This window comes from Neptunitalea lumnitzerae (assembly GCF_027924185.1).
In the GTDB taxonomy this organism is placed as follows: Bacteria; Bacteroidota; Bacteroidia; order Flavobacteriales; family Flavobacteriaceae; genus Neptunitalea; species Neptunitalea lumnitzerae.
The window spans coordinates 807402-865072 of the sequence record NZ_BRVO01000002.1 but is presented as its reverse complement, the minus strand read 5'-3'; the positions used below and the strand labels follow the sequence as shown (position 1 = coordinate 865072).

46 protein-coding genes (2 of these 46 cut by a window edge) are annotated in these 57671 nt (G+C 34.3%); 25 read left to right on the top strand and 21 right to left on the bottom strand.

The features are described from left to right. Positions 1-953, bottom strand: partial view of a tRNA modification GTPase gene (locus Y10_RS11015; protein ID WP_281765442.1) — the 5' portion only. 274 nt of this gene lie to the left of the window's left edge; the window shows 953 of its 1227 coding nt (coding positions 1-953); its start codon is at positions 951-953; its stop codon lies off the left edge, out of view. A gap of 92 nt (positions 954-1045) precedes the next feature. Continuing rightward, complete coding sequence (locus Y10_RS11010; RefSeq protein ID WP_281765441.1) at positions 1046-2455, bottom strand: Do family serine endopeptidase; 1410 nt, start codon at positions 2453-2455, stop codon at positions 1046-1048. 170 nt (positions 2456-2625) lie between these two features. Between Y10_RS11010 and dapF the strand changes: the two genes are divergently transcribed. The 4 genes from dapF (at position 2626) to Y10_RS10990 (ending at position 5973) form a co-directional block, all read left to right on the top strand. Further along, on the top strand, positions 2626-3405 hold the full coding sequence (dapF, locus tag Y10_RS11005; protein WP_281765440.1) for a diaminopimelate epimerase: 780 nt from the start codon (positions 2626-2628) through the stop codon (positions 3403-3405). Beyond that, positions 3399-3920 (top strand): GNAT family N-acetyltransferase, encoded by a 522-nt coding sequence (locus Y10_RS11000; protein ID WP_281765439.1) that lies wholly within the window; start codon positions 3399-3401, stop codon positions 3918-3920. The genes dapF and Y10_RS11000 overlap by 7 nt, the downstream gene beginning before the upstream one ends. After that, positions 3917-4960 (top strand): endolytic transglycosylase MltG, encoded by a 1044-nt coding sequence (gene mltG / locus Y10_RS10995; protein ID WP_281765438.1) that lies wholly within the window; start codon positions 3917-3919, stop codon positions 4958-4960. The genes Y10_RS11000 and mltG overlap by 4 nt, the downstream gene beginning before the upstream one ends. A gap of 353 nt (positions 4961-5313) precedes the next feature. Beyond that, positions 5314-5973 carry a peptidoglycan-binding protein LysM gene (locus Y10_RS10990; RefSeq protein ID WP_281765437.1) on the top strand — a complete coding sequence of 220 codons (660 nt, stop codon included), beginning with the start codon at positions 5314-5316 and terminating at the stop codon, positions 5971-5973. Positions 5974-6033: 60 nt separating this feature from the next. On the opposite strand, the gene Y10_RS10985 is transcribed toward Y10_RS10990, so the two are convergent. Next, the gene (locus Y10_RS10985; RefSeq protein WP_281765436.1) at positions 6034-6918 is read right to left on the bottom strand and encodes an aldose 1-epimerase family protein; all 885 of its coding nucleotides are present in this window, start codon (positions 6916-6918) and stop codon (positions 6034-6036) included. A 93-nt stretch (positions 6919-7011) separates the two neighbouring features. Here Y10_RS10985 and Y10_RS10980 point away from each other — a divergent pair, with 93 nt between their 5' ends. Beyond that, entirely contained in the window at positions 7012-7548 is a 537-nt protein-coding gene (locus Y10_RS10980) for an NADPH-dependent FMN reductase (protein ID WP_281765435.1), read from the top strand. Between the two features lie 46 nt (positions 7549-7594). On the opposite strand, the gene Y10_RS10975 is transcribed toward Y10_RS10980, so the two are convergent. From Y10_RS10975 to Y10_RS10960, 4 genes are all read right to left on the bottom strand, one after another. After that, on the bottom strand, positions 7595-9145 hold the full coding sequence (locus Y10_RS10975) for a T9SS type A sorting domain-containing protein (protein ID WP_281765434.1): 1551 nt from the start codon (positions 9143-9145) through the stop codon (positions 7595-7597). A 156-nt stretch (positions 9146-9301) separates the two neighbouring features. Next, positions 9302-10654, bottom strand: coding sequence for a DEAD/DEAH box helicase (locus Y10_RS10970; RefSeq protein ID WP_281765433.1), 1353 nt, complete (start codon positions 10652-10654; stop codon positions 9302-9304). A gap of 33 nt (positions 10655-10687) precedes the next feature. Beyond that, a complete protein-coding gene (locus Y10_RS10965) occupies positions 10688-11053 on the bottom strand; it encodes a DUF779 domain-containing protein (RefSeq protein ID WP_281765432.1) in 366 nt (121 codons plus the stop codon). A 69-nt stretch (positions 11054-11122) separates the two neighbouring features. Further along, positions 11123-12649, bottom strand: a complete 1527-nt coding sequence (locus Y10_RS10960; protein WP_281765431.1) for an aldehyde dehydrogenase family protein — start codon at positions 12647-12649, stop codon at positions 11123-11125. A gap of 165 nt (positions 12650-12814) precedes the next feature. Between Y10_RS10960 and Y10_RS10955 the strand changes: the two genes are divergently transcribed. Next, positions 12815-13672, top strand: coding sequence for an AraC family transcriptional regulator (locus tag Y10_RS10955; RefSeq protein ID WP_309297834.1), 858 nt, complete (start codon positions 12815-12817; stop codon positions 13670-13672). Here the strand turns inward: Y10_RS10955 and Y10_RS10950 are convergent. The 10 genes from Y10_RS10950 to Y10_RS10905 all read right to left on the bottom strand — a co-directional run bounded on the left by Y10_RS10950 (position 13667) and on the right by Y10_RS10905 (position 23851). Continuing rightward, the gene (locus tag Y10_RS10950; protein ID WP_281765429.1) at positions 13667-14857 is read right to left on the bottom strand and encodes a heparan-alpha-glucosaminide N-acetyltransferase domain-containing protein; all 1191 of its coding nucleotides are present in this window, start codon (positions 14855-14857) and stop codon (positions 13667-13669) included. The genes Y10_RS10955 and Y10_RS10950 overlap by 6 nt on opposite strands. A 125-nt stretch (positions 14858-14982) precedes the next feature. After that, positions 14983-16269, bottom strand: coding sequence for an argininosuccinate lyase (gene argH, locus Y10_RS10945; protein WP_281765428.1), 1287 nt, complete (start codon positions 16267-16269; stop codon positions 14983-14985). A 5-nt stretch (positions 16270-16274) separates the two neighbouring features. Continuing rightward, the gene (locus tag Y10_RS10940) at positions 16275-17342 is read right to left on the bottom strand and encodes a M20 family metallo-hydrolase (RefSeq protein WP_281765427.1); all 1068 of its coding nucleotides are present in this window, start codon (positions 17340-17342) and stop codon (positions 16275-16277) included. Next, positions 17339-18115 carry an acetylglutamate kinase gene (argB, locus tag Y10_RS10935; RefSeq protein ID WP_281765426.1) on the bottom strand — a complete coding sequence of 259 codons (777 nt, stop codon included), beginning with the start codon at positions 18113-18115 and terminating at the stop codon, positions 17339-17341. The genes Y10_RS10940 and argB overlap by 4 nt, the downstream gene beginning before the upstream one ends. A gap of 4 nt (positions 18116-18119) precedes the next feature. Further along, positions 18120-19070, bottom strand: coding sequence for an N-acetylornithine carbamoyltransferase (locus tag Y10_RS10930; RefSeq protein WP_281765425.1), 951 nt, complete (start codon positions 19068-19070; stop codon positions 18120-18122). Between the two features lie 22 nt (positions 19071-19092). Further along, positions 19093-20226: an aspartate aminotransferase family protein gene (locus Y10_RS10925; RefSeq protein WP_281765424.1), complete on the bottom strand. Its 1134-nt coding sequence runs from the start codon at positions 20224-20226 to the stop codon at positions 19093-19095. Between the two features lie 2 nt (positions 20227-20228). Then, positions 20229-21023 carry a pyrroline-5-carboxylate reductase gene (proC, locus tag Y10_RS10920; RefSeq protein ID WP_281765423.1) on the bottom strand — a complete coding sequence of 265 codons (795 nt, stop codon included), beginning with the start codon at positions 21021-21023 and terminating at the stop codon, positions 20229-20231. 25 nt (positions 21024-21048) lie between these two features. Beyond that, entirely contained in the window at positions 21049-22026 is a 978-nt protein-coding gene (gene argC / locus Y10_RS10915) for an N-acetyl-gamma-glutamyl-phosphate reductase (RefSeq protein ID WP_281765422.1), read from the bottom strand. Further along, a complete protein-coding gene (locus Y10_RS10910; protein ID WP_281765421.1) occupies positions 22023-23210 on the bottom strand; it encodes an argininosuccinate synthase in 1188 nt (395 codons plus the stop codon). The genes argC and Y10_RS10910 overlap by 4 nt, the downstream gene beginning before the upstream one ends. Further along, the gene (locus tag Y10_RS10905; RefSeq protein WP_281765420.1) at positions 23207-23851 is read right to left on the bottom strand and encodes a GNAT family N-acetyltransferase; all 645 of its coding nucleotides are present in this window, start codon (positions 23849-23851) and stop codon (positions 23207-23209) included. The genes Y10_RS10910 and Y10_RS10905 overlap by 4 nt, the downstream gene beginning before the upstream one ends. Before the next feature lie 392 nt (positions 23852-24243). Between Y10_RS10905 and Y10_RS10900 the strand changes: the two genes are divergently transcribed. From Y10_RS10900 to Y10_RS10880, 5 genes are all read left to right on the top strand, one after another. Continuing rightward, positions 24244-25548: an anthranilate synthase component I family protein gene (locus tag Y10_RS10900; RefSeq protein ID WP_281765419.1), complete on the top strand. Its 1305-nt coding sequence runs from the start codon at positions 24244-24246 to the stop codon at positions 25546-25548. Positions 25549-25614: 66 nt separating this feature from the next. Continuing rightward, entirely contained in the window at positions 25615-26922 is a 1308-nt protein-coding gene (gene tilS / locus Y10_RS10895; protein WP_281765418.1) for a tRNA lysidine(34) synthetase TilS, read from the top strand. Then, the gene (locus tag Y10_RS10890) at positions 26922-28877 is read left to right on the top strand and encodes a protein-disulfide reductase DsbD family protein (protein ID WP_281765417.1); all 1956 of its coding nucleotides are present in this window, start codon (positions 26922-26924) and stop codon (positions 28875-28877) included. The genes tilS and Y10_RS10890 overlap by 1 nt, the downstream gene beginning before the upstream one ends. Positions 28878-29066: 189 nt before the next feature. Continuing rightward, entirely contained in the window at positions 29067-30911 is a 1845-nt protein-coding gene (locus Y10_RS10885) for a CocE/NonD family hydrolase (protein ID WP_281765416.1), read from the top strand. 166 nt (positions 30912-31077) lie between these two features. Next, positions 31078-32733 carry a sodium/sugar symporter gene (locus Y10_RS10880; protein ID WP_281765415.1) on the top strand — a complete coding sequence of 552 codons (1656 nt, stop codon included), beginning with the start codon at positions 31078-31080 and terminating at the stop codon, positions 32731-32733. A gap of 31 nt (positions 32734-32764) precedes the next feature. Here the strand turns inward: Y10_RS10880 and Y10_RS10875 are convergent, their stop codons facing one another. Continuing rightward, positions 32765-33193, bottom strand: a complete 429-nt coding sequence (locus Y10_RS10875) for a DoxX family protein (protein ID WP_281765414.1) — start codon at positions 33191-33193, stop codon at positions 32765-32767. A gap of 196 nt (positions 33194-33389) precedes the next feature. On the opposite strand from Y10_RS10875, the gene Y10_RS10870 reads away from it, so the two are divergent. Continuing rightward, a complete protein-coding gene (locus Y10_RS10870) occupies positions 33390-34928 on the top strand; it encodes a YifB family Mg chelatase-like AAA ATPase (RefSeq protein ID WP_281765413.1) in 1539 nt (512 codons plus the stop codon). A gap of 194 nt (positions 34929-35122) precedes the next feature. Here the strand turns inward: Y10_RS10870 and Y10_RS10865 are convergent, their stop codons facing one another. Further along, entirely contained in the window at positions 35123-36463 is a 1341-nt protein-coding gene (locus Y10_RS10865; RefSeq protein WP_281765412.1) for an aldehyde dehydrogenase, read from the bottom strand. A 349-nt stretch (positions 36464-36812) separates the two neighbouring features. Between Y10_RS10865 and ilvD the strand changes: the two genes are divergently transcribed. From ilvD to Y10_RS10820, 9 genes are all read left to right on the top strand, one after another. Beyond that, positions 36813-38489, top strand: coding sequence for a dihydroxy-acid dehydratase (gene ilvD, locus Y10_RS10860; RefSeq protein WP_281765411.1), 1677 nt, complete (start codon positions 36813-36815; stop codon positions 38487-38489). A 15-nt stretch (positions 38490-38504) separates the two neighbouring features. Continuing rightward, positions 38505-40238, top strand: coding sequence for a biosynthetic-type acetolactate synthase large subunit (gene ilvB / locus Y10_RS10855; protein WP_281765410.1), 1734 nt, complete (start codon positions 38505-38507; stop codon positions 40236-40238). Positions 40239-40243: 5 nt separating this feature from the next. Next, positions 40244-40771 (top strand): acetolactate synthase small subunit, encoded by a 528-nt coding sequence (ilvN, locus tag Y10_RS10850; protein ID WP_281765409.1) that lies wholly within the window; start codon positions 40244-40246, stop codon positions 40769-40771. Positions 40772-40806: 35 nt separating this feature from the next. Then, a complete protein-coding gene (gene ilvC, locus Y10_RS10845; RefSeq protein ID WP_281765408.1) occupies positions 40807-42279 on the top strand; it encodes a ketol-acid reductoisomerase in 1473 nt (490 codons plus the stop codon). Between the two features lie 178 nt (positions 42280-42457). Continuing rightward, entirely contained in the window at positions 42458-43720 is a 1263-nt protein-coding gene (ilvA, locus tag Y10_RS10840) for a threonine ammonia-lyase IlvA (RefSeq protein ID WP_281765407.1), read from the top strand. A 100-nt stretch (positions 43721-43820) separates the two neighbouring features. Then, complete coding sequence (locus tag Y10_RS10835) at positions 43821-45398, top strand: NADP-dependent glyceraldehyde-3-phosphate dehydrogenase (protein WP_281765406.1); 1578 nt, start codon at positions 43821-43823, stop codon at positions 45396-45398. 131 nt (positions 45399-45529) lie between these two features. After that, complete coding sequence (locus Y10_RS10830) at positions 45530-46645, top strand: mechanosensitive ion channel family protein (protein WP_281765405.1); 1116 nt, start codon at positions 45530-45532, stop codon at positions 46643-46645. 90 nt (positions 46646-46735) lie between these two features. Beyond that, entirely contained in the window at positions 46736-47335 is a 600-nt protein-coding gene (locus Y10_RS10825; RefSeq protein WP_281765404.1) for an N-acetylmuramoyl-L-alanine amidase family protein, read from the top strand. Between the two features lie 841 nt (positions 47336-48176). Then, complete coding sequence (locus Y10_RS10820) at positions 48177-50576, top strand: glycoside hydrolase family 127 protein (protein WP_281765403.1); 2400 nt, start codon at positions 48177-48179, stop codon at positions 50574-50576. 70 nt (positions 50577-50646) lie between these two features. Here the strand turns inward: Y10_RS10820 and Y10_RS10815 are convergent, their stop codons facing one another. After that, entirely contained in the window at positions 50647-52272 is a 1626-nt protein-coding gene (locus Y10_RS10815) for a M1 family metallopeptidase (RefSeq protein WP_281765402.1), read from the bottom strand. Between the two features lie 24 nt (positions 52273-52296). Then, entirely contained in the window at positions 52297-53925 is a 1629-nt protein-coding gene (locus Y10_RS10810) for an acyl-CoA carboxylase subunit beta (protein WP_281765401.1), read from the bottom strand. A 241-nt stretch (positions 53926-54166) separates the two neighbouring features. On the opposite strand from Y10_RS10810, the gene Y10_RS10805 reads away from it, so the two are divergent. The 4 genes from Y10_RS10805 to Y10_RS10790 form a co-directional block, all read left to right on the top strand. Next, the gene (locus tag Y10_RS10805) at positions 54167-54343 is read left to right on the top strand and encodes a CAL67264 family membrane protein (protein WP_281765703.1); all 177 of its coding nucleotides are present in this window, start codon (positions 54167-54169) and stop codon (positions 54341-54343) included. Positions 54344-54379: 36 nt separating this feature from the next. After that, positions 54380-56071: an energy-dependent translational throttle protein EttA gene (gene ettA, locus Y10_RS10800; protein WP_281765400.1), complete on the top strand. Its 1692-nt coding sequence runs from the start codon at positions 54380-54382 to the stop codon at positions 56069-56071. 146 nt (positions 56072-56217) lie between these two features. Next, positions 56218-57393, top strand: a complete 1176-nt coding sequence (locus Y10_RS10795) for a C1 family peptidase (RefSeq protein ID WP_281765399.1) — start codon at positions 56218-56220, stop codon at positions 57391-57393. A 220-nt stretch (positions 57394-57613) separates the two neighbouring features. Then, positions 57614-57671, top strand: partial view of a linear amide C-N hydrolase gene (locus Y10_RS10790; RefSeq protein WP_281765398.1) — the beginning only. Its footprint extends 1073 nt past the window's final position; the window shows 58 of its 1131 coding nt (coding positions 1-58); the start codon lies at positions 57614-57616; its stop codon lies off the right edge, out of view.

Below are 57671 nucleotides of genomic sequence, written 5' to 3'. Positions count from 1 at the left end.
TGTCTAACACCTATAGGAAGTTCTATAGAGCTATAATCTACGGTATAATCAATATCATAATAAGGTGCATGGTGTGTTTTTTCATTACTATAAGATTGGTACGTTGGCTCTAGAAAAATGGACCATTTATTATTATTAAAGGGTATAACATATTCTAATTCTACACCACCACGAAAATTTGCTTTAGTGTCAAACTCTGTATGGTAATGTGAATACGATTCATGAGAAATAGCAAGGGAAGTAAAGTTAACACCTAGTTTTATTTTGGTATTAATTTCTCCTTTTCTGGTAGTTCTAGTGGTTGTTTTGTTGTTTTCTACTGTTTTTTCTTTACCACAATAATTATAGGTGTTAAATATGTCTACCAATTCATCTTCTTTATAAGACAAATTTTCAATATCTCTTAAACTAATTTCCTCGCATTTAAGTTGATTGAGTAATTGTTGTTTGTAATGCTCGTTTTTACCTATTTTAAAATTTTCAGTTTGGTAAAATTTAAAAACGAGCGGGGTTATGGTTTCCTGAACATCTTTAATTTGATAGTAGTAATTATTAATACCAGCATCATAAAAAGCATATAGACTAGCGTTGCCTGATAATATTTCTTTTAAGAAAACGGTTTCATTTTTATATTCCGGATGGCGTTGTTTACTGTAGGAAGAAACAAAATTACTAGAATAGTCAATATCAACGGTTTGTTTTATGTATTTAAAAGTATTAGCGTTATCTGCAAATACTATAACGTTTTCTAAATTTCCAGACAAAACTTCTCCATTTTCTGAAAGTTTATATTTAAAGTCTTTAGGAGAAAATTTCCAGTCGTTATTTTTAATTAGGCATTCAGTTTTAACAGAATCAGTTGTTATAATATAACCCTCTACAAATTCTGTTTGGGCGTGTAAATAACTGCAACTGCTGATTAAAGCAATTGCTAATAGTAGAATATTTTTCATTGTTTATTGATTAGGTTTTACTAACGTAAAGGTACAAAAAAAGGAGTTGTTTTTTATACAACTCCTTTCTAAATAATGTGTTTATATTATTTTTATTGTAGAAAATATCTTTCTTTTTCACCATCTTGGTTGAGTACTATAAGTACATTACCATTGTACTGAGATCCACTTGCTAAAGCGGCTTTTACATCATCTACCGTATTTAATTTTATATTGTTAATACTTAAAAGAATCTTACCTTCTAATTGAAGATTACTATTGCTATAGTAAGCTCCTTCTTTGGTTATTTTAACCCCATAATCGGTGTCAAATTTCTTCTTATCTTCTTTTGATAAATTTTTAACGGTAAGGCCTAATCCTGCAATAGAGTAGCTTTCGTTTTTAGTAAGTGTAACTTTAGAAGTTTTTAAGTCACCCTCTCTACTATAAGTAACATTTACATCGTCTCCTGGTCTTTTAGAAGTTAAATACCCTGTAAGGTCTGCAAAGTTTTTGATGGTTTTATTATCAATTTTCTTAATAATATCTCCCTCTTTTAATCCAGCCTTAGCTGCTCCTGAACCTTCTTCTACACCTGCTACGTATACCCCTTCAGTATCGTCAATTCCAATTTCTTTAGCAATGCTAGAGTTTAAGCCGCCACCTGAAATTCCTAAAATTCCTTTTTGTACGTTACCAAATTCCAATAAGTCATCAACTATTTTTTTAGCAATGTTACTAGGTACTGCAAATGAGTACCCAACATAGTTACCCGTTTGTGAGGTAATAGCAGTGTTAATACCAATTAAATCTCCGGCAGTATTAACCAAAGCACCTCCACTGTTTCCTGGATTTACAGCAGCATCGGTTTGAATAAATGATTGAATTTTATCATCGTACGGATTCAAATCTCTTGCTTTGGCACTAATAATACCAGCAGTAACGGTAGAAGTTAAATTAAAAGGGTTACCAACAGCTAATACCCATTCTCCAATTTTAGCAGTATCAGAGTCGCCAAATGCTAAATAAGGTAATTTTTCATCGGCATCTACTTTTAAAAGTGCTATATCCGTATTTGGGTCAGTACCTACTAGAGTAGCTGCATAAGTTTTATTATTGTTTAGTGTAACCTCAAGTTTAGAGGCATTTTCAATTACGTGATTATTGGTTACAATATACCCATCAGATGTAATAATAACTCCAGAACCTGTACCAACTTGTTCTCTTTGTTGTCCTCCATTAGATCCGTAAAAGAAATCGAAAACAGAATTTGGACGTGTAGCTATAGAAGTGTTTTTAACGTGCACTACCGCATGAACGGTTTTATTGGCAGCATTGGTAAAGCCTTCATCATCCATAGCAATTGCCGGCGGATTATTAAAACTGGTGGTAAAAGTTTGTGCAGCGTTAGCATTAGACATTTCACTTACCACATAAGGTTTTTCTAAAAATAGTTTATAAGAGGCTAGTGTAATTACACCTCCTAAGATAGCAACAATCAACAGACTAAAATACTTTTTCATTTTGCTTTTCTTTGTTATTAATTAATATTCTTTTTTATTATTTTAAATATTTCTGTAAAAACATTACCTAAAATTATTCCATAATTATTTTCGAAACTTAACTTTAACCACATTTTAACAGAGGATTTTGCCTATTAAAAAATGTATATTTGCAATACTAACATAGAAAAATGAAGTTGAAGTTTTATAAATATCAGGGTACAGGAAACGATTTTGTGATGGTTGATAACCGTTCTAAAACTTTTCCAGTTACTAATACAAGCTTAGTGAAAAGGCTTTGTGATAGAAAATTTGGAATAGGAGCTGATGGTTTAATTCTATTAGAAGAAGATGCTACTACCGATTTTAAAATGGTATATTTTAATTCTGATGGAAATGAGAGTACCATGTGTGGTAATGGAGGTAGATGCTTGGTGGCTTTTGCAAATAAATTAGGGGTTATTAATAATAACGCTACTTTTAATGCTATTGACGGATTGCACTATGCAGAGGTAGCTGATGATGTGGTAAGTTTACAAATGATTGATGTGGATGCTGTTAATATTGAAGAAACGCATACGTTTTTAAATACAGGATCTCCACACCATGTTCAGTTGGTAGCTAACTTAACGGAGTATGATGTTTTTTCTAATGGGAAAGCTATACGAAATGGAAGCCCTTATTTTGAAGAAGGAACTAATGTGAATTTCGTTGAAAAAATGTCAGATGACACATTTGCAGTTCGTACCTACGAGCGCGGAGTAGAGGATGAAACGCTTTCTTGCGGAACAGGGGTTACAGCAGTGGCACTGGCAATGTATGCTAACCAACAAACTACTAAGAATGCTGTAAATTTAGAAACCCCAGGAGGTACCCTTACGGTTAGTTTTGAGCAAGATGGTACTACATATAAGAATATATTTTTAAAAGGAAAAGCAACTTTTGTTTTTGAAGGAGAAATAGAATGCTAACACTTAAAGGAACATATTGTTATTTAAGAGCCCTAGAGCCCGAAGACTTAGATTTTCTGTATGAAATAGAAAATGATGAAAACGTTTGGGAGGTTAGTGAAACTATTACGCCTTACTCTAAATTTATATTGAAACAATATCTTGAAAATAGCCATAGAGATATTTTTGACGTAAAGCAATTGCGCTTAGCTATTGTTACAGGCAAAGAAGAATTGTGCGGTTTTGTAGATATTTTTGATTTTGATCCTAAAAATCTAAAAGCTGGGGTTGGTATTATTGTAAAGAAAACCAAGCGGGGTAAGGGTTTTGGGGCAGAAGCTCTTAACTTGGTGGTTACTTACTGCTTTAAAAAATTGAACTTACATCAGATTTACGCAAATATTTCCGAAGATAATAAGCCTAGTATAAGCTTATTTGAAAAGTTAGGGTTTAAATTATCGGGTATTAAAACCGATTGGACATTAATTGACGGAACTTATAAAAACGAATTACTTTTTCAGAAAATAAACTCATGAACTTAAAAAAACTTATTGCAATTGTTGCTATACTTGGTGTTATAGCCGGTGGAATTTTTGTCTACAGAATTTATAACATACTTTTTACCCCTAACACTAGTTTTAACAATAAGGAAGCTCATTTGTATATTGAATCTGGAGATACTTTTGATGATGTAAAAGAGCAACTGTCTGTGTTACTAACAGATTTAGATGGTTTTGTACAGGTAGCTAATAGAAAAGGTTATAGCGAAAATGTAAAAGCGGGGTTCTATATTATTAAAAAAGGGATGACTAATAATGATATAGTGAATACGCTGCGCGTTAATAATATTCCTATTAGAGTTACTTTTAACAACCAAGATACGGTAGAAAAACTTGCGGGTAGAATAGCGGTACAGATAGAGGCTGATAGTTTAGAGTTATTAGAAGCAATGACAGATAGTACGTTTTTGGCAGAAAATAACTTTACAGAAGAAACTGCTATTGCCATGTATATACCAAACACGTATGAGTTTTTCTGGAATACTTCTGCAAGCCAGTTTAGAGAAAGAATGTTAAAAGAGTACCATAACTTTTGGAATGAAGAACGTGTTAGTAAGGCTAAAGAATTGGGAATAACACCCATGCAGGTAATTTCTTTGGCTGCTATTGTGCAGAAGGAAACAGCAAAAGTAAGTGAGCGCAAGCGTGTAGCTGGTGTGTATATGAATAGAGTAAAGTCTAATTGGCTTTTAGAGGCAGACCCAACTGTAATTTATGCATACCGACAAAAAGTAGGGGATGATGATTTTGTTATTAAGCGTGTTTTAAATAAGCATAAGGAAGTAACTGCTACATCTCCGTATAATACATATTATGCTGCAGGAATACCTCCGGGGCCAATTGCTATGCCAGACATATCTTCTATAGATGCGGTATTAAATTATGAGCATCATGATTATTACTTTTTTGTGGCAGATGTAAGTAATTTTGGCTATCATAAATTTGCTAAAACTTTATCTCAACATAACGCAAATGCGGCTCTTTATCATAAGTGGGTTGCCCGCCAGAATTACTAAAATTATGGTGTTTTTTAATGGTTAACTGCTTGTTAATCATGTTAATAAGTGTTAAATTTTTAGTGTTTTTCTTAAGGTTTCAAGTGTTAAGAGGTACTAATTTTTGTTTTTAAATTGATGATTATTTAATAATTTATTCAAATACATGTTATTTTATCATAGTTCTGGTGCCTATTGCACGATTTTATGGATAAAATAAGAGTATCTTCATTATTAATACAATTTTAACTAGTTGTTTTTCAGTTAACTAAAAAGGGCGTACATTTGTCGCCCAAATTTCTGAGTGGAGAAATTGAGAGTTTTTCAATGTTTTTCGGTCATGTTTTTGACAACATTCAGAGAAATTAAATTGAATGAAAAAGAATGCAGTTAAAATTATTCTGTCATTAGTATTTGTAGGGTTTTTATATTTTGGATACAGTTCTAGCAGAACCCAAACATATAGAAAACCATTGGTTAAAGTTCAAAAAGTAATAGACGATTCTTTAGCCATTAAGATTGTTCATCCAAAACCTCTTGCTGATTTAGAGGACTTGGAAATTATAAAACCTCCTTATACAGGAAAGTCTTTTACAGGTTTTAAAGAAGCTTTAGGGTATAAGGAATCTCGAGGAAATTATTTCGTAACCAATCAGTTAGGTTATCTAGGTAAGTATCAATTTGGTAGAAATACGTTAAAGGCGTTTGGTATTTATGATACTCAAAAGTTCTTAAACGATCCTGAACTTCAAGAAAAAGTACTTATTGCGTATATGTCTCGTAACAAGGCTATACTGCGAAAAGAAATTAGCAAGTACGCAGGAAAAACCATAAACGGAGTTAACGTAACCGAATCTGGTATTTTAGCAGCGGCTCATTTAGGAGGAGCTGGTAATGTGAAGAAGTTTTTAAAATCTTCAGGTAGAAATGTTTTTAGAGATGCAAACGGAACTTCTATTAAGTTTTATATGAAGAAGTTTGCAGGTTATGATGTCTCTTTTATCAAAGCCAATAGAAGAGCTAAAGTATTATAAGCTTATTTTATTTTAAATACAGAAAGCCGAAAGAAGTTTGTTTCTTTCGGCTTTTATATTTTAATGAATCTGAATGTAATAACTAGCTTCATATTCTTTCTGAGGCTCTAATTGTAGATTCCCCTCCTTTTTGGTAAAATCTCCATCAGTATCAGAGGCATCTGTAACACCTAACCAGGGCTCTATACAAACAAAATCCCCTGATGGTTTTGCCCAAACACCTAAATAATTAAAGTCATCAAAAATTACGGTAATTACTTCTCCTTTGGTTTCATGGCACAAACTTACTTTTCTAGACACAAGATCTTTTAAAATCAGTGCATCATCTTTAAAAAGGTCGTGCTGTAGCCTTAGTATTTTATCATTTTGAAGTAACGGAGCTGTTTTACCAGACTGCAATCCTTCTTTGTCTAATAAATGCGTATCACAAGTTTCTTCAGTTTCAAAAGAAAGTAGGTAATCATCGTAATTTTCAGCATCGGTTAAAGGGCATTTAAAGGCTGGGTGTCCTCCTAAAGAGAATAACATGGTTTCATCACCCAAGTTTTTAACTGCGTGATATACTTTTAGTGTTTTCTCTTCTAATGAAAAAGTAACAGTAAAATCAAACTTAAACGGATAGATAGCTAAGGTGTCTTCAGAGTAAGTATATCTAAAACTAATAGCACTATCTGAATGATCTTCTACTTTTAAGTTTTCGTTGTGTCTAATAAACCCATGCTTTGGGGTATAATATTTTTTTCCTTCGTAGGTAAAATGCTTGTCTTTTAAGCTGCCTATTATAGGGAATAGAACAGGAGCATGGCTACTCCAAACATCAGGGTTTGCATCCCACATATATTCGGTGCCATTTTGGTCTGTAATGCTACAAATTTCTGCACCTTCTGTTTTAATAGTTACAGTAAGGTACTTGTTAGAAATTGAAAGCTTTTTTGGAATCTTCATAAGATAAACGGTCTAATATAAAATCGGTAATTTACTATAGTTATTGTAGATATAAGCCTAATAACGTATATCTTTAAATAAAATTAGTAAAAAATGAAAAAAATAATTGCTTTTGCAGGAAGTAATTCTTCAAAATCTATCAACTACCAGTTAATAAAATATACGGCTTCATTAATAGAAGAGGCAGAGGTAGATGCACTTGATATGAGTGGAATTGCTTTTCCCATATATAGTGAAGATATTGAACGTACAGAAGGTTTTAAAAACTCATTAGTAGAGTTAATTAATTATATAAAACAAGCAGATGGTTTAATAATCTCTGTAAATGAGCATAATGGTACTATGTCTGCCTATTTTAAAAATTTGATAGACTGGATGTCTCGTTTTAATGCCAAATTTTTAGAAGGTAAGAAAGTATTTTTAATGAGTACTTCTAATGGTAAATTAGGCGGTAAAAGATCTTTAGAAGCAGTTAAGTTAATACTACCTTTTTTTGGAGCAGAAATTATTACAACGTTTTCTTTACCACAATATAATGAGCATTTTTCTCCTGAAAAGGGTATTACTGAAGACAACTTCAAAAAAATGCATCAGGAAAGTTTGCAACAGTTCTTAGCATCTTTAGCATAAAAAAAAGGCATCTTTATGATGCCTTTTTTTAAGTTATTCTCTAGTATTATTTTACTAATAGTTTTTGGTTGGTAGCGGTACCTCCTGCCGTTACTTTTATAATATATAAACCGCTTTGTAGGCTATTTACATTAATGCGGCTTGTTTTGTTAGACGTTTTAATAATCGGTAATTCTATTATTTTACCGTTTAGAGTATAAACAGTTACCGCATCTATAGGTGTTTTAGATGTAATGGTAACCAATGTGGTAGCAGGGTTAGGGTATATTTCAAAACCAGCAGTTGCAACACTGTTTATATCTAATGCTACAGCAGCTTCTAAATAGTCTCTAAGTCCGTTATTATTGGTATCGTCATCACCTGGATAACTATTATTATTATAATCTTCATTAATGGTTAGTACACCGTCATTATAATCATCGTCATCTAAATAGTTGGCAATAGAATCACCATCGGTATCATCGTCATCTAGATTTCCATTGCCATTTAAATCTTCAATAACATCTGGTATTCCATCATTATCAGAGTCTTGACAATCAATTTGTTCAATCACAAAATCATATTGAGACTGGCAATTACTATTGTTAGTTACAATTACCGAATAATTACCTGGAGTATAAATATCTAAAGAAGCAGTTGTTTGTGGTAATGTAGTACCTTCTTGATACCATTCAAAAGTATAGTCTGTTTCTGGTAAATTTACTTCTAGGTTGGTAGCGGTACCATCATTACAAATAAACGGAGCACCTGCAAAAGTTATGAATGGGCTAGGGTTAACAATTAAGTCAAATGTGGTAACATTAAATTCGTTATTTAATGACTCTGTTCTTACGTAAATTGTTTGAATGTATGGAATAACATTATAATAGCTTGTAGGTAAAACATTTACTGCTGCCATAGCATCATTTTCTGTAGCATAGTAAGATATGTTTAGTGATGTAGGTAAATTTCCGTTTAGTAGTAACGTTTCATTGTCAGTTAAATCAAATAGCGCAATACCATCGGCTATATCATCGTCACATACTGTTAAATCAGGCAGGTCACAATTTATAGAATACACCCATGAATTAAACGTTCTGCTACAACCAGTGATGTTATCTGTCATAACTACAGAATAATGTCCGGGTATTTGCGCTAGCAATGTACTTGAGGTTTCACTCTGTATATAATCTCCCCAATACCATTCATAAGAATAGTTTCCGTTATCTACAACTGTATTGATTTGATACGGAAATGCATCTGAACAAACAACAGCATCGTGTATATCCATTTGTGGAGCTTGATTTACGATAATTGAGAATAATTGTACCTCATAAATACCTGAGCTATTTTCTTCTTTTCTTGCATAAATGGTTTGTGGGTTCGTTTCATTCATGTAGGCGGTAGGGTCGTATATGAAATTAACACCTGTATCTGCATCAGTAAAACTGGTGTAATAGGTAATGCTGTAATCATTAGGATTGTCTCCAGACAAAAAGATATCATTGTTAATGGTAAGGTTAAATGTACCAATATCTTGATACGGATAGTCATCACAAATTATCAAGTCATCTAGTTGCGCATAGCTAAGGCTAAAACAACTAATAAATAAAAACAAAAGCGTAATTTTTTTTATAGCAGCATTTATTTGTTATGCATCCATAATATAGTTTTTTACGCGCTTTGTTTTTTGTTTTTCATGTTAAATGATTCTTGGATTAACGTATTATAAAAAATGCTTAACCTCTAAATTGTGGAAATAAAAAAGGAGACCTTAGCGTCTCCTTTTCTTTTTATTAGCATTTTTATCACCTCTTGTTTTAGGCTTTTTATATTTTTTAGCTAGTTCTCTTCGGTAAGAACCTCCCTGATTTACTTTCTTATTTTTCTCTTTCTTTTCATGAAAAGCAGGCCCTCTTTCTTCTTCATCAACTCTAATAGGGTTATTACGTTCTCTTACCTTTGTTCGTTCTTCTGGTAATAGCTGCTCGTTTATTTCTATATACTCAGGCGTTTCTATAAAGTTAATCTTCTTCTGCATTAAATCTTCTATAGCCTCCACATATTCCACTTCTTTTGGGGTAGATAGTAAAATAGATTTACCTTCTTTTTCAGCCCTACCAGTTCTACCAATTCTATGGATATAATTTTCAGGGTATTCCGGTACATCTATACTAATTACATGTGATAGTTCTTCAAAATCTAAACCACGTGCAATAATATCACTTGCCACCAAAATACGTTTCTTAGCATTGTCAAAATCTTCAATAGCTCTTAAACGGTAGTTTTGTGTTTTATTAGAGTGAATAATAGCACATTGCCCCATAAAGATGTCTTCTAATTTTTCAAAAAGAATATCAGCTTTCTTTTTGTCTGGAGAAAAGATAACCACCTTAGAAAACGTTTGTTTATCTTTTAGTAGATCGGCTATTAAATTTATTTTGGTATAGAAGTTTGGTACTTCGTAACGGGTTTGTTCAATGTTTTCTAGTGGAGTACCAGAAGCGGCTACCGATATTTTTTCAGGAAACATGAAAAAGTCGGTAATTAAATCATCTACTTCTGTAGTCATAGTAGCAGAGAACATAATATTTTGACGTCTTTCTGGAAGTAAATCAAAGATATTCATTAGTTGAAATCTAAAACCTAAGTCTAACATTACATCTACCTCATCTATCACTAGTTTCTGAATAGATTTTAAGCTGAGCATTCTGCTAATAGCTAAATCATATAAACGTCCTGGAGTAGCAACAATAATATCTTGTCCTTCTTGAACTAATGCTATATGGGTATTCATGTTAACACCACCATATACGCCAGCAATACGCACATTCATATAAGCGGTAAGCTTTTCAATAGCTTCTACTACCTGAACAACCAATTCTCTGGTAGGTACTAAAATTAAAATACGTGGGGCTTGTTGTTTAGAGAATTTAAGTTCTCTTAATAAAGGAAGTAAGTAGGCAAATGTTTTACCCGTTCCTGTTTGGGCAATACCAACAATATCTTTACCCGATAGTATTACCGGAAAAGCTTCTTCTTGAATAGGAGTAGGGGTAGTATACCCTAAGTCTTCTATTGCATTATGTAAAAATTTGGTGAGATTTAAATCTTCAAACGTACCCATTGCATATAAATTTATGCAAAGGTAACCTTTTTATCAAATGTTTAGTGCTTCTCTTTCTTCTTGGGTAAGTAATCTTGATTGTATGATGAAACGTACCCCCATAGGAATTTCTAAAGAAAAGCTTGAACCACGGCCGGAAACCACATCTAAAGTTAGGTGAGTATGTTTCCAATATTCGTATTGATCTTTGCTCATCCAGAATTCAACACCCTCAATTTCGCCTAGCTTTATATCGGATCCTCCAATTTTAAAATCATCAATAGTAAAACACATGGGCTGAGACCCATCACAACATCCGCCACTTTGGTGAAACATAATAGCTCCATAACGGTCTTTTAGTTCTGCTATTAATTTTAAAGCTTTATCTGTAGCACTTATTTTTTCTATTTGCTTCTCCATTCTATCTTTCTTTTGAAATTAAAAAAGGGCAGACCGAAGAATCTGCCCTTACATTTGCCCAACTAAAATTTAAAAGAATCCAAGCTTATTCTTGTCATAAGAAATAAGCATGTTTTTAGTTTGTCTGTAGTGATCTAACATCATTTTATGGGTTTCTCTACCATAACCGGATTTTTTGTATCCTCCAAATGGTGCATGTGCAGGGTAGGAGTGGTAATTATTTACCCAAACTCTACCGGCAAGTATTTCACGGGGTACTTGATACATTTCATGAGCATCTCTTGTCCAAACTCCGGCACCTAAACCGTATAAGGTGTCGTTAGCTATTTCTAATGCTTCTTCAGTTGTTTTAAAAGTAGTCACGGCAACTACTGGCCCAAAAATTTCTTCTTGGAATACGCGCATTTTATTATGTCCTTTAAAAATAGTTGGTTGAATGTAGTAACCATCTTCAAATTCACCTCCTAAATGGTTTTCATCTCCACCACATAATACTTCGGCACCTTCTTCTTTACCAATTTTTAGGTACGACATAATTTTTTCTTTCTGATCGTTACTAGCCTGTGCACCCATCATAGTAGCTGGGTCTAGTGGGTTACCACATACAATAGCTTTGGTTCTTGCAACCACACGCTCCATAAATTTATCGTAAATATCTTCATGTACTAGCATACGTGACGGACACGTACATACCTCACCTTGGTTTAAGGCAAACATCACTGCACCTTCAACTGCTTTGTCAAAGAATTCATCATCTGCATCTCCAACAGATTTAAAGAAGATATTTGGTGATTTGCCTCCTAATTCCATGGTAGATGGAATAATGTTTTCTGAAGCATATTGCATAATTAATCTACCTGTAGTGGTTTCACCTGTAAATGCTACTTTGGCAATTCTTGGAGATCTTGCTAAAGGCTTACCAGCTTCTACACCAAAACCATTTATAATGTTAATTACACCTGGCGGTAGCACATCTTGAATTAATTCCATAAGTACCATAATAGAGGTAGGGGTTTGCTCTGCTGCTTTTACTACCGTTACATTACCGGCAGCAATTGCTGGAGCCATTTTCCATGTAGCCATTAAAAGCGGAAAGTTCCACGGAATAATTTGTCCAACTACACCAAGAGGCTCGTGCAATGCAATACTTACCATGTTTTGGTCTAGTTCGGCAATGGTACTTTCTTCTCCTCTAATAACCCCTGCAAAGTATCTAAAGTGATCAACACATAAAGGTAAGTCGGCGTTGAGGGTTTCTCTAATTGCTTTTCCATTATCAATAGTCTCTACAGTTGCCAGATATTCTAGGTTTTGTTCCATTACATCGGCTATTTTAAGAAGTACCGCACTTCTTTCAGTTGCAGAGGTCTTACTCCATGTTTTATAAGCCTCGTGTGCTGCGTCTAAAGCTAACTCTACATCTTCTTCAGTAGACCTTGCTACTTTAGAGATAAGTTTGCCATTAATAGGAGAAGTATTATCAAAATATTCACCTTTTACAGGTGCTACCCATTTACCACCAATGAAATTATCGTATTTTTCTTTGAAAGAAACTTCTTTCCCAACAAAAGGAAAGGATTGCGTTATAGTATCCATAATTATTGTTTGATTTTGATTACAGTGTTAAAATTCGTTATTAATTTACTTAAAAAATTGAACATTTGTATTTTTTTGTAGTACATTAGTATGATTTTGATAAAATAGGATGTTTTGAATGACAAATTGATAAAACATAGAAGTCTTAGAAAAATTGAGACTTTAGTGGAAAATAGAACGGTTTACAGTACTGATTTCGCGGAATTAAATATTTATGAAACTCGGCAGAAAGCTGAAAATGTTTATTTGGAATTTAGTTATCCTATTATAGCAAGCATGATTTCAGGAAAAAAAATTATGCACTTAGATCATATGAAGCAATTTGATTTTCTTCCTGGAGAGTCTGTGGTGCTTCCTGCAAATGAAAAAATGATTATAGATTTTCCTACGGCAACGTTGGAGCAACCTACAGAATGTTTGGCTTTGGGCATTGCAGCCGATAAAATAAAAGAAACCGTTGACTTTTTTAATGATAAAACGCGTATAGAATTTGAAAATGATACTTTTCAGTTAGAAGATGCGGCTATTCATTTAAATCATAACCGTAATTTACAGGCGTTGGTAGATAGACTAACGCTTACTTTTGTTGAAGGTAGCAAGGCTAAAGATGTTTTATTAGACTTAATGATAAAAGAACTTATTATTAGATTATTGCAAACAAAAGCAAGGGTGTTGCTTTTAAATGATACCGATAAATTATTAGATGATAATAGGATTGCTTTTGTGGTAAAATATATAAGAGAACACCTAACTGAAGATATTAATGTAGATAAACTAGCGGATAAGGCTTGTATGAGTAAATCTAGCTTTTTTAAAACCTTTAAAAATACCTTGGGTGAAACTCCTATAGATTATTTGAATACTGAGCGTATAAAGTTAGCTAAAAACCTAATTAGAAACTCTAATGATAAATTAAGAGAAATAGCTTTTCAATCTGGTTTTAATAATGTTAGTTATTTTAACCGACAATTTAAGAAAATAGAAAAAATTACACCTAAGCAGTATAGATCCTTGTTATCATGAGTTTCGGTAGGTAGAAAGTAATGAGTCTACTTTTTGCTTTATTTTAATGCCTAAATTAATAAGTAAATAATACCCTCCAATAATCCAAAGCATTACTTCTTGCTTGGCAATGGCTACTTTTTCATCAAAATCAGGTTTGTATAAGTTGTATTTAAAAGAAATAAATACATTGGTAATAACAAACAAAATAGCTCCTGGTACCACAATGTATGGATGTAGTTGATGGTTAAAGTATTTATATAAGCCCAAACCTGTAAAACTACCGTACAAAAGCATGAAGTGAATTATATAAATAGAAAGTGTATTTTGACCTATTTCTCTAATTTTTCTGGAGGTAATAACATTTTGCAATATCATAAAAATAGCAAAGCTTAATAATACATTACCAAGTCTTGCAAAAAGATAGTTGTTACTATAAATATTATGAAATAAACTAATGTTTGTCCACTCATACATTTTATTGAAAAACGGAGAACTACCAAATAATAAAGCAAGCCCAGTAATTAAAGTGATTACCACAGCATAGCTATACATGTTTTTACGTTCTTTAAAGTAATTAAATACATAGCCCATGAATGAACCAAAAGCTGCATATCCAAACCAAGGGAAAATAGTAAATACAGAACCATTGGCTTTTGTAAAATAGTTAGCAAACATTTTAGGTAAATAGTCAAAACTTAATTTTGAATAAATAGGCTCAAATGCAAATAAAAATACCGTTGCACTTAATAACATCAGTGGCATTACCCATTTAGGAGCTTTTAACGTAAGTAAGTATACCGTAATAATTAGCATTAAAGAAATACCAATACACTGTAATACATCTACCATATAAAAACCATCGTAAATGCGCCCCATTAGTAGCCCAGCCATATTAGTTCTAAGGGCATAACCTACTAGAACTAACGTAATACCTCTTCTTATACCTTTACTAACACGAATGTTATTCCACCCAGTATGTACAGTATCTTTAATTAATAAATACGTAAATATAAAACCGGACACAGTAAAGAAAGTAGGTGCTGTAATACCTCTAAAATATAACCACACCGAATAGAATATATTGTTAGGATCTCTAAACTCATGGCCTAACAAACTATCTGTAAAATGCCCTTGAAGCATCATGCAAATAGCAAAAGCCCTGATAAGATCAATAAAATATAATCTAAAAGAAGACGGTTTCATAGGTGTGTTAATTTTTCCCAAAAGTATATAAAAAAAGGATAGCTTTTAAAAGTAGCTATCCTAATTTTTAGGACATTGGTTATTAATATCATTTTATTAATATGAAACCTTTAAAATTTTGAAAATCATAATTTTAAGACGGATTCCATTTTGTTTTGAATAGCTTCTAAACATAGATTTCCTATACTACCTTCGTGGGTGTGATGAACATTCTTGTTGGGTGTAAAAGCACCTTCTTGAATATCCATACCTATTTTTTTATAGGCATCTCTAAACGGCATGCCGTCTTGTACTAGCTTGTTTAAAGTGTCTACGCTAAACAAATAATCATACTTAGGGTCTTCTAAAATATGGGTATTTACTTTTATATCTTTTAATGTAAAGGTAGCCATTTCAATACATGATTTTAACTCTTGTATCGCGGGTACTATAAGCTCTTTCGAAAGCTGTAAATCTCTATGATAACCACTTGGTAAATTAGTAGTTAATAGTGCCAGTTGCTGAGGTAAACCTTGTAGCACATTACACTTGCCTCTAATAAGTTCAAATACATCTGGGTTTTTCTTGTGGGGCATAATACTACTTCCGGTAGTAAGCTCATCAGGAAAACCAATAAAATTAAAATTCTGACTCATATATAGGCAGATATCCATACTCATTTTGGCAAGTGTAGCAGCTATACTACTAATGGCAAAGGCAGTACTTTTTTCAGACTTACCTCTGCTCATTTGAGCTGCTACCACATTGTATTTCATAGTAGCAAAATCTAGTTCTTGCGTGGTAAACGTTCTGTTGATATCAAAAGAACTACCATAACCGGCAGCACTACCCAAAGGGTTTTGGTCTACTATTTTGTAAGCTGCATTTAAAAAATACACATCGTCTATCAAACTTTCGGCGTAGGCAGAAAACCATAAACCAAATGAAGAAGGCATTGCTACTTGTAAATGGGTATATCCAGGTATAAGAATATCTTTATAGGTTTCGGCATGATTGATAAGCAAATCAAACAGCTCTTTTACTTGTTGTTTAATCTCCTTTATTTCTTCTTTAAGATACAAGTGAACTGCTACTAAAACCTGATCGTTTCTGGAGCGTGCCGTATGTATTTTTTTTCCGGTATCTCCTAGTTTTTCAACTAATAGAAACTCAATTTTAGAATGCATGTCTTCAAAGCTATCTTCAATGGTAAATGTTCCATTGTCAATTGTCGTAGCTATTTCGTCTAAGGCCAAGATAACATCCAGTGTTTCCTTGGTTGTTAAGATGCCAATATTCCCCAACATCTTAGCATGCGCTTTAGATGCTTGCACGTCGTATTTGGCTAATAACAAATCTAATTGTCTGTCATTACCAACGGTAAAATGATCTATTTTTTTATCGGTACTAAAACCTTTGTCCCAAAGTTTCATAATAATTACTGTAAAAAGGTGCTTAAAATTTTAATGTAAAGATCAATTCCCTCTTCAATTTCTTGAAGATAAATAAATTCATCGGCTGAGTGCGATCGGGTAGAATCTCCAGGACCTAATTTTAAGGATTGGCATGATAATACCGATTGATCTGAAAGGGTAGGAGAGCCATAGGTTGCTCTGCCTAAACCTATACCAGCTTTTACCAAATCATGATTTTTATCTATAGAAGACGAATTTAGTCTTAGTGATCTTGCTTTTACCTCACATGGTGCTTCAGTAGCTAAGATTTCTGCTATCTCTGCGTTGGTATATTTATCGTTAACTCTAACATCTATTACCAATTGTACTTCTGCCGGAACTACATTGTGCTGTTTCCCAGCGTTTATTTGTGTAACGGTGAGTTTTACTTCTCCTAATACCTCAGATACTTTTTCAAACTTCTTTTGCTCAAACCATTTTAAGACCTCTATAGAATTATAGATAGCATTGTCATTGTTAGGATGTGCAGCATGGCTAGGGGTTCCTTTTACCACGGCATCAAATACCACCAATCCTTTTTCTGCTATGGCCAAATTCATTAATGTAGGTTCTCCTACAATGGCTACATCAATTTTAGGTAAATGAGTCAACATGCTGTTTAACCCGTTAGCACCTGAGCTTTCTTCTTCGGCTGATGCTACTAGTACAATGTTGTGCGATAAATTTTCTTTTTCGTAGAAATGTATAAAGGAGGCTAGTAAGCTAACCAAGCATCCTCCTGCATCGTTACTTCCTAGTCCGTATAATTTACCATCTTCTTCAATAGCTTTAAACGGATCTTTGGTATAACCTGAATTTGGCTTTACGGTATCATGGTGTGAGTTTAACAATAATAATGGTTTGCCATCTTCATAATGTTTATTAAACGCATAAATATTATGTTGCTTGCGTTGAAAAGGAATACCGAATTGGGTAAGCCAGTTTTCAATAAGGGCAGCAGTACCTTCTTCTTCCGATGAAAATGAAGGTGTTTCTATGAGTTGCCTCAGCAGCTCGGTGGCTTTTTCGGTTAAATGTTCCTGAGTTATCATAACGTAATTGTGGTGTGTTTTTGTTGGCTGTTTTCTACAATCATTTTGGTGTTACCAATGCAAACCTTTTTTACATTTTGTTTTAAGGCTTCAAAGGCATTGTGTAGTTTAGGAATCATTCCGTCACTTACTACTTTTTCTTCTAACAGCGTCGGGTAATTTTGAGTGTTTATATGTTCAATTACAGAATCATCATCATTAATATCTCTCATTACCCCATTTTTCTCAAAACAATAGTACAGAGCAGTATCGTATAAATTGCTCATACCTACTGCAATGGTAGCGGCTATGGTATCTGCATTTGTATTAAAAAGCTGTCCGTTACCATCATGGGTGATCGCACAGAAAACTGGCGTTAATCCATTTTTTAATAAGGCATCAATGGTTTGTTCGCTTATACCGGTAACATCGCCCACATAACCGTAATCAATAGTTTTAACTGGGCGTTTAATAGCCTGTATGACATTACCATCTGCACCAGACAAACCAATAGCGTTACAGCCATTTCCTTGTAATTTGGCAACAATATTTTTATTAGCAAAACCACCATATACCATGGTGATTACTTTTAGAGTTTCAGCATCAGTAATACGGCGACCTTCTACCATAGTAGTTTCAATTCCCATTTTTTTAGCTAATTGTGTGGCTAACTTACCACCACCATGCACCAAAATTTTAGGTCCTTTAACTGCTGCAAAATCGGTAATGAAGGCTTCCAGAGCCGTTTCATTTTCTATAACGTTTCCACCTATTTTAATGACTTTTAGTTCCATAAGCTTATTTTAAATGCTCTAAAATTCTTTTTAAAACTACCTGTGCTGAATAGGTACGGTTGTTAGCTTGTTCAATAACCACCGAAGCATCACTATCTAATATTTCATCGGCTACAATTACATTTCTACGTACCGGAAGGCAGTGCATAAACTTAGCGTTATTGGTAACAGCCATTTGTTTATTAGTGATTGTCCAGTTTGGGTCGTTATTCACTACTTTTCCATAGTCCTTGTAATTACTCCAATTTTTCACATAGATGAAATCGGCATCTTTAAAAGCTTCTTCCTGATTGTACACAATAGGCGTATCCTTGGTCACCTCCGGATTAAGTTCATAGCCTTCCGGATGGGTAATCACAAAGTCAACATCCATACGTTGCATTATTTTAGTAAACGAATTAGCCACCGCATGGGGTAGTGCTTTAGGATGCGGAGCCCAACTTAAAACCACTTTTGGTTTAGCCGTTTTTTTAAGTTCGGTAATGGTAATAGCATCTGCTAAAGCCTGTAAAGGGTGCGCCGTAGCACTTTCCATATTCACAATAGGAATGCTACCATATTTTTTAAAATTATTCAGTACATGTTCCGATAAGTCCTTCTCTTTATCTGTTAAAGTAGGGAAGGCGCGTATGGCAACTATATTACAATATTGAGAAATTACAGCAGCAGCTTCTTTGATGTGTTCAGAAGTACTACCATCCATAACGGTACCATCTTCAAACTCTATAGCCCAAGCATCTGCACCAAAATTCATAACAATACAATGCATACCTAATTGCTGAGCAGCCTTTTGTGTACTCAATCTAGTACGTAGACTAGAATTAAAAAACAATAGTCCGATAGTTTTATGTTTGCCTAATGCTTCAAAAGCATACGGGGCTTTTTTTAGTGCAATAGCTTCCTCTATAAGTTCAGGGAGATTATCAATATCAGGTATGTCTAAATATTCTTTCATTTTGTATGGTGTCAATTTCATGTTATACCGGCTGTAAAACCGATTTCAATGCAGTTAAGAAAGTGTCAATGTGTTCTTTTTGAACCGTTAGCGGAGGTAGTATTCGCAATAACTTTTTGTTGTTGGCGCTTCCAGTGAAAATGTGATAGTCATAGATAAGCTTTTTTCGAAGCTCAACCACTTCAAAATCAAATTCTAAACCAAGCATTAATCCACGCCCTTTAATCGTTTTAACATCAGGGATTTCGGCTGCTTTTTCTTTAAAATAGGTAGCAACCTCTTTTACATGCTCCATTAGGTTTTCATCCTTCATAACATTTAACACAGCGATACCTGCAGCACATGCCAAGTGATTACCACCAAAAGTAGTACCCAGCATACCATGCCAAGCCTCTATAGAAGGATGTGTTAAAATACCTCCAATAGGGAAACCATTACCCATGCCTTTTGCCATAGAGATTATATCTGGCGTTACATTATAAGCCTGAAAGGCAAAGAAATTTCCTGTTCTACCATAGCCAGACTGTACCTCATCAGCAATTAAAAAGGTGTTGTTAGTTTTACAAAGAGCATCTAATGTTTCATAAAATTCGGCAGTGGTTTCATCTAAACCACCCACTCCTTGAATAAACTCTAGGATTACCGCACATACATCTCCTTTTTCAAGTTCTGCTTTAACACCGTCAATATCACCAAGTTCTAAAAAAGTCACTTTTTGTTGCGCATTGATAGGAGCTACAATTTTAGGGTTATCAGTAGCGGCAACGGCTGCTGAGGTTCTTCCGTGAAAGGAATTACCAAAAGAAATCACTCTTGATTTACCAGTAACAAAGGAAGCAACTTTTAGTGCATTTTCGTTGGCTTCCGCTCCTGAGTTACACAAGAATAGGTTATAAGCGTCACACCCCGATAATACACCAAGTTTTTCGGCTAATTCGGTTTGCAATGGATTCTGAATGGCATTAGAGTAAAACCCTAGTTTGGCAACTTGTTCTTGAATACTAGTAACATAGGTAGGGTGTGCATGTCCAATAGAAATTACTGCGTGTCCGCCGTATAGGTCTAAATATTCAACACCTTTATCGTCATAAACATATACATCTTTACCTAGTACAGGGGTGATATCATATAATGGATATACATTAAATAGTTTCATACTTACGATTTAGAAATTTGATTGATTTTATCAAAAGAAGCTTTTAACCCTTTAATCAATGAGGAACTCAATCCCTGATGTTCCATTTCGTTAAGGCCTTCAATAGTACAACCACCAGGAGTGGTCACACGGTCTATTTCTTGTTCAGGATGGTTACCACTTTCTACCAATAAACTTGCTGCGCCTAAACAGGTGTGCATAGACATTTCTAATGCTTCGGTAGATTCAAATCCTAATTGAATAGCTCCTTGCGTAGTAGCACGTATTAAACGCATCCAAAAGGCAATACCACTAGCACAAATAACGGTGGCCGCCTGCATCTGTTCTTCCGGAATTTCAATGGAATTTCCTAAACGATTAAATATAGCCAACGCAACATTAACTCGTTTTTTTCCTTTTTCATTAGAGCAAATACACGTCATAGACTTTCCTACAGAAATGGCTGTATTTGGCATTGCTCTTATGATAAACTGATCGTTACCTATAATGGCTTCAATACGTGGTATTTTAAATCCTGTTACAGTTGAAATAACTACATGCTTTTCAGTAAGCATATCTTTTATTTCATTTAAAACCAACTCAGTGTGTCTTGGCTGTATAGCCAAAATAATAATATCCGATTTTTCTACTGCGGTTCTATTATCTGTAGTTACAAAAACATTACCGTATTCACTATAACTTTCAATAGATGCTATGGTACGTTTTGTAAGGTATAGCGTAGTAATTGCATTATTTACAATTAATCCTTTTGCTATGGAAAGTCCTAGGTTTCCGGTTCCTAATATGGCTATTTTCATAGTTTGTTATTTAAGGCTTAAAAAATTAAAAATAAGAGGCTTTAATATGCAGTCCAGTAGTTTCTTCTAAACCAAACATTAAATTCATATTATGAATAGCCTGCCCACTAGCACCCTTTAATAAGTTATCTATACAGCTAGTTATTAATAGTTTATTTTCATGCTTGTGTAAATGCACTAAACATTTGTTAGTATTTACTACTTGTTTCAGGTTTAACTCAGTGTCTGATACGGTAGTAAAGGGTGCATTTTTAAAGTAATTTTTGTAAATAGCTTTAGCGTCTTCCAAACTACCATCAAAGTTGGTATAAGCCGTCACAAAAATACCTCTGGTAAAATCGCCTCGATAGGGCATAAAGTTAATAGCTGTGTCTAGTGTACCCTGAAGCGATGTTAAGGTTTCTGATATTTCTCCTAGATGCTGATGCGTAAATGGTTTATAGTAAGAGAAATTATTATTTCTCCAAGTAAAATGACTGGTAGCAGAAAGTGATTGTCCGGCTCCTGTACTACCCGTTACAGCATGGATGTGAACTTCATGTGTTAGTTTTTTTTCTTTAGCCAAGGGTAATAGTGCTAATTGAATTGCGGTAGCAAAGCATCCTGGGTTTGCAATATTACTAGCCTCTTTAATAGCAGCTTTTTGAAACTCTGGTAAGCCATATACAAAATCTCTACCCATAAAAAGAGCATCTTTCTCTAAACGGAAATCATTGCTTAAGTCAATTACCTTTGTATGAGGAGCAAACGTATGTTCCTCTAGAAACTTTTTAGAATTTCCATGGCCCAAACATAGAAAAACAACATTCACATTTGGGTTTACTTCATTTGTAAAAGTAAGGTCTGTTTCACCTATAAGATCATCGTGCACACTACTAATTAAGTTACCTGCATTAGAAGTACTATAGGCAAAGTTAATAACAGCCTTAGGGTGTTGTAGTAATAATCTAATCAATTCTCCTGCGGTATATCCCGCACTACCTGCAATACCTACTTGAATCATGATTCTCCGTTTACGTGATAATAGATTTTGTTCTGATTTGCTGTTAGCTTAATGAATCCTTTGGCATCATCTGCTGTCCAACCTTTATTCATTTCTCCATAACTACCAAATGAGGCATTCATTAAATCGTGCATAGAGCTAATACCATCTAGCTGAAATCTGTATGGTAATAAGGTTACAAATACATCGCCGCTTACATTTTTCTGAGCATCTGATAAAAAGGCCTCCATGTTTCTCATTACCTCATCTAAATATTGTCCTTCGTGTAATAACATACCGTACCAATTAGCTAAGTACTCTTTATGATGCTGTTGCCATTTGGTAAGTACATGTTTTTCTAATAAATGGTGTGCTTTAATAATTACTAAAGGTGCTGCAGCTTCAAAACCAACACGTCCTTTAATACCTATAATTGTATCTCCCACATGAATATCTCTACCTATTGCATATTTAGAGGCAATTTCATTGAGAAGCTGAATATTAATTTCAGGTGTATTTTCTTTTCCATCAATTGCGGTTAATTCTCCTTTGGTAAATGTTAGGGTAACCTGTTTAGGCGTTGTTTCTTCTAGCTGACTTGGGTATGCTTCTTCTGGTAAAGAACCATGAGATGTTAAGGTTTCACTACCTCCAACGCTGGTACCCCATAGGCCTTTGTTAATGGAATATTTAGCTTTTTCCCAACTGTATTCAATTCCATTTTCTTGTAAATAGGCTATTTCAGATTCTCTAGACAATTTTAAATCTCTAATAGGAGTAATAATTTCAATTTCAGGAGCTAAAATCTGAAAGATCATATCAAATCTAACTTGGTCATTACCAGCTCCAGTACTACCATGTGCTATATAACCTGCACCTATTTTTTTAGCGTGGTTTATAATTTCAATGGCTTGCACTATACGTTCTGCACTTACCGATAGCGGATAGGTGTTGTTTTTTAAAATATTACCATAAATTAAATACTTTACTACTTTATTATAAAAGATACTAAGCGCATTGATGCTGGTGTAAGAAGCTACCCCTAGTGCATACGCTTTTTCTTCCATTATTTTTATTTCGTTTTCAGTAAAACCACCAGTGTTTACACTTACAGCATGTACTTCAAAACCTTGATCTTTACTTAAATATTTTGCACAATAAGAGGTGTCTAAACCGCCACTGTAGGCTAAAACTAATTTTTTCATTTTTTATCTTCTTTTTCTTTTGGTAAGAATAAATGTTGTTTGATATTTTTTAAGCGTTGCAACACTTTTTTATCGTAATCATGTTGATGATTTTTTGGCTTTACTTTTTCATCCTTTTTAGCATCAGGATCATATAGCATACCTGTACATAAGCACATTTTTTGTTCTGTACGTTGCAGAATATCGTAGTTCTTACAAGTTTGGCAACCTTTCCAAAACGTAGGATCATCTGTTAATTCAGAAAATGTTACAGGTTTATACCCTAGCTCATAGTTAATTTTCATAACTGCTAAGCCTGTGGTAATACCAAAAATTTTTGCATCTGGAAATTTCTTTCTGGAGAGGTTAAAAATCTCTTGTTTTATACTTTTAGCGAGTCCTAGATTTCTATAATCAGGATGAACTATTAAACCAGAGTTAGCCACAAATTTTTCGTGACTCCAAACCTCAATGTAGCAGAAGCCAGCAAAAGAGTCGCCCTCTAATGCTATAACAGCGTTACCATTCTCCATTTTTGTAATAATATACTCAGGAGTTCTTTTGGCAATACCTGTGCCACGCACTTTGGCAGACTCTGCCATAGTATCGCAAATTATAGTAGCATACTTACTATGAGATTTATTGGCTACAACAATCTTCATTTCAACAATTTAAGAATTAAAAACAATAAAAAAGGTAATTTTTTCAAGAAAAGAACCGGACTCACCTAGGTTCCATAAAAATAACTGCACCCTTACGGGCGGCGGCGGATGGGACTAAACAAAATAGAGCGTTTCTCAGTGAATAACTGAGAGGTAACAAACTCCGATAAAAATGAGGATAAAAACATTATTGATAAAATGAAAAATAAAACACTAGTTACTTGCCTGTAATGATATTACATACAGCGGCGGCGCTCAGGAGAGCGAGTGGGGTAATTGCGTCTAATGTTCAAAATTATATTTTTCATATAGCAATGATACAAATATATTTTGAAATTTAAATCATGAATTTTTTAATAGTTTGTTAAATTTGTCACACTTTTTTAAACCCTATGAAGCGAACAAACCAAACGTACACCATTACTGTTACCTCTACACTAAAAAATAAATTAGTACAATGGGCATCTCAGTATGATGAGGTTACTTGGTTAGACTCTAATAACTACGGACAAGAGCACAGTGTTTTTGATGCTATATTAGCCGTAGATGCTTTAACTAGTATTCAAAAACCAGATACCGATAATGGGTTTGAGGCTTTAAAGGAATATCAGCTAACTACTAAAGACTGGATTTTTGGTTATTTGAGCTATGATTTAAAAAATGATACTGAGTCATTGCAATCTAACAACAGTGATGGTTTAGATTTTGCAGCCTTAAGTTTTTTTCAGCCTAAGAAAATTATTTTTGTAAAAGGAAATCAGTTAGAGTTCTCTTACTTAGGAATGGTAGATGATGAAATAGAGGATGATTTTAAGAACATTGTAAGTACCGATTTGTTTGAGGATGTTTACACGCCAAGTTTTACAATTAATGATAAAATTTCTAAAAATGAATATTTAGATAAGGTAGCTAAAATGCAATCTTATATTCATAGAGGCGATATTTATGAGGCCAATATGTGTATGGAATTTTATGGAGAGCAGGCAACTATAGACCCTGTACTTATGTATCATCGGTTGAATGCTATTTCTATTCCGCCTTTTGCTACTTTTTTAAAACACCATAAGCTTTATTTACTTTCGGCTTCTCCAGAACGTTACATACAGCGTATAGGAGATCAAGTGATTTCTCAGCCCATCAAAGGAACAGCCAAGCGAGCAGTAGATGAAAATGACGATAAGGATTTAGCAACTATGTTGAGTGTAGATGAAAAAGAACGTGCAGAGAACATTATGATTGTTGATTTGGTGCGTAACGATTTATCTCATTATGCCAAAAAGGGTAGTGTAAAGGTTACCGAATTATGTAAGGTGTATACCTTTAAACAGGTGCATCAATTAATATCTACGGTGGCAGCTACAGTAGAGGATCATATACACTCAGTAGATCTAATTAAAAGTACTTTCCCTATGGGCAGCATGACAGGAGCTCCTAAAATATCTGCTATGAAGATTATTGAAGAATTAGAAGAAACCAAACGAGGTTTGTATAGCGGAGCCGTAGGTTATTTTGATCCGAATGGTAATTTTGATTTTAATGTAGTGATTAGGAGTATTCTATATAATGAAGAAAAACAATATGTTTCTTTTTCAGTTGGGAGTGCTATTACTTCTTTATCTGACCCAGAAAAAGAGTATGAGGAATGTCTTTTAAAAGCCAATGCAATGAAAAATGTTTTGTTAGAAATTAATGATTAACAAACTGCCTTTGTTGGATTAAGCGAAACTTAAGCAAAAGTATTTACGAAGTTAGTATATTTGGGCATGCTCAAAGAATTCACATATCACCTAAATATTTCTTTTCCGCAATTACTTCAGAAAAAAGTATTATTGGCCGTTAGTGGAGGGGTAGATAGCATGGTAATGTTACATCTTTTTCAGGAATTAAAAGCAGATTTAGCAGTAGCGCATTGTAATTTTAGCTTGCGTGGTACTGAGAGTGATGGTGATGAGCAGCTAGTGGTTGATACGACTAAAAAATATAAGGTACCTATATACTGCAAGCGTTTTGAAACTAAGAAATACGCAGCAGACAAAGGTTTAAATACCCAGTTAGCAGCAAGGGAGTTACGCTATGCATGGTTTAATGAACTTTGTGTTACTCATGGTTTTGAGCATATTTTGGTAGCACACCATGCCAATGATAAAATTGAAACTTTTTTAATTAATCTTTCTAGAGGTACTGGTATAGATGGTTTGGCCGGAATTCCGGTTGAGAATGATAAAGTAGTACGCCCTATGTTACCATTTTCTCGTGAAACCATTGAAGCATATGCTAAAAGCCAAGGTATTGATTGGAGAGAGGATAGTAGTAACGCATCAGATGCATATCTGAGAAATAAAATTAGACACCATATAACGCCCTTATTAGAAGAGTTACATCCAAATTTTTTAGAGAATTTCTTAAAAACACAGGAGTACTTAATGGGATCTAAAGCTATAGTGGACCGTCATATAGCCGAATTGAAATCGGTACTTTTCATTAAAGAAAATGGAGTGATAAAAATTCCTGTGGTTCAATTATCAGCGCTTAATCCGCTTGCTACTTATTTATTTGAATTATTTAAGCCATACGGATTTACCTCGTGGAAAGATGTAGAACATCTGTTAAGTGCTCAAGGAGGCAAGGTAGTGTACTCTAAAACTCATGAGCTAAGTAAACACAGAGATACACTTATTTTAAGAGCTATAGAAAATGTAGTTTCTGATACTTATATATTTAATACCATTCCTGAAGAAATAGACCAGCCTGTTAAATTATCTTTCAAAATTGTAGAAGAAATTCAAGAAATAGGAGATTCTGTTATATATGTTGATGGAGAAAAGTTAAATTTGCCGCTGATTGTAAGGAAACGAAAAATAGGAGACTATTTCCATCCGTTCGGAATGTTTGGTAAAAAGAAAGTGAGTAAGTTTTATAAAGATGAAAAATACTCTATAAAAGCCAAAGAGGAACAATGGATTTTATGCACTGAACAAGATATTGTTTGGATCATAGGCAAAAGAGCAGACCGACGTTTTTCGGTTTCGGAGCAAACAAAAACAATTTTAAAAATACAAGTGATTACATAATGAAGAATTTATTTGCTGTAGTACTATTACTAACCGGATTTTTAGGATTTTCACAATTCGGTAACCAACAACCCATGCAAGTAGAGCCTGTTAAATGGTTTTATAGCGTAGAAAAAATTTCTGAAACTGAATTTGACCTTATTTTTAAAGCAAATATAGAACCAGAATGGCACGTGTATTCTCAATTTACCAGTGAAGGAGGTTCATTACCTTTGGAATTTAAGTTTGAGAATGCTGGAGCTGATTACGAATTGGTTGGTACTGCAGCAGAAGGAGATACCTATACAGAATACAACGAAATTTTTGAAGTAGATGAAACCTTTTTTAAAGATGAGCTGTATGTAAAACAGCGCATTCATTTATTAAAGGGAGATTTAAAAGCTGTTTATGGTAAATTAACTTATCAAGTATGTAAAGAGGTGTGTATTAATGGCGATCAGGAATTTGCATTTTCTTTAACCGGACAAAAGGCGGAAGTAAAGAAAAAGGTAATGACAGAGCGCGATGCTGAACTTTCTTCTGCATTGGTGTTATCTTTAAAAAATACACATTATTTAGAAAATACTGAAGAACAAAAAGGTTACTGGGAAGTTTTTGTACTAGGCTTTTTAGGTGGTTTTATAGCGTTATTAACGCCTTGTGTATTTCCAATTATTCCTTTAACGGTTTCTTTCTTTACTAAAAGAAATGAAAACTCTACTAAAGGAAAAGCAAATGCTTTGTTATACGGATTTTTTATAGTTTTAATTTACTTGTTGTTAAGTTTACCTTTCCATTTATTAACTACTATAAACCCAGACATTTTAGGTAATATATCTACCAATGCATTTTTAAATGCCTTTTTCTTTATTATCTTTTTATTCTTTGCTTTTTCATTTTTTGGATACTACGAGATTACATTACCAAACTCTTGGACCAATAAAATGGATAATGCATCTAATATAGGTGGGGTTATTGGTATTTTCTTTATGGCGGTAACCTTAGCTATTGTTTCTTTTTCTTGTACGGGTCCTATATTAGGGTCGTTACTAGCTGGTTCACTTACTGCAGATGGTGGTGCAATGCTATTAACAGTAGGTATGGGCGCTTTTGGATTGGCTTTAGCGTTACCATTTGCTTTCTTTGCTTTATTCCCTAACTTATTAAAGTCGTTACCTAAATCAGGTGGATGGATGACTACTACCAAAGTATTCTTAGGGTTTTTAGAGTTAGCATTTGCGCTTAAGTTTTTATCAAATGCAGATTTGGTAATGCACTGGGGTATTTTGAAAAAAGAAGTATTTATAGGATTATGGATTGTATTGTTTGTGTTATTAACATTATACTTATTTGGTGTTTATAGATTTCCGCATGATGGACCAAAAGGGAAGTTGTCTAAAGGTAGATTAGGACTTGGTATTCTTTCTGGGGTATTTTCTGTATACCTTATTTTGGGTATAGCAGGGGTAAATAATTTACGCTTATTAAGTGGATTCCCACCACCATCTTTCTACTCGTTATTCCCAGGAAAACATGAGAGTGATTTAACCATTTTTACCGATATGGAAGAGGGAATGGCCTATGCCAAAGAAAATGATAAATTGGTAATGTTAGATTTTACGGGTTGGGCATGTGTAAACTGTAGAAAAGTAGAAGAACAAATTTGGACAGACGAGCGTGTAAATGAAATACTAGAGAAAGATGTAGTTATTATTTCATTATATACCGATGATAGAAAAGCTTTAGAAGAAGCTGAGCAATTTAAATACCAATATGACAACGGTAGCGTAAAGGACATTGAAACCATTGGTGATAAATGGGCAACGATGAGGTATATTAATTTTAAAACAACATCACAGCCTTATTATGTATTAATGACTACAGATTATGAAATGCTGAATGTACCAATGCAGTATGAACCTGTAGAAGCTTACTTGTCTTGGTTAGAAACAGGTGTAGCAAACGCTAAAAAGTAAATTACAGATTAGATAATTAAGAACTTCTAAGTTATTACTTGAAGTAATTTTAAACGATATAAAAAGCCATTCTTACAGTTAAGAATGGCTTTTTTAATTTTTTATGCAGCTATAAATGTTAATTTTAGGAGAATATAAGGTGGTTCTATTAAGAAGAAATATATTTAAAGTTGCAAACAAATATGTATCATGAAATTAAAATTATTAGTTCTTACCTTTTTAAGTGTATTTGTGCTTAACGCTCAAGGTTATGACGTAAAAGCCCACTACACAAAAAAAGAAGTATCTATTGAAATGCGAGATGGTATTCACTTGCATACGACTATCTATAGTCCTAAAGATACTTCTAAAAAATACCCTATTGTAATGCAGCGTACCCCTTATAGCTGCCAACCTTATGGTCCTGATAAATACCGAGCTACCATTGGTCCTGATAAAACTATGATGGAAGAAGGGTACATTATCGTTTATCAAGACGTTAGAGGACGTTGGAATAGTGAGGGTGTATATGATAATATGCGCGCTTACATACCCAACAAAAAAGGGAAGCAAGTAGATGAAGCATCCGATACGTACGACACTATTGATTGGTTGGTAAAAAATGTACCTAACAACAACGGAAATGTTGGTACTTGGGGAATTTCTTATCCTGGCTTTTATGCTTCGTATTCGTTATTATCAGAGCACCCAGCGTTAAAAGCAGTGTCTCCACAAGCATGTATTGGAGATTTCTTCTTTGATGATTTTCATCATAATGGAGCATTTTTATTAAGCTACTGGAGAATTACAGGGTTATTTGGTTATGAGAAAGATACACCAATGACAAAAGATTGGTATAAGATTACAGATGTACCTACACAAGATCAATATCAGTTTTTCTTAGATCATATGCCGTTATCTAAATTAGATACCTTTTACTCTAAAGAAAATGTATTCTACGAGCAAATTAAGGATCATCCTAATTATGATGAGTTTTGGAAACCAAGAGGATTGGTACAACACTTAAATGATATTAAAAAGAAACCTGCGGTAATGTTTGTAGGTGGCTGGTTTGATGCTGAAGATTTATACGGACCATTAAATTCGTATGCGCAAGTAGAAGAAAATAAAAAGCTTTACAATACTATTGTTATGGGGCCGTGGAGCCATGGAGACTGGGCGCGTAACAAAGAAAGACAAGCGATAGGAAATGTGTATTTTGGTTCTGATATATCTAAATTTTTCCAAGAAAACATTCAAAGTAAATTCTTTCACCATTTCTTAAAAGAAGACGGAAAAGGGGAGTCTGGGTTACCAGAAGCTTATATGTATAATACAGGAAGCAATGAATGGAATAAGTTTGATTCTTGGCCACCTGAAAATACTATTAAAGAAACTTATGGTTTAGGAGCTCATCAGGCATTATCTAAAATGATGACCAGAGAATTTTCTTTTGCAGAATTTGTGAGTGATCCTAAAAAGCCAGTACCATATTCTGAAGATATTAAATTTGTATTTACACCTAGAAAATACATGACGGATGATCAGCGTTTTGCTGCTAGAAGACCAGATGTATTGGTATTTGAAACCCCAGTTTTAGAAGACGATATTACCTTAGCAGGAGATATTTTAGCTAAATTAAAAGTATCTACTACCGGAACTGATGCTGATTGGATTGTAAAGGTAATTGATGTATTTCCTTCAGATGCAGAAGATTTTGAAGAAACTCAAGAATATTTAAAAATGGATAACTATCACATGATGGTACGTAGTGAGGTAATGCGCGGTAGATTTAGAAATAGTTTTGAAAACCCAGAGCCGTTTGTTCCTAACCAAGTAACCAATGTAGATGTGAAACTTCAAGATGTTTTCCATACCTTCAAAAAAGGACATAAAATTCAAGTACAAATTCAGAGTTCATGGTTTCCTTTAATAGATATGAATCCGCAGACGTATGTTGAGAATATTTATAAGGCAGAAGCTAAGGATTTTCAAAAGCAAACACACCGTGTATACAATATGTCTACTATTGAGTTTACGGTGCTTAAAAAATAAGGCACAAACTAAGGCTGATGACTAATTAATAAATGTGTTTTTTACATTTATTAATTATTACAGGTGTTATTTTATAATACTTCAATTTCATGCGGCTTATTTTGTCAAAATAATTATTTTTACAAATCAAATTAAATTATCTAACTATACTAACTAATGTAAGATTATGAGTTCAACTTTTGAATTTTGGGATTATATTGTATTCATTGGATATGCAGTATTAATTCTAGGAGTAGGTTTGTTCGTATCTAGAGGTAAAAAAGGGCAGGATCGTAATGCCGAAGATTACTTCTTAGCAAGCAAATCATTACCGTGGTGGGCAATTGGTGCTTCCCTTATAGCAGCAAATATTTCAGCTGAACAATTTATAGGAATGTCAGGATCTGGTTACGCAACCGGATTGGCTATTGCATCGTATGAGTGGATGGCTGCTTTAACTTTAATTATTGTAGGTAAGTATTTTTTACCGGTATTCATAAACAAAGGATTATATACCATTCCTGAATTTATTGAGAAAAGATATTCAACCAACCTGAAAACTATTTTAGCAGTTTTCTGGATTGCACTTTATGTGTTTGTAAACTTAGCTTCTGTATTATACTTAGGGGCTTTAGCAATACAAACTATTATGGGAGTTCCGTTGATGTATGGGGTTATTGGTTTAGCTTTATTTGCGGCTGCTTATTCTTTATATGGTGGACTTTCAGCGGTTGCTTGGACCGATGTTATTCAAGTAGTTTTCTTGGTACTAGGAGGTGTTATTACTACATACCTTGCTTTAAATACCGTATCTGATGGAGGCGGTATTGTTAAAGGTTTTGAAATTATTACAGAAAAAGCACCTAAGCATTTTGCTATGATTCTTGATAAGACTTATGATGATTATGATAAATTACCAGGTATATGGGTATTAGTAGGAGGTATGTGGGTTGCTAACTTGTACTATTGGGGCTTTAACCAGTACATTATTCAAAGAACGTTGGCAGCTAAATCCTTAAAAGAATCACAAAGAGGTATTTTAATGGCTGCCGGCTTAAAGTTAATAATTCCTTTTGTGGTAGTAATTCCAGGTATAGCAGCTTATGTTTTACTAAATAAAGATCCGGAATTTTTAAGTAAAATAACGGATTTAGGAATACAAAGTGAACTTGGTAAGCCAGATGAAGCTTACCCGTGGTTACTACAGTTTTTACCAGTAGGACTTAAAGGGGTGGCGTTTGCTGCATTAGCTGCCGCAGTGGTATCATCATTAGCATCTATGCTTAACTCTACATCTACCATCTTTACAATGGATATTTATAAACAATACATTAACCCTAAGGCAAGCGATAGAACTACTGTAAATGTAGGTAGAATTTCTGCTGCTGTAGCGTTGGTAATTGGTTGTGCTATGGCTCCGTTATTAGGAGGGATTGATCAGGCATTCCAGTTTATTCAAGAATATACAGGTCTTGTGAGTCCTGGTATTTTGGCTATTTTCTTGTTAGGTTTATTCTGGAAGAAAACGACCAACAAAGGAGCTATTGTAGGTGCTTTAGTGTCACTTCCTATTGCATTTTACTTTAAAATTGGTCAGCATGGTTGGTTAGAAGGACCTTTGTTTGTAAATATTCCGTTTATGAACCAAATGGGACTTACACTTATTATCACTTCTATTATTATTGCTGCAGTAAGTTTATCTGAAGGTAAAGGAGAAGATAGTCCTAAAGGAATTGATTTAGGTGGCGGACTGTTTAAAACAGGAAGTGTATTTAATATTGGAGCTTTTGCTGTGATGATTATTTTAGCATTCTTATACGCGATGTTCTGGAGCGCTAAATAAGCTTACATTTAACATATATAGAAAAGCCGAATCATTGATTCGGCTTTTTTTGTGTCAATATTTTTAAGGCTCCGGTACTCCATAATGCCCAAAGAATTAAAACCGGCTGAAAGAATAACCGAATCAATCTAGCCTTGTCTGTATCTAACCCAAAGGCATCGGTATGGTTTACATATTGGGCTATGTTACCAGGAAATATAAGCACGTAGAAAATAGCTAAAGCTATACCTACATATACTTTCTTTTTATAGTAAAATACCATGGCACCACCTAATAATAATTCGGCAATACCTGAGGCTATAACTACAAAGTCTTTAGAAAGCGGTACCCAATCTGGTACCTGAGCTTGAAACTCTTCCCGTTGAAAAGTCATGTGACCTATGGCGGCAAGTACCATAAGGCCTCCTAGTAGTATTCTGAATATGTTCTGTGTTGTTGACGTTTTGGAGTATGCTTTCATAGTTTTTAATTTAAATCGTGTACGATATAAATGTAAGAAGATTTTTCGACAAATACTAATACCTTACGTTTACAGCGATAGTTTACGTATTACCGTAAGTATAGATGCGGGAATCCCTTTATTTTTACTTGATAAATATGATTATAGATGCTTTGTAGGTTTACCTGCAAGGTGGGTTATTTTAAATATACATAGAATGCTTATAAAGGTTTTTGGGAGTGCTGTATTTGGGGTAGAAGCTACTACTATTACTGTAGAAGTAGATATTAATAAAGGCATTGGGTACCACTTGGTAGGATTACCAGATAATGCGATTAAAGAAAGTAATTACCGTATTGCAGCGGCACTGCAAAATAACAGCTATAAAATACCAGGAAAGAAGATAACCATTAACATGGCACCTGCCGATTTACGGAAGGAAGGGTCTGCCTATGACCTTACTCTAGCAATGGGAATACTGGCAGCAAGCAACCAAATTAAATTAAAACATTCGGTAGAGGATTACCTGATTATGGGAGAACTTTCTTTAGACGGTAGTGTACAACCCATTACGGGAGCACTTCCAATTGCTATTAAAGCTCGACAAGAAGGGGTTAAAGGCTTTATATTACCCATAGCCAATGCAAAAGAAGCTGCTATTGTAAATGATTTAGAGGTATACGGAGTAAGTAATATTACAGAAGTAATTGAATTTTTTGAGGGAACTACAACCTTACAACCTACCATTATTAATACCCGTGAGCAGTTTTACAAAAACCTTGATTTTCCCGAATTTGATTTTGCAGATGTAAAAGGGCAGGAGAGTATTAAACGCTGTATGGAAATTGCCGCTGCGGGTGGACATAATATTATTTTAATAGGTCCACCAGGTTCTGGTAAAACCATGTTAGCCAAGCGGCTTCCTAGTATATTGCCGCCTATGACCTTACATGAGGCATTAGAAACTACCAAAATACATAGTGTAGTAGGTAAGGTAAAAGATATTGGTTTGCTAAGTCAACGTCCGTTTAGGGCACCACACCATACCATATCAGATGTAGCCCTAGTAGGTGGTGGTACATATCCGCAACCGGGAGAAATATCACTGTCACACAATGGGGTATTGTTTTTAGATGAGTTGCCAGAATTTAAACGGTCGGTATTAGAAGTTATGCGCCAACCTTTGGAAGATAGAGAGGTAACCATTTCCCGAGCTAAATTCACAGTCACTTATCCATCTTCTTTTATGTTGGTAGCTAGTATGAACCCGAGTCCGGGAGGTTATTTTAACGACCCAGATGCGCCAGTGTCTTCATCACCTGCAGAAATGCAACGGTATTTAGGTAAAATATCGGGGCCGTTGTTAGACCGTATCGACATTCATATTGAGGTAACCCCTGTACCGTTTGAAAAACTATCGTCTACAGACAAAGCCGAAAGTAGTGTAGCTATTAGAGAACGGGTGATGAAAGCAAGAGAACTACAAACCCAACGGTTTGAAGAGCTACCCAACATACATTACAATGCGCAAATGAATACCAAGCAAATACGAGCCTATTGTGCACTAGACGATGCCTCTTTAGACTTGTTAAAAAATGCCATGCAGCGGTTGAATTTATCGGCCAGAGCGTACGATCGTATTTTAAAAGTAGCACGTACCATTGCCGATTTAGATACTTCGGAAGCTGTTTTAGGTCATCATATTAGTGAAGCTATTCAGTACCGTAGTTTAGATAGAGATGGTTGGTTGGGGTAGGTATGATATTAATAATGTAGAGTATTTAGAAATTAAAAATACGTCAGTTCGAGTGATTTTGTGTAGAGAATCGAAGCAAAATTGTATCGAGAACTACACTTTAGTTTCAAGCCCTATTCTCGATACAAAAATAGTATCCTATTTTTACTCGAATTGACGGTCTTGAAGTTAATAGATCAAAAAATGTAGCAGGTTTAGTTAATAAATCGATACAATAACTTTATAAGTTTAGTTTTCTTTTTATATGGGGCATAGCGTAGCGGGTTTTCAAGCTTACTACGTTTCACGATAGCTTTAGAATGACTAAACGTATCAAAGGAGTATTTTCCGTGGTATTTGCCAATTCCACTGTTCCCTATACCACCAAAAGGCAATTGGTTGTTAACTAAATGCACTAGGGTGTCGTTAATACAACCTCCTCCAAAAGCATAATTTTCTATAATAGCATTGGTAAATTCTTTGTTGTTAGCAAATACATATAAGGCTAAAGAATGCTCGTACTTTTTTAGAATAGTATCTAAATCCTTCTCATAGGTATAACTAATAATAGGCAGTATGGGGCCAAATATTTCCTCACTCATTACAGCACTTTGTAAAGATGGATTGTCAACCACCGTTGGGGCTATATATAAAGAAGTTTCATTGCTTGTACCTCCATGGGAGATTTTAGTACCTTCAAGGTAACCTATCAAACGCTGAAAGTGTTTCTTATTAATAATTTTACCGTAGTCAGTATTTTCTTCTGGGTTTTCCCCATATAAATCTTTAATAGCACTTATCAGGTACTGTGTAAATTGTTGCTTTACACTTTCATGAACTAATACAAAATCGGGGGCCACACAGGTTTGTCCGGTATTTACAAATTTACCCCAGGCTATTCGTTTTGCTGCTACTTTTAAAGAAGCCGACTCGTGAACAATACAAGGGCTTTTACCGCCAAGCTCTAAAGTAACCGGAGTTAAATTTTTTGCAGCTGCTTGGTAAATCTCTTTACCTATAGCAGTGCTACCTGTATAGAAAATATAGTCCCATTGCTGTTTAAGAAGTTCTTTAGCCAGAAGTGGGCCACCTTCAATAACAGTGACAAACTTAATATCAAATACCTTGGTAAGTATATCTTTTATTACTGCCCCAGTATTGGGTGCCATTTCAGAAGGTTTTAAAACAACGCTATTCCCTGCAGCAACAGCACCAATAAGAGGAGCCAGTGTAAGTTGAAATGGATAGTTCCAAGGGGCAAAAATTAAAACACGTCCATAAGGGTGTTGGTAAATATATTCTTTAGCCGGAAAATTAAGCATACTACCCGGTATACGTTTCGGTACAGCCCAACCTCTTAAATGTTTAATCGTATGTCTTAATTCAGCTAAAACAAATTGTGTTTCGGTAAGCATACTTTCAAAAGTTGGCTTTCCTAAGTCTTTTGCAAGTGCTTCGCAAATCTCTTTTTCTTGTTTTTTAATTTGGGTTTTTAGCTTTTTTAAAAGTGCAACACGCACAGCTACAGAAGGATATGTTTTATTTAGTGTAGACACAATTTTTTAGTTGAATTAGTAGCTTAAGTTAAAAATAATTTTTAATATTGATAATACATGAAGAACAATAAAAGAAACGTCATCCGAATTAGCATTATTATTCCAAAAATGGAGTGATGCAGTTTGGTATTGGATATAATGAAAAGCCTGCATCTATAACAAGATTGCAGGCTTTTTTTTGCTCTTGGATGTAATTGAAAAAAATGATTTAAATCACTGATTTTCAATATTTTAATAAAATAATTTGTAATTTGGATTTAAACAGCTTTGCGTTTATAGGAAGATGCAAGAAAGGAAACCTAATAAATTTGATATAACTTAGAAATAATTCAAAGATTTAACATAAATAATGAGTTTAAACAAATATAGTAAGATAGTTACTCAGAACGATACATTACCGGCTGCCCAAGCCATGTTACATGCGCTGGGGTTAACCGATGAAGATTTACAAAAACCTTTTGTAGGAATTGCCAGTACGGGGTATGAAGGAAACCCGTGTAATGTACATTTGAACAAATTAGCGGTAGATGTAAAAAAAGGAGTAGAGTCTACCAATTTAGTAAGCCTTATTTTTAATACCATTGGTGTTAGTGATGGTATTTCTAATGGTACTCCTGGTATGCGTTTCTCATTACCATCAAGAGATATTATTGCCGACTCTATTGAAACCGTAGTAGAAGCTATGAGTTATGACGGTTTGGTAACCGTAGTGGGATGTGATAAAAATATGCCGGGTGCATTAATGGCGCAATTACGTTTAAACAGGCCTTCTATTTTAGTGTATGGAGGTACTATTGCTCCTGGATGTCATAATAACAAGAAACTTGATATTATCTCTGCTTTTGAAGCATACGGACAAAAAGTAGCAGGTACTATAGACCAAAAAGAGTTTAAAGAAGTAATTCACAAAGCTTGCCCTGGTGCGGGTGCTTGTGGGGGTATGTATACTGCTAATACAATGGCATCGGCTATTGAGGCTATGGGAATGTCCATGCCTTTTAATTCTTCTATACCAGCAGAAAACGCTAAAAAAGGTGCCGATTGTGAAGCAGCAGGAGCGGCTTTACTACACCTTTTAAAAGAAGATATTAAACCAAGAGATATTGTTACTAAAAAGTCATTAGAAAATGCTTTTAGATTGGTAACCGTATTAGGAGGTTCTACCAATGCCGTACTACACTTTATGGCTATAGCTCATGCTGCTGAAGTAGATTTTACTCTAGAAGATATTACTAGAATTAGTGAGACTACCCCTTTCTTGGCAGACCTTAAACCTAGTGGTAAGTTTGTTATGGAAGATTTACATAAAGTAGGTGGGGTGCCTGCAGTACTTAAATACATGCTTAAACAAGGGATGTTGCATGGAGACTGTATGACGGTTACTGGAAAAACCATTGCAGAAAATCTATTGGACGCTCCTGATTTAATAGAAGGACAAGAGATTATTAAAACAGTAGACCAGCCAATTAAAGAGACTGGACACATTCGTGTGCTATACGGTAACCTTGCCACAGAAGGCGCAGTAGCAAAAATAACCGGGAAAGAAGGATTAGCTTTTACCGGAAAAGCCAAAGTTTTTAATAGTGAGGTAGCGGTAAATGAAGGTATTAAAAACGGAAAAGTAGAAAAAGGAGATGTAGTAGTTATTAGATATGAAGGACCTAAAGGTGCACCAGGTATGCCAGAGATGTTAAAACCAACATCGGCTATTATGGGAGCTGGTTTAGGAAAAGATGTAGCTTTAATTACCGATGGTAGATTTTCAGGAGGTTCTCACGGTTTTGTTGTGGGGCATGTATCGCCAGAGGCGCAAGTAGGTGGTGGTATTGCTTTGGTACAAGATGGAGATATTATAACCATTGATGCTGTTAAAAATACTATTAACATGGAAGTTAGTGAGGAAGAACTAGCAAAACGAAAAGCGAACTGGGTGCAACCAGAGTTAAAAATAAAAACTGGTAGTTTATATAAATATGCAAGAACGGTATCGTCTGCAGCGCAAGGCTGTGTTACCGATATATTTTAATTTGTAGTTTGATTTATGGAAACAAAAACAATGAAAAGCGAAACCACAAATACGCAAAAGAAAATAAAGATTACTGGATCGGAAGCGGTAATCCATTGTTTGTTGGCTGAAGGGGTACATACTGTTTACGGTTATCCCGGAGGTGCTATTATGCCTGTATATGATGAATTATTTAAATTTCAGGAGGAGTTACATCATGTTTTAACCAGACATGAACAAGGAGCTATACACGCTGCTCAAGGCTTTGCCAGAGTTAGTGGTAAAGTAGGGGTCGCATTCGCAACTTCTGGTCCAGGAGCAACAAATTTGGTTACAGGGTTAGCAGATGCTCAGATAGATTCTAATCCGGTGGTATGTATTACCGGGCAAGTCGCTAGCCCGTTATTGGGTTCTGATGCTTTTCAGGAAACTGATATCGTGGGTATTTCTACGCCAATTACCAAATGGAATTGCCAAATTACAGATGCGAATGATATACCTAGTGTTTTAGCAAAAGCTTTTTATATAGCAAGATCGGGTAGACCAGGTCCTGTATTAATTGATATTACAAAAGATGCTCAATTTCAACAATTTGAGTTTGAATATAAAAAATGCACTGCTATACGTAGTTACAAACCAGTACCTACTATTGAGCCTGCAAAATTAGAAGAAGCTGCCAAGATAATTAATAGTGCTAAAAAGCCTATGATTGTTTTTGGACAAGGAATTTTACTTGGGAATGCAGAAGCCGAGTTGAAAGCGTTTATTGAAAAATCTGGTATTCCTGCAGCTTGGACCGTGTTAGGATTATCTGCATTAGATTCAGACCATCCATTAAATGTTGGTATGGTGGGTATGCATGGTAATTATGCACCTAATTTATTAACTAATGAGTGTGATGTGCTTATTGCATTAGGGATGCGTTTTGATGATAGAGTTACTGGAGATTTATCGCGCTATGCGAAACAAGCTAAAGTACTTCACTTTGAAATAGACCCAGCGGAAATAGATAAAAATGTAAAGGCAGATGTAGCTGTATTAGGAAATGTAAAAGATACATTGTCTCAAATAATGCCTTTAATTGAAGAAAAGCAATACCCAGATTGGTTTGCAGAATTCAAAAGGTTATATGATATCGAATTTGAAAAAGTGATTCAGCCTGAAATGGAGCCTACCAAAGAGGGGCTAACTATGGCAGAGGTAATTAATCAGATTAATAAAGAATCGGGGAACGAGGCTATTGTAGTATCAGATGTTGGGCAACACCAAATGTTTGCCTGTAGGTATGCTAAATTTAAAAAGTCTAAAAGCAATGTAACCTCCGGTGGTTTAGGTACTATGGGGTTTGCGTTGCCAGCAGCTATGGGAGCTGCCATGGGAGCACCAGATAGACCCGTAGTAGCTATAGCAGGTGATGGTGGTTATCAAATGACTATTCAAGAGTTAGGTACCATTTACCAAACACAAATACCAGTGAAAATAGTGGTATTAAATAATGAGTTTTTAGGAATGGTACGTCAATGGCAACAACTGTTTTTTGATAAACGATATGCTTCTACAGAAATGATTAATCCTGATTTTGTAAAGATTGCTGAAGGATATCATATTCCAGCTAAAAAAGTAACGAAAAGAGAAGATTTGGCTTCGGCTATTCATGAAATGATGGCTACAGACGGAGCTTATTTTCTAGAAGTAGTAGTAGAAAAAGAAGATAATGTATTCCCTATGATTCCAACCGGATCTAGTGTATCAGAATGTAGATTAAGCTAAAAGTAATGGAAGAAAAATTTTATACCATCACCGTATATACCGAAAACAGTGTAGGATTGTTAAACCGTGTTTCGGGCATCTTTTTAAAAAGGCATATTAATATAGAAAGTATCAATGCTTCTGTTAGTGAAATTCAAGGGGTTCATAAGTACGTTGTTTTAGTGAAAACCACAGAAGATTGGGTGCGTAAAATTACCGGACAATTAGAAAAGCAAGTAGAGGTTATTAAAGCTTTTTACCATACCGATGATGAAATTATTTATCAAGAATCGGCTTTATTTAAAATCAAGTCTGATTTGTTATTTGATGAACGTCAAATTCAGAACATCATAAAAGATAGCAATTCGCAAATTGTAACGGTATCTAGAAACTTTTTTGTGATAGCTAAAACAGGAAGAAGACATGAGATAGAAGAATTGTATGATGAATTAGAGCCTTATGGTATTATGCAATTTGTACGTTCGGGTCGTATTTCAGTATCTAAAGAGAGTATGGAGATATCAAATATCTTAAAGGAATTTCAAGAGAATTAAAACTAATTAACTATAAAACTAAGAACTAAGTAGCAATGGAAAATTATTTCAATACACTATCATTACGAGAAAAATTAAATCAATTAGGAGTGTGTGAATTCATGGATATTTCTGAATTCAGTGATGGTGTAGCGGCCTTAGCCGGAAAAAAAGTGGTTATCGTAGGATGCGGTGCACAAGGATTAAATCAGGGGTTGAATATGAGAGATAGCGGTCTAGATGTATCCTATGCATTAAGACAAGCTGCTATTGATGAAAAAAGAGCTTCTTATACAAATGCAACTGAAAATGGTTTTACTGTAGGTACGTATGAAGATTTAATTCCTACGGCTGATTTAGTTTGTAATTTAACACCAGATAAGCAACATACCAATGTAGTTTCTGCAGTAATGCCATTGATGAAAGAAGGGGCAACCTTATCTTATTCTCATGGTTTTAACATTGTAGAAGAAGGAATGCAAATAAGAAAAGATTTAACCGTAATTATGGTGGCTCCTAAAAGCCCGGGTTCAGAGGTTAGAGAAGAATATAAAAGAGGTTTTGGAGTACCAACGTTAATTGCGGTACACCCAGAGAATGATCCACAAGGGAAAGGTTTAGCAGAAGCTAAAGCATACGCAGCAGCTACAGGCGGACATAAAGCAGGGGTTTTACGTTCTTCATTTGTAGCAGAAGTGAAATCTGATTTAATGGGAGAACAAACCATTTTATGTGGATTACTACAAACAGGATCTATCTTATCTTTTGATAAAATGGTAGAACAAGGGATAGAACCAGGTTATGCTGCTAAATTAGTGCAATACGGGTGGGAAACTATTACAGAGGCCTTAAAGCATGGTGGTATTACCAATATGATGGACAGACTTTCTAACCCTGCAAAAATTGAAGCGTTTAAATTAACTGAAGAGTTAAAAGAAATAATGCGTCCGTTGTTTCAAAAACACATGGATGATATTATGAGTGGTCATTTCTCTAAAACCATGATGGAAGATTGGGCTAATGACGACGTTAACTTGTTAACCTGGAGAAAGGCTACAGGGGAAACTGCTTTTGAGAAAACAGCTATAACTACCGATGAGATTACCGAGCAAGAATACTTTGATAAAGGTATTTTAATGGTGGCTTTTGTAAAGTCTGGAGTAGAGTTAGCGTTTGAAACAATGACAGAAGCTGGTATTATAGAAGAATCTGCTTATTATGAATCGTTACACGAAACACCATTAATAGCTAATACCATAGCGCGTAAGAAGTTGTTTGAAATGAACCGTGTAATTTCAGATACAGCAGAATACGGATGTTATTTATTTGATCATGTATGTAAGCCGTTATTGAAAGACTTTATGGAGAAAATTGATACCGACGTAATTGGAGGTACTTTTGAGGCTGGTGATAATGGAGTAGATAATAAAGAATTAATAGCTGTAAACGATGCTATAAGAAATCATCCTATAGAAGAAGTAGGAGCTTGGTTAAGAGCTTCTATGACAGCGATGAAAAAAATTATTTAGTTGGGATAAAAAAGCTGTCTGAAGCTAATGCTATGCGACAAAGTTAGTAACGGACAGCTTTTTTTGTATTGTTAAGTTTCAAAATCGTATCTTCATACACCTGAAACCTACCTTTGATGGTAGCGATACTTTTTTATGAATTTAACCATAATTCTAACTAAAAAGATTTTTTGTAGTAATGCACACCAATACAGTATATTTTCCAACTTTAGAGGCTATAAAAAAAGCCGCCACTACACTAGAAGGTGTAGCAGCCAAAACCCCATTAGATAAAAACTTAAGACTATCTAAAGAATATCAAGCTGAGATATATTTAAAAAGAGAAGACCTCCAAATTGTACGCTCGTACAAAATTAGAGGCGCTTATAATAAAATTCAAAGCTTAACAGCTATCCAAAAGGCAAACGGAATTGTTTGTGCCAGTGCAGGTAACCATGCACAGGGAGTTGCTTATTCTTGCAAGGAATTAGAAATTCACGGAACCATATTTATGCCTGCACCAACCCCTAAACAAAAGGTAGAGCAGGTTGCTATGTTTGGTGAAAATTTTGTGGAGATTGTTTTAATAGGTGATACCTATGACGATTCTTACAAAGCTGCCATTCAACAATGTACTGAGCAAAAAAAGACTTTTGTTCATCCGTTTGATGATGAGAAAGTAATTGAAGGGCAAGGAACCGTAGGCTTAGAATTGATAGATCAATTAGTAGAACCACTAGATTATTTATTTGTGCCTGTAGGTGGAGGCGGATTATCTGCTGGGGTATCTTCTGTGTTTAAGCAGTTATCACCAAAAACTAAAGTGATAGGCGTAGAACCATTAGGGGCACCGTCAATGCTAACATCTATAACAAACAATGTGAATACGGAGTTAGAAACTGTAGACAAGTTTGTAGATGGAGCTTCTGTGAAAAGAGTAGGAGACTTAACTTTTGCCATATGTAAAGAGAACTTGTATAAAATGGTAACGGTACCCGAAGGTAAAGTTTGTCAAACCATTCTGGAGATGTACAATAAAGATGCTGTAGTGGTAGAACCTGCTGGGGCTTTAAGTATATCGGTTTTAGACTTTTTTAAAGAGGAAATAAAAGGGAAGCGTGTTGCTTGTATTGTAAGTGGAAGTAATAACGATATTACCAGAACACCAGAGATAAAAGAAAAGGCATTGTTGTATGCCAATTTAAAGCATTATTTTATTGTAAGATTCCCGCAACGTGCAGGAGCTTTGAAAGAGTTTGTTGCTGAAATTTTAGGGCCTGATGACGATATTACGTATTTTGAATATTCTAAAAAAATAAACAGAGAAAACGGACCAGCAGTAGTGGGTATAGAATTGAAAAGTGAAAGTGATTTAAAACCTCTGGTAGAACGCATGAAAGCCCGTAAATTTTATGGTGATTATTTAAATAATAACCCCGATTTGTTTGAGTTTTTAATTTAAAATTCCTTTTTGTTAAATTTATATAAATCCTATAAAAACAGCTTTTTTATAGGCGTAGAAATTAATAAATTTACAATTATAACTACTAAAAAATATAATTTTGGAAATACCTGAACAATTTCAAATTAATGAACCTCTTCATTACTCAAATTACCTTATAAATGGAGAGTTAAAAAAATGGGAAGGAGAAACCGCAGAGGTATATTCAACTATTTCAAGTACTGAAGAATACAAACCTACTTTAGTAGGAAGTGTACCAAACATGGATGCAGAAAGTGCAAAGGAAGTGCTGTTGGCTGCATGCGATGCTTATGGTAAAGGTAAAGGAGCTTGGCCAACCATGAAGGTATCTGATAGGATAGCTTGTATGGAAAAGTTTGTTGAGCAAATGAAAACTAAGCGCGATGAAGTAGTTAAGTTATTAATGTGGGAAATAGGTAAAAATTTACCTGACTCAGAAAAGGAATTTGATAGAACCGTAGAGTACATTTACGATACTATTGAAGATTATAAACAACTAGATAGAGATAGCGCTAAGTTTTTAAAGCGTGATGGTGTGTATGCGCACATTAGAAGAGGACCTTTAGGAATTGTATTATGTTTAGGACCATATAATTATCCTTTAAATGAAACATTTGCCTTATTAATTCCAGCTTTAATTATGGGGAATACGGCAATTTTTAAACCAGCTAAGCATGGTGTTTTACTTATTACACCTTTAATGGAAGCTTTTAAAAACAGTTTTCCACGTGGTGTTGTAAACATTATTTTTGGTAGAGGTAGAGAAGTAGCTGCCCCTATTATGCAAAGTGGTAGAATAGATGTTTTAGCATTAATTGGTAATAGTAAATCTGCTATAGCACTTCAAGATCAGCACCCTAATAAAAACCGTCTACGTTTGGTATTAGGATTGGAAGCTAAGAATCCGGCAATTATTCTACCAGATGCCGATTTAGATTTAGCAGTAGAAGAGTGTATTAACGGTACGTTATCTTTTAATGGTCAGCGCTGTACGGCCTTAAAAATGATTTATGTACATGAAGATATTAGAGAAGAGTTTAACAAACGTTTTTCTGCTAAAGTAGATGCATTGAAGTTTGGTAATCCTTGGGAAGCTGGAGTTAAATTAACGCCTTTACCAGAGCCAGATAAGCCTGCTTATATTAAAGAATTAATAGATGATGCACTTGAAAAAGGAGCAAAAATATTAAATAAAAAAGGAGGAGAAATTTCTGATAATTATATTTATCCTGCTGTTTTATACCCTGTAAACGAGGAGATGCGCGTGTATCAAGAAGAGCAATTTGGACCTGTGATACCAGTAAAATTATTTAATGATATTGATCAGATTCTAGATGAGTTAGCACTTTCTAATTATGGTCAACAAGTTAGTTTATTCGGAAAAGATGTCTATGAACTTTCTCCGTTAATAGATACTTTGGTAAATCTTGTTTGTAGAGTAAACTTGAACAGTTCTTGCCAAAGAGGACCAGATGTGTTCCCATTTACTGGTAGAAAAGACTCTGCAGTAAGTACCTTGAGTGTTCACGATGCGTTACGTTCGTTCTCTATAAGAACTTTTGTAGCTACTAAAGATACTCCTAATAATAAAGAAATTCTTGAAAAACTACTTGAAACAAAAGTCTCTAATTTTATTAGTACAGACTATATTTTATAATATTGTTCATTAGTTTTAAAATGCCACCTAAACCCTATGTATTATTGAAGTTTTAGGTGGCATTTAACTTTTTATTAAATACTTCTCTAAAGCATTTTTAGTAATTTCAATTTTCCTCTAAAACACTAAAAATGAAAATACTAAATTTAATATCATTACAAAAGCTAAATTTTGGTCTATCTTCTAAAGATTATGAATGGGTACCGTATTTAACTGGTTTTGCTATTACTTTTTTAATTCTTCTAGCTATTATATTTATAGCTAATAAAATAATCCAAAGAGTAACTAAACACTCCGATAGTTTTGTAACAGGAAAATTACTTAGCAGTATTAAAGTTCCTGTTGTTTTATTGATTGGGGTCATAGCGTTATGGGTTCCGTTATCGTATGTGGAGATACCTCAAACACTAGAAGAATCTGCAAAAAAAATATTAAGTATTTTAATGATAGCTATTTTCAGTTGGATGGCTATTAGTGCAGTAAAATTGATAAAGTATTTTGTACTTAAAAAATATGATTTAAAGCAAAAAGACAATCTTAAAGCTAGAAAAATATATACCCAGTTTAGAATTATTGAGCGTGTGTTAATTTTTATTATTTTAATTATTGGGGTAGCGCTTGCTTTAATGACGTTTAGTGAGATTAAAAAAATAGGATTAAGTTTAATTACTTCGGCAGGTATAGGAGGTATTATAATAGGTTTAGCTGCCCAAAAGGTTTTAGGGGGTATTTTAGCCGGAATTCAAATAGCTATAAGTCAGCCCATAAGAATAGATGATGTAGTTGTAGTTGAAGGAGAGTGGGGGAGAATAGAGGAAATAAATCTTACCTATGTGGTAGTGAATATATGGGATGAGAGAAGATTAGTACTGCCTACAACTTATTTTATAGAAAAGCCATTTCAGAACTGGACTAGAACAACCTCTCAGTTGTTAGGTACCGTATTTATATATACCGATTATAATGTGCCATTTGATGAATTTAGAAAAGAATTAACTAGAGTTTTAAAATCTACCGATTTATGGGATGGTAGAGTAAATGTTTTACAGGTAACCGAGGCAAAAGAGGGATCTGTTGAGATGAGGGCGTTAATGAGCGCTGTAGATTCGCCAACAGCTTGGGATTTAAGAGTATATGTAAGAGAACAGCTAATTAAATTTTTACAAAGCAATTATCCTAAGAGTTTACCTAGATCTAGAATTGAAATAAATGGAAAAATAGACGATTTGAAAGATATAAAAGTGTAACTCATCTAATTTAATATACGTTTAAAAGAAAATATAAATTCTTTAGATACTATATCAATACATTTGATATTACAAAATCAAATGCTCCAGATGAAGAAAATTTTACGTATTTCAATCTTTCCCTTTCTTGTATTGTTAGTTGCTTTTAACATGAAAAGTGTAAAGCCAAAAGTAATTGTAATAGATGCAGCCCACGGAGGGCAAGATTCAGGATCTGTTTACAATGATATTATTGAGAAAGATATTGTTTTAGATGTTTCTAAGTATTTAGTAGGGATGAATTCTCAAGAGGTTAAATTTATTCCTTTAAGAACAGACGATAGCTATATTCCTTTAAACGAAAGACTACTTAAAATAGATAGTATTAACCCTGATATGGTTATATCTTTACATATACGTTTAGATGCTAATGAGGAAGAAATGGGAGTTGAAGCTTTTGTGGTAGAAAATACTTTCTACGAAAAATCAAAGCACTTAGCTTCAGATATACTAAATTCTCTAACTCAAGAGTTTATTCAAACAAATAAGGAAATTTCAACTTCTGATGAATATCTTGTTACTAAAGTAAATAAGAGTCCTTGTGTATTATTAGAGTTAGGTAATATATCTAATGAAAATGATAGAGAATTACTAAACAATAAAGAAGAGCAAAAAGATATTGCAACCGCAATTTATAAGGCTGTAAAATAAGAAATAAGACTATTAATAGTTGATGAAAAGGTAGCATTTTGTGCTACCTTTTTTAATTTATGCTGTTTCGTCACCCTGAACTTATTTCAGGGTCTCATTTGAGTGATTTTTTATCACCATAAAGTGAGAAGTTAGCACAGACTATTCTGTACTTGCGAGTTAGTTGTGAGATTCTGAATCAAGTTCAGAATGACGATTGTTGGTGTTGGGTTGATGAAACTTGCGTCACCCTGAACTCAATTCAGGTTCTCATCTGAGTAATTTTTATCGCTATTAAGTGGGGAGTTAGAATAGGCTATTTGTATTTACGAGCTACTAATGAGATTCTGAATCAAGTTCAGAATGACGTGTATTGATTGTGTGTTGATGAAACTTCCGTCACCCTTAATTCAATTCAGGTTCTCATCTGAGTAATTTTTATCACTATTAAGTGGGATAGCTGGCACAGACTATTTTGTACTTCCGAGTTAGTTGTGAGATTCTGAATGAAGTTCAGAATGACGATGGTTGATGTTGGGTTGATGAAACTTCCGTCACCCTTAATTCAATTCAGGGTCTCATCAGAGTTAGTTTTATCACTATTAAGTGGGGAGTTTGCACAGACTATTTTGTATTTGCGAGGTAGTTGTGAGATTCTGAATCAAGTTCAGAATGACGCGCATAAGGGTATTATATTAATAAGTGTAAATTTTACACATATTTATTTGATTAAAGATAAAAAAAACCGAAATTGTACTCGTTTTTAAAATGGTAAAATAACAGGTGTTAAAATAACTTATTGATGTTTTTTATAGACGCAATTTGTTAGTTTGTTAATAAGCCATAACGTAAATAAGTACAAATGTTTAGAATAAAATACATTGCTGTTTTTACTTCGGTGTTGCTTACTTTCAGTTCATGTGAAGAAAAGAAAATAGTTTCAGCAGATTTGACCGAAGAAAGTCCTTTAACTTATTTTGATTTAAAGGATGTTAGTCTTTTAGAGAGTCCATTTAAACATGCTCAAGATTTAGATAAAAAATACCTTTTAGCTTTAGAGGCTGATAAACTTTTAGCTCCCTTTTTACGAGAAGCCGGTTTAACACCAAAAGCAGAGAGTTATCCTAACTGGGAGAACACCGGACTTGATGGTCATATTGGTGGGCACTATTTATCTGCATTGTCTTTAATGTATGCAGCTACTGGAGATAAGGAGATAAAGGAACGTTTAGATTATATGATTGCTGAATTGAAAAAATGTCAAGAAGCAAACGGTAATGGTTATATAGGTGGGGTTCCTGATGGAAAAACCATTTGGAAAGAAATTAAGGAGGGCAATATAAGAGCAGGAGGCTTTAGCCTTAATGATAAATGGGTTCCTTTATATAATATTCATAAAACGTTTTCAGGTTTACGTGATGTCTATGTATACACAGGTAGTAAAGATGCTAAAGAAATGCTTGTAGCCATGACAGATTGGGCTATAGATTTAGTAGCTAATTTAACAGACGAGCAAATTCAGGAAATGTTAATTAGTGAACATGGTGGTTTAAATGAAGCTTTTGCAGATGTTGCTGATATGACGGGTGATGTAAAGTACATGAAACTGGCTAAGCAGTTCTCTCATAAAGAAGTATTAGACCCTTTATTAGATCATGAAGATAAATTAACAGGAATGCATGCAAACACTCAAATACCAAAAGTGATAGGTTTTGAGCGTATTGCCCAAATTAATAATAATAAAAAATGGGCTAGTGCCGCTTCCTTTTTTTGGGATGATGTGGTAAATGAGCGTTCAGTGGTTATTGGTGGTAATAGTGCATATGAGCATTTTCATCCGAAAGATAATTTTTCTAAAATGATTCAGGGCACTCAGGGACCTGAAACTTGCAATACGTATAACATGCTTAAATTAACCAAGATGTTATATGAAGATACCGGGAATGAAAGTTACATAGCCTATTATGAAAAAGCACTATATAATCACATACTTTCTACTCAAAACCCTGAAACTGGAGGATTAGTTTACTTTACTCAAATGCGACCAGGGCATTACAGAGTGTACTCTCAGGTAGAAACTAGTTTCTGGTGCTGTGTTGGTTCTGGTATAGAAAACCATGGTAAATACGGAGAAATGGTATATGCCCATACCAATCAATCTTTATTGGTTAATTTGTTTATTCCATCTTCTGTAATTTGGCATGAAAAGGGGGTAGAGTTAGTACAAGTAAATAATTTCCCTACTGAAGCCGCAACTCATTTTAAAATAAAGGCAAAGGCTAAAACCAATTTTACATTACGTTTAAGATTACCGGCATGGACTTATGGAGGTGCAAGTTTAACCATTAATGGAGAAGAATATAAAGATTTTGATGCGAACGCTCCGTACATTAATATAGAACGTGAGTGGAATGATGGTGATGAGATAACTTATAATTTACCAATGTCTTTAAGTACAGAACAATTAAAAGATGGTTCTAACTATTATTCATTCTTATATGGGCCAATTGTTCTAGCAGCCAAAACTTCTACCGATAATCAAGATGGTTTATTTGCAGATGCTAGTAGAGGAGGGCATATAGCCTCTGGCGAAATAGTATCTTTAAAAGAAATTCCTACTGTTGTAGGTAATCCTGATTCCTTAGTAAATCAAATTACAAAAGAAGATACAGAAGATTTACGTTTTAAAATAGGTGGATTGTACCATACAGAAGCATTTACTGATAGTTTAGAATTAGAACCGTTTTATGCATTGCATGAATCTAGATATATGATTTATTTTCCGCAGGCTACTAAGGATGGTTTAAAAGCGATGCAGGAAAAAATGGAAAAAGAAGAAGCAGCTGCTAGGGTTTTAGAAGAGAAATCATCTGACGTAGTGTATTGTGGAGAGCAGCAACCAGAATCTGACCATAGTATAGAGCAAAAGGATACTTGGACGGGTTATGACTATGAAAGTCATTGGAGAGAAGGCGGAGGATATTTTTCTTATAACATGAGAAATAATGAATCTATGGCGAAGTATTTGTACATAGACTATTTGGATATAGATAAGCTAAGAGCTTGTGAGTTTTATGTTGGTGGTGTAAAAGTGGGCGAGTTAAAATCGAATGGAGAGGCTGATAAACCTTTGAATACGGTAGTTTTTGACTTACCCGAAGAAGTGCAGCAAATGAAAGATTTTAGAGTAGAAATTAAAGCAATTGACAATTTGTGGATGCCTAAGATAGTAGAGGTAAGAATACTGAAAGAAAGTCTATAAGTTATTATAGTTATAATTTGTTTGTTTTAGAAAAGGGATAGTTTTTTGGTGAAACTATCCCTTTTTGCCTTTATAATATTTGTGTTTTAATATAGAAATGATCTGTATCTACTTTGATATTTTTTAGTTTACTTTTCTTTAGTTTTTTCCAATCATTGGTAGCTTGTAGCATTTCTGTTTTACCATTGTTAGTGATTTTAAAGGGCATACTAAAATTTGGTACTGCTGTTTCCCATCTGTACATTACATGTTTCCCATCTTGCTTTAATTGTAACACAGGTATTGTAGTGTATCTTAAATACTGATCAAAAACAGGTTTTAATGTTAAGCCAGAAGCTTCTTCAAAATAAGACACTACTTGTTCTGTAGTAACCGTTTGGTGTTTAAAGTGTAGGGTATAATCCTTTAAAATTTTCCACCATTTTTCATCATCATTAATAATATGTCTTAAGGTGTTTACTAGCATAGCCCCTTTATTGTACATATCTCCGCTACCTTCTTTATTTACACCATAATCTCCAATTACCGGACGATCGTTTTGTATGCTAAGTTTCATACCGTTTAAGTAGGTCTGTGCTTTTTCATATCCCCATCTACACTCTATATATACGGCTTCACTATACGTAGTAAACCCTTCATGAATCCACATATCTGCAATATCTTTAGCGGTAATGCTATTTCCATACCATTCATGACCTGTTTCATGAATAATAATAAAGTCCCACAGCAAACCAACTCCTGTTCTAGATAGGTCGTTACCTAAATATCCTTTTAGGTACTTATTTCCGTAAGCAACAGCACTTTGATGTTCCATTCCTAAATGCGGTGTTTCTACTAACTTATAGCTATCTTCTTTAAACGGATACGTACCAAACTTTTCTTGAAAGCAATCCATCATTGGTTTAACCTCTTCAAAATGAACTTTTGCTTTTTCAAGGTTTTCCTTTAATACATAGAAATCCATATCAAGTCCTTTGTAATTTTCTCCAAAGTGCGTGTAATCTCCTATGTTTAAGGCTACGTCGTAATTGTTTATAGGGTTGGTAACAGCCCAATGCCATTTGGTATACTCTTCATCTACAGGTACACTCCCCATAAGTCTACCGTTAGAAACATCCATTAAGGTATTAGGTACTGTTACAAAAATATCCATACCATTGTTTGGCTCATCAGATTGATGGTCTTTATTAGGCCACCATAAACTAGCACCAGCACCTTGACAAGCAGTGGCTATCCACGGTAATCCGCTTTCACTTTTGGTAAAAACAAAGCCTCCATCCCAAGGAGCATGTTTAGCTATTGTAGGGTTACCAGAGTAATAAAATTGAATACTTGTAACTTCTTTTTCTAAAGGCTGTGGAAAATGAATAAACACTGCATCAAATTCACGGGTATACTTTAAAGGTTTTCCATCAAAAATAATGGAGTCTACATTCATATTGGCATATAAATCTATTTGTATATCCGTTAATTCTTCATTAGGAACAAAGCCTATGATATTAGACCCGCTAATGTATTTTTTTTCAGGTTCTACTTTTACATCTAGTGTATAATGCAAAACATCAAAGTTTCGTTCTTTTCGTAAACTTCCTCTAAGGGTATCAGCTTTTGTATACTTTTCTTTTTCTTGTAATAGCTGTGCATTGGCAGAAATCCCTACCAGTATAAGTACACCTGCAATAACTTTTTGAATCATATAAATTAATTAGAATATAAAATATTAAACTTGAAGTACACCCATATTAAATCTTTTTTCAATAGGCGCTTGGTTAGCAGCTTCTATCCCCATAGAAATCCATTTTCTTGTATCTAGTGGGTCAATAATAGCATCGGTCCATAAACGTGCGGCTGCATAATAAGGGGACACTTGCGCATCGTATTTAGACTTAATTTTAGCAAATAATTCTTCTTCTTTTGCTTGGTCTAAAACTTCTCCTTTCTTTTTTAACGAAGCCTTTTCTATTTGCATTAATACTTTAGCAGCAGAGTTACCACTCATTACTGCAAGTTCTGCACTGGGCCATGCAGCAATAAGTCTTGGGTCATAGGCTTTACCACACATAGCATAGTTTCCTGCTCCATAAGAATTTCCCATTACTATGGTAAATTTTGGTACTACAGAGTTAGCCACTGCATTTACCATTTTAGCACCATCTTTAATAATACCACCATGTTCACTTTTGCTACCTACCATAAAACCAGTAACATCTTGTAAAAACACCAATGGTATTTTCTTTTGGTTACAATTAGCTATAAATCGGGTAGCTTTATCTGCGGCGTCTGAATATATTACACCTCCAAATTGCATTTCTCCTTGCTTTGTTTTAACCAGTTTTCGGTTGTTGGCAACTATACCAACCGCCCATCCGTCAATACGCGCATAACAAGTAATAATGGTTTTTCCGTAGCCTTCTTTGTATTCTTCATATTCAGAACCGTCAACCAATCGTTTAATAATCTCCTTTGTATCGTACTGGTCGGTTCTAGATTTTGGCAGTATTCCGTAAATGTCGGCTTGGTTTTCAGTGGGAGCCGCAGGTTTAATTCTGTTATACCCTGCAACTTCCGGATCACCAATTTTACCAACAATTTTCTTGATGGTATCTAAGGCTTCCTTATCATCTTTCATCTTATAGTCGGTCACTCCACTTATTTCACAATGTGTAGTAGCACCTCCCAAAGTTTCATTATCAATAGACTCTCCTATAGCGGCTTTTACTAAATAACTACCTGCTAAAAAGATACTTCCGGTTTTATCTACAATTAAAGCTTCATCGCTCATAATTGGTAAATAAGCACCGCCTGCAACACAACTACCCATTACTGCAGCAATTTGGGTAATACCCATACTACTCATTTGAGCATTGTTTCTAAAAATTCTACCAAAGTGCTCTTTATCAGGAAAAATTTCATCTTGCATTGGTAAATATACACCAGCACTATCTACAAGATAGATAATAGGTAACTTGTTTTCCATGGCAATCTCCTGAGCTCTCAGATTCTTTTTACCGGTTATAGGGAACCAAGCGCCTGCTTTTACGGTGGCATCATTAGCTACAACAATAACTTGTTTACCGCTTACATACCCAATTTTTACAACAACCCCACCACTTGGGCATCCACCATGTTCTTCATACATGCCATCACCAGCTAAGGCACCAATTTCTATAGAGTGGGTATCGGTGTCTAATAAATAATCAATACGCTCTCTAGCAGTAAGTTTACCTTCCGAGTGTAATTTTTCGATTCGTTTTTCACCGCCACCTTTATATATTCTTGATAGTTTATGTTTTAAACTAGAAACGAGTAGTTTGTTATGATCCTCATTTTTATTGAAGTTTATATCCATGTTGAATACTGATTTTTAAAAACTTACCAATGAAAAATTGTAAATTCTATTAAATTTTATGGTAAGTTTTGCTAAAATACAAAAAGCTTTATAATACTATTACCATAAAATTCTTTGAAAATTGCGATATTTGCAATCTGATAAAATGTCAAAAGAAGAATTTTTTAGTTTTTAACTTAAAAAGTTGCTTTTATAAAACGACAAGATAAGCCTAATTTTTACTTAGAATTTAAGAATTATGATGAATAAGAATACAGTGTTGGCGTATGCCACCATAATAATGATTATAGTAGGACTACTTTTAATTGGTCTTGGAGCTTTTAGATACAACGAAGTAGCCGGATGGGGATTTGCATCGGTAGGAATTGGATTTTTTGCTATAGCATGGGTTTTTAATGCCTTAAAAGGTAGAGTTTAGTATATTTAGTAATTAATAATCAATTTATAACAATCAATGTCAGACGATAAGAAGGTTATATTTTCCATGAACAAGGTAAGTAAGACTTACCAAAGTACAGGAAAACAAGTTTTAAAAGATATTTATTTAAGTTTCTTCTACGGAGCTAAGATTGGGATTCTTGGTTTAAACGGATCGGGTAAATCTACGTTATTAAAGATTATTGCCGGTCTAGAAAAGAATTTTCAAGGAGATGTTGTTTTTGCTCCTGGTTATACCGTGGGCTACCTAGCTCAGGAACCGCAATTAGATGAAGAAAAAACGGTTATTGAAATTGTAAAGGAAGGGGTTGCAGAAACCGTTCAGGTTTTAGAAGAGTATAACAAGATTAATGATATGTTTGGCTTGGAAGAGGTATACTCAAATCCGGATAAGATGGATGAGTTAATGGCCAAACAAGCTGAACTACAAGATAAGATTGATGCTACTAATGCTTGGGAATTAGATACCAAGTTAGAAATTGCTATGGATGCATTGCGTACGCCAGACCCAGAAACACCAATTAAGGTATTGTCTGGAGGGGAAAGAAGACGTGTAGCATTGTGTAGACTGTTATTGAAACAACCAGATGTATTATTATTAGATGAGCCTACCAACCACTTAGATGCAGAATCTGTACTGTGGTTAGAGCAACATTTACAGCAATATGCGGGTACTGTTATAGCAGTAACGCACGACCGTTATTTCTTAGATAACGTAGCTGGTTGGATTTTAGAGTTAGATAGAGGAGAGGGAATTCCTTGGAAAGGAAATTATTCTTCTTGGTTAGACCAAAAAGCAAAACGTTTAGCACAAGAGCAAAAGCAAGCATCTAAGCGTCAGAAAACTTTAGAACGTGAGTTGGAATGGGTACGTATGGCACCAAAAGGGCGCCAAGCGAAACAAAAAGCACGTTTGAAGAACTATGATAAATTGATGAATGAAGATCAAAAGCAATTAGATGACAAACTGGAGATTTACATTCCTAACGGACCTCGTTTGGGTACCAATGTAATTGATGCAGAAGGTGTTTCGAAAGCTTTTGGTGATAAGTTACTATATGAAGATTTAAAGTTTACCTTGCCACAAGCAGGTATTGTGGGTATTGTAGGACCTAATGGTGCTGGTAAAACTACTATCTTCCGTATGATTATGGGAGAGGAAACACCTGATAAAGGAACTTTTACTGTAGGAGATACTGCTAAAATAGCTTACGTAGACCAGTCACATAAAGATATTGATCCGGAAAAATCTATTTGGGAGAATTTCTGTGATGGTCAGGAATTAATAATGATGGGTGGCCGTCAGGTAAATTCAAGAGCTTATTTAAGTAGGTTTAATTTTTCGGGTAGTGAACAAAATAAAAAGGTGGCTACATTATCTGGAGGAGAACGTAATAGACTGCATTTAGCAATGACCTTGAGAGAAGAGGGGAATGTATTGTTACTAGATGAGCCTACCAACGATTTAGATGTGAATACGCTGCGAGCTTTAGAAGAAGGTTTAGAAAACTTTGCGGGTTGTGCGGTGGTTATTTCTCACGACCGTTGGTTTTTAGATAGAATATGTACACATATTTTAGCTTTTGAAGGCGATTCACAAGTATATTTCTTTGAGGGTAGTTTCTCTGAATATGAAGAAAATAAGAAAAAACGATTAGGAGATATAACTCCTAAACGTATTAAATACAAAAAATTGATTAGAGATTAATCTCTACATATTAATAAGGTTTTAAATAAGGCTGAAGTAATACGTATTACTTCAGCCTTATTTTTTTAACAAAACTTAAAGGATTTTAACAATTCCTTTTTCAAATCATAATGAGTAAATTAGCAGGATATTTTTAAATCAGAATTATGAAAAAAATAGTAATGACGTTTGCCTTAGCTGGTTTTATTGGCTTTTCGGCACATGCACAGGATGATTTGATTGCTTCCTTAAAGGATAACCAGAGTTTAAGCGCTACAGCAGGATTTGAGTTTACCCCGATTATAAACTTAGAAAGAACTTCTGTGAAAAATCAGGGAAGTAGTGGTACTTGTTGGAGTTATTCAGGAAACTCGTTTTTAGAGTCTGAAATGATTAGAGAAGGGAAAGAGCCTGTAGATATTGCTGAAATTTATACCGCTAGATGTACCTATATAGAGAAAGCTAAAAATTATGTACGTATGCATGGAAACCTTGGATGGGGAGACGGCGGTGCGTTGCATGATGTAATAAATATGTACGATACCTATGGTGCGTTACCACAAGAAGTGTATAATGGATTGAATTATGGTACCGATATTAATAGATTTGGTGAGATGCAAGCGGCTCTTAAAGGAATGCTAGATGGTGTTATTCAAAATAAAAACCGTCAATTAACACCAAATTGGATTAAAGCTTTTACAGCTGTATTGGATAGCTATTTAGGTGAAGTACCTGAAAATTTTGAATATAAAGGTAAGACTTACACACCAAAAAGTTTCGCAGATGAGGTTATAGGGTTAAAAGCTGATAATTATTTAGAATTAACTTGTATTCCTAATGAGCCATTATATGAAGAAGTATTTTTTCCGGTACCAGACAACTGGAGTTTTGATTATGCTTACAACGTACAAATGGATGACTTAACAGCTACTATTGATAATGCTTTAGAAAATGGGTATACAGTAGGTTGGGCTACTGATGTTAGTGAGAAATATTTTAGCTGGAAAAACGGTGTAGCTTATGTACCAGAAATGGATTATAAGTATATGACAGCAGAAGAAAAAGACAATATGTTTAATGGTCCACAACCGGAAGCTGAAATTACTCCAGAAATGCGTCAAGAAGCATTTGATAACTATACTACTACAGATGATCATGGTATGCAAATTGTAGGTTTAGCTAAGGACCAAAATGGTAAAGAATACTACATAGTAAAAAACTCATGGGGAGAATCTAATGATTACATGGGGTATTTATTTGTAACTAAGAACTTTGTGAAGTACAAAACCACTGCTTTATTGGTAAACAAAAAAGCAATTCCTAAAAAGATTTATAAGAGTTAATTTTTATATTTAACGAACATGAAAGCCGCTTTATAGCGGCTTTTTTGTTTTTAAAAAAGTAGTTGAAAAATGGATTTATGCGCTTTTAATTGTATTAGAAGTAAGAAAATACCATTTTTTACGTATTTTTTTAGTGTTTTGATAAAGTAATTTTGGTGTATATCAATGATTTAGCCCCCTCTAAATCTTATGAATTAATAACTTAAATAATTTATTTGTTATGTGTACCAGTATTACAATCAACAGTAAAGATGGAAATACCATCGTAGGCCGTACCA

Bases quoted from the DNA above. Each gene is read 5' to 3' on its own strand.
- mltG (WP_281765438.1), top strand. From the start codon at position 3,917: ATGAACTTAAAAAAACTTATTGCAATTGTTGCTATACTTGGTGTTATA.
- Y10_RS10965 (WP_281765432.1), bottom strand. From the start codon at position 11,053: ATGGAGAAGCAAATAGAAAAAATAAGTGCTACAGATAAAGCTTTAAAA.
- argC (WP_281765422.1), bottom strand. From the start codon at position 22,026: ATGATTCAAGTAGGTATTGCAGGTAGTGCGGGATATACCGCAGGAGAA.
- Y10_RS10820 (WP_281765403.1), top strand. From the start codon at position 48,177: ATGTTTAGAATAAAATACATTGCTGTTTTTACTTCGGTGTTGCTTACT.
- Y10_RS10870 (WP_281765413.1), top strand. From the start codon at position 33,390: ATGCTTATAAAGGTTTTTGGGAGTGCTGTATTTGGGGTAGAAGCTACT.
- Y10_RS10825 (WP_281765404.1), top strand. From the start codon at position 46,736: ATGAAGAAAATTTTACGTATTTCAATCTTTCCCTTTCTTGTATTGTTA.
- Y10_RS10970 (WP_281765433.1), bottom strand. From the start codon at position 10,654: ATGGGTACGTTTGAAGATTTAAATCTCACCAAATTTTTACATAATGCA.
- Y10_RS10880 (WP_281765415.1), top strand. From the start codon at position 31,078: ATGAGTTCAACTTTTGAATTTTGGGATTATATTGTATTCATTGGATAT.
- Y10_RS10795 (WP_281765399.1), top strand. From the start codon at position 56,218: ATGAAAAAAATAGTAATGACGTTTGCCTTAGCTGGTTTTATTGGCTTT.
- ilvD (WP_281765411.1), top strand. From the start codon at position 36,813: ATGAGTTTAAACAAATATAGTAAGATAGTTACTCAGAACGATACATTA.
- Y10_RS10810 (WP_281765401.1), bottom strand. From the start codon at position 53,925: ATGGATATAAACTTCAATAAAAATGAGGATCATAACAAACTACTCGTT.
- Y10_RS10885 (WP_281765416.1), top strand. From the start codon at position 29,067: ATGAAATTAAAATTATTAGTTCTTACCTTTTTAAGTGTATTTGTGCTT.
- tilS (WP_281765418.1), top strand. From the start codon at position 25,615: ATGCTCAAAGAATTCACATATCACCTAAATATTTCTTTTCCGCAATTA.
- Y10_RS10905 (WP_281765420.1), bottom strand. From the start codon at position 23,851: ATGAAGATTGTTGTAGCCAATAAATCTCATAGTAAGTATGCTACTATA.
- ilvB (WP_281765410.1), top strand. From the start codon at position 38,505: ATGGAAACAAAAACAATGAAAAGCGAAACCACAAATACGCAAAAGAAA.
- Y10_RS10815 (WP_281765402.1), bottom strand. From the start codon at position 52,272: ATGATTCAAAAAGTTATTGCAGGTGTACTTATACTGGTAGGGATTTCT.
- Y10_RS11010 (WP_281765441.1), bottom strand. From the start codon at position 2,455: ATGAAAAAGTATTTTAGTCTGTTGATTGTTGCTATCTTAGGAGGTGTA.
- Y10_RS10930 (WP_281765425.1), bottom strand. From the start codon at position 19,070: ATGAAAGAATATTTAGACATACCTGATATTGATAATCTCCCTGAACTT.
- argB (WP_281765426.1), bottom strand. From the start codon at position 18,115: ATGGAACTAAAAGTCATTAAAATAGGTGGAAACGTTATAGAAAATGAA.
- Y10_RS10980 (WP_281765435.1), top strand. From the start codon at position 7,012: ATGAAAAAAATAATTGCTTTTGCAGGAAGTAATTCTTCAAAATCTATC.
- argH (WP_281765428.1), bottom strand. From the start codon at position 16,269: ATGAAACTTTGGGACAAAGGTTTTAGTACCGATAAAAAAATAGATCAT.
- Y10_RS10875 (WP_281765414.1), bottom strand. From the start codon at position 33,193: ATGAAAGCATACTCCAAAACGTCAACAACACAGAACATATTCAGAATA.
- Y10_RS10960 (WP_281765431.1), bottom strand. From the start codon at position 12,649: ATGGATACTATAACGCAATCCTTTCCTTTTGTTGGGAAAGAAGTTTCT.
- Y10_RS10890 (WP_281765417.1), top strand. From the start codon at position 26,922: ATGAAGAATTTATTTGCTGTAGTACTATTACTAACCGGATTTTTAGGA.
- Y10_RS10940 (WP_281765427.1), bottom strand. From the start codon at position 17,342: ATGATAACTCAGGAACATTTAACCGAAAAAGCCACCGAGCTGCTGAGG.
- Y10_RS10900 (WP_281765419.1), top strand. From the start codon at position 24,244: ATGAAGCGAACAAACCAAACGTACACCATTACTGTTACCTCTACACTA.
- dapF (WP_281765440.1), top strand. From the start codon at position 2,626: ATGAAGTTGAAGTTTTATAAATATCAGGGTACAGGAAACGATTTTGTG.
- Y10_RS10925 (WP_281765424.1), bottom strand. From the start codon at position 20,226: ATGAAACTATTTAATGTATATCCATTATATGATATCACCCCTGTACTA.
- Y10_RS10950 (WP_281765429.1), bottom strand. From the start codon at position 14,857: ATGAAACCGTCTTCTTTTAGATTATATTTTATTGATCTTATCAGGGCT.
- ilvN (WP_281765409.1), top strand. From the start codon at position 40,244: ATGGAAGAAAAATTTTATACCATCACCGTATATACCGAAAACAGTGTA.
- Y10_RS10990 (WP_281765437.1), top strand. From the start codon at position 5,314: ATGAAAAAGAATGCAGTTAAAATTATTCTGTCATTAGTATTTGTAGGG.
- ettA (WP_281765400.1), top strand. From the start codon at position 54,380: ATGTCAGACGATAAGAAGGTTATATTTTCCATGAACAAGGTAAGTAAG.
- proC (WP_281765423.1), bottom strand. From the start codon at position 21,023: ATGAAAATAGCCATATTAGGAACCGGAAACCTAGGACTTTCCATAGCA.
- Y10_RS11000 (WP_281765439.1), top strand. From the start codon at position 3,399: ATGCTAACACTTAAAGGAACATATTGTTATTTAAGAGCCCTAGAGCCC.
- Y10_RS10910 (WP_281765421.1), bottom strand. From the start codon at position 23,210: ATGAAAAAATTAGTTTTAGCCTACAGTGGCGGTTTAGACACCTCTTAT.
- Y10_RS10805 (WP_281765703.1), top strand. From the start codon at position 54,167: ATGAATAAGAATACAGTGTTGGCGTATGCCACCATAATAATGATTATA.
- Y10_RS10830 (WP_281765405.1), top strand. From the start codon at position 45,530: ATGAAAATACTAAATTTAATATCATTACAAAAGCTAAATTTTGGTCTA.
- ilvC (WP_281765408.1), top strand. From the start codon at position 40,807: ATGGAAAATTATTTCAATACACTATCATTACGAGAAAAATTAAATCAA.
- Y10_RS10985 (WP_281765436.1), bottom strand. From the start codon at position 6,918: ATGAAGATTCCAAAAAAGCTTTCAATTTCTAACAAGTACCTTACTGTA.
- ilvA (WP_281765407.1), top strand. From the start codon at position 42,458: ATGCACACCAATACAGTATATTTTCCAACTTTAGAGGCTATAAAAAAA.